The organism is Empedobacter falsenii (assembly GCF_013488205.1).
GTDB classification, from domain to species: Bacteria; Bacteroidota; Bacteroidia; order Flavobacteriales; family Weeksellaceae; genus Empedobacter; species Empedobacter falsenii_C.
This window is the reverse complement of the sequence record NZ_CP040908.1, coordinates 3,169,728-3,227,398: the sequence shown is the minus strand read 5'-3', so window position 1 is coordinate 3,227,398 and position 57,671 is coordinate 3,169,728. Positions and strand designations below refer to the sequence as shown.

48 protein-coding genes, 2 tRNA genes, 3 rRNA genes and 2 pseudogenes (2 of these 55 cut by a window edge) are annotated in these 57,671 nt (G+C 33.2%); 43 read left to right on the top strand and 12 right to left on the bottom strand.

Annotation, left to right across the window (positions count from 1 at the left end; all coding sequences use genetic code 11):
• Together ggt and FH779_RS15105 are read left to right on the top strand one after the other, a co-directional pair.
• A protein-coding gene (gene ggt / locus FH779_RS15110; RefSeq protein WP_180905281.1) for a gamma-glutamyltransferase crosses the window boundary here: on the top strand, positions 1 to 74 show its final stretch. Its footprint begins 1,594 nt before the window's first position; the window shows 74 of its 1,668 coding nt (coding positions 1,595-1,668); the start codon falls outside the window, past its left edge; it ends in the stop codon at positions 72 to 74.
• Between the two features lie 167 nt (positions 75 to 241).
• Positions 242 to 2,203, top strand: a complete 1,962-nt coding sequence (locus tag FH779_RS15105; RefSeq protein WP_180905280.1) for a T9SS type A sorting domain-containing protein — start codon at positions 242 to 244, stop codon at positions 2,201 to 2,203.
• Between the two features lie 68 nt (positions 2,204 to 2,271).
• On the opposite strand, the gene FH779_RS15100 is transcribed toward FH779_RS15105, so the two are convergent.
• The 6 genes from FH779_RS15100 to hutH form a co-directional block, all read right to left on the bottom strand.
• Positions 2,272 to 2,553 (bottom strand): GNAT family N-acetyltransferase, encoded by a 282-nt coding sequence (locus FH779_RS15100; protein WP_180905279.1) that lies wholly within the window; start codon positions 2,551 to 2,553, stop codon positions 2,272 to 2,274.
• Positions 2,554 to 2,577: 24 nt separating this feature from the next.
• Positions 2,578 to 3,450, bottom strand: a complete 873-nt coding sequence (locus FH779_RS15095; RefSeq protein WP_180905278.1) for a pirin family protein — start codon at positions 3,448 to 3,450, stop codon at positions 2,578 to 2,580.
• A gap of 211 nt (positions 3,451 to 3,661) precedes the next feature.
• Positions 3,662 to 5,641 carry a urocanate hydratase gene (locus FH779_RS15090; RefSeq protein ID WP_180905277.1) on the bottom strand — a complete coding sequence of 660 codons (1,980 nt, stop codon included), beginning with the start codon at positions 5,639 to 5,641 and terminating at the stop codon, positions 3,662 to 3,664.
• 85 nt (positions 5,642 to 5,726) lie between these two features.
• Positions 5,727 to 6,107 carry a ribosomal maturation YjgA family protein gene (locus FH779_RS15085; protein ID WP_180905276.1) on the bottom strand — a complete coding sequence of 127 codons (381 nt, stop codon included), beginning with the start codon at positions 6,105 to 6,107 and terminating at the stop codon, positions 5,727 to 5,729.
• Between the two features lie 7 nt (positions 6,108 to 6,114).
• Positions 6,115 to 6,462, bottom strand: a complete 348-nt coding sequence (locus FH779_RS15080; protein ID WP_180905275.1) for a hypothetical protein — start codon at positions 6,460 to 6,462, stop codon at positions 6,115 to 6,117.
• Between the two features lie 171 nt (positions 6,463 to 6,633).
• On the bottom strand, positions 6,634 to 8,181 hold the full coding sequence (hutH, locus tag FH779_RS15075; protein WP_394368125.1) for a histidine ammonia-lyase: 1,548 nt from the start codon (positions 8,179 to 8,181) through the stop codon (positions 6,634 to 6,636).
• Positions 8,182 to 8,281: 100 nt separating this feature from the next.
• On the opposite strand from hutH, the gene folE reads away from it, so the two are divergent.
• From folE to FH779_RS15035, 8 genes are all read left to right on the top strand, one after another.
• On the top strand, positions 8,282 to 8,959 hold the full coding sequence (gene folE / locus FH779_RS15070; RefSeq protein WP_114997904.1) for a GTP cyclohydrolase I FolE: 678 nt from the start codon (positions 8,282 to 8,284) through the stop codon (positions 8,957 to 8,959).
• Positions 8,960 to 8,976: 17 nt separating this feature from the next.
• Entirely contained in the window at positions 8,977 to 10,449 is a 1,473-nt protein-coding gene (gene cysS, locus FH779_RS15065) for a cysteine--tRNA ligase (RefSeq protein WP_180905274.1), read from the top strand.
• Positions 10,450 to 10,598: 149 nt separating this feature from the next.
• A complete protein-coding gene (locus tag FH779_RS15060) occupies positions 10,599 to 13,661 on the top strand; it encodes a SusC/RagA family TonB-linked outer membrane protein (RefSeq protein ID WP_052217781.1) in 3,063 nt (1,020 codons plus the stop codon).
• A gap of 18 nt (positions 13,662 to 13,679) precedes the next feature.
• Entirely contained in the window at positions 13,680 to 15,101 is a 1,422-nt protein-coding gene (locus FH779_RS15055; RefSeq protein WP_038335072.1) for a RagB/SusD family nutrient uptake outer membrane protein, read from the top strand.
• A 104-nt stretch (positions 15,102 to 15,205) separates the two neighbouring features.
• Complete coding sequence (locus FH779_RS15050) at positions 15,206 to 17,134, top strand: putative porin (protein ID WP_038335080.1); 1,929 nt, start codon at positions 15,206 to 15,208, stop codon at positions 17,132 to 17,134.
• Between the two features lie 107 nt (positions 17,135 to 17,241).
• Complete coding sequence (locus FH779_RS15045; protein WP_180905273.1) at positions 17,242 to 18,276, top strand: alpha/beta hydrolase; 1,035 nt, start codon at positions 17,242 to 17,244, stop codon at positions 18,274 to 18,276.
• A gap of 21 nt (positions 18,277 to 18,297) precedes the next feature.
• Positions 18,298 to 19,359, top strand: a complete 1,062-nt coding sequence (locus tag FH779_RS15040; RefSeq protein WP_180905272.1) for a DUF2891 domain-containing protein — start codon at positions 18,298 to 18,300, stop codon at positions 19,357 to 19,359.
• Positions 19,360 to 19,443: 84 nt separating this feature from the next.
• On the top strand, positions 19,444 to 19,740 hold the full coding sequence (locus tag FH779_RS15035) for a hypothetical protein (RefSeq protein WP_038335098.1): 297 nt from the start codon (positions 19,444 to 19,446) through the stop codon (positions 19,738 to 19,740).
• 79 nt (positions 19,741 to 19,819) lie between these two features.
• On the opposite strand, the gene dusB is transcribed toward FH779_RS15035, so the two are convergent.
• Entirely contained in the window at positions 19,820 to 20,815 is a 996-nt protein-coding gene (dusB, locus tag FH779_RS15030) for a tRNA dihydrouridine synthase DusB (RefSeq protein ID WP_180905271.1), read from the bottom strand.
• Positions 20,816 to 20,847: 32 nt separating this feature from the next.
• Between dusB and FH779_RS15025 the strand changes: the two genes are divergently transcribed.
• The 8 genes from FH779_RS15025 (at position 20,848) to atpG (ending at position 26,610) form a co-directional block, all read left to right on the top strand.
• A complete protein-coding gene (locus FH779_RS15025; protein ID WP_038335105.1) occupies positions 20,848 to 21,063 on the top strand; it encodes an AtpZ/AtpI family protein in 216 nt (71 codons plus the stop codon).
• 5 nt (positions 21,064 to 21,068) lie between these two features.
• Positions 21,069 to 21,449 carry a hypothetical protein gene (locus tag FH779_RS15020; RefSeq protein WP_180905270.1) on the top strand — a complete coding sequence of 127 codons (381 nt, stop codon included), beginning with the start codon at positions 21,069 to 21,071 and terminating at the stop codon, positions 21,447 to 21,449.
• 78 nt (positions 21,450 to 21,527) lie between these two features.
• Positions 21,528 to 22,661: a F0F1 ATP synthase subunit A gene (gene atpB / locus FH779_RS15015; protein ID WP_180905269.1), complete on the top strand. Its 1,134-nt coding sequence runs from the start codon at positions 21,528 to 21,530 to the stop codon at positions 22,659 to 22,661.
• A gap of 54 nt (positions 22,662 to 22,715) precedes the next feature.
• Entirely contained in the window at positions 22,716 to 22,925 is a 210-nt protein-coding gene (atpE, locus tag FH779_RS15010) for an ATP synthase F0 subunit C (RefSeq protein ID WP_013598300.1), read from the top strand.
• A 97-nt stretch (positions 22,926 to 23,022) separates the two neighbouring features.
• Positions 23,023 to 23,517, top strand: coding sequence for a F0F1 ATP synthase subunit B (locus tag FH779_RS15005; RefSeq protein ID WP_038335122.1), 495 nt, complete (start codon positions 23,023 to 23,025; stop codon positions 23,515 to 23,517).
• 2 nt (positions 23,518 to 23,519) lie between these two features.
• Positions 23,520 to 24,080, top strand: a complete 561-nt coding sequence (gene atpH, locus FH779_RS15000; RefSeq protein WP_180905268.1) for an ATP synthase F1 subunit delta — start codon at positions 23,520 to 23,522, stop codon at positions 24,078 to 24,080.
• 11 nt (positions 24,081 to 24,091) lie between these two features.
• Positions 24,092 to 25,666 carry a F0F1 ATP synthase subunit alpha gene (gene atpA / locus FH779_RS14995; protein WP_038335134.1) on the top strand — a complete coding sequence of 525 codons (1,575 nt, stop codon included), beginning with the start codon at positions 24,092 to 24,094 and terminating at the stop codon, positions 25,664 to 25,666.
• A 71-nt stretch (positions 25,667 to 25,737) separates the two neighbouring features.
• On the top strand, positions 25,738 to 26,610 hold the full coding sequence (atpG, locus tag FH779_RS14990) for an ATP synthase F1 subunit gamma (protein WP_180905267.1): 873 nt from the start codon (positions 25,738 to 25,740) through the stop codon (positions 26,608 to 26,610).
• A 452-nt stretch (positions 26,611 to 27,062) separates the two neighbouring features.
• Here atpG and glyA read toward each other — a convergent pair whose 3' ends face one another.
• On the bottom strand, positions 27,063 to 28,337 hold the full coding sequence (glyA, locus tag FH779_RS14985; RefSeq protein WP_135834919.1) for a serine hydroxymethyltransferase: 1,275 nt from the start codon (positions 28,335 to 28,337) through the stop codon (positions 27,063 to 27,065).
• Positions 28,338 to 28,789: 452 nt separating this feature from the next.
• Here glyA and FH779_RS14980 point away from each other — a divergent pair, with 452 nt between their 5' ends.
• The 7 genes from FH779_RS14980 (at position 28,790) to FH779_RS14950 (ending at position 36,492) form a co-directional block, all read left to right on the top strand.
• Complete coding sequence (locus FH779_RS14980) at positions 28,790 to 29,845, top strand: anhydro-N-acetylmuramic acid kinase (protein WP_244957976.1); 1,056 nt, start codon at positions 28,790 to 28,792, stop codon at positions 29,843 to 29,845.
• A gap of 71 nt (positions 29,846 to 29,916) precedes the next feature.
• Entirely contained in the window at positions 29,917 to 30,396 is a 480-nt protein-coding gene (locus tag FH779_RS14975; protein WP_180905266.1) for an alpha/beta fold hydrolase, read from the top strand.
• Positions 30,397 to 30,423: 27 nt separating this feature from the next.
• Positions 30,424 to 30,621 (top strand): alpha/beta fold hydrolase, encoded by a 198-nt coding sequence (locus tag FH779_RS14970; RefSeq protein WP_180905265.1) that lies wholly within the window; start codon positions 30,424 to 30,426, stop codon positions 30,619 to 30,621.
• Positions 30,622 to 30,783: 162 nt separating this feature from the next.
• Complete coding sequence (locus tag FH779_RS14965) at positions 30,784 to 31,845, top strand: sterol desaturase family protein (RefSeq protein WP_244957975.1); 1,062 nt, start codon at positions 30,784 to 30,786, stop codon at positions 31,843 to 31,845.
• A gap of 83 nt (positions 31,846 to 31,928) precedes the next feature.
• Positions 31,929 to 33,089, top strand: a complete 1,161-nt coding sequence (gene nhaA, locus FH779_RS14960; RefSeq protein WP_180905264.1) for a Na+/H+ antiporter NhaA — start codon at positions 31,929 to 31,931, stop codon at positions 33,087 to 33,089.
• 100 nt (positions 33,090 to 33,189) lie between these two features.
• Positions 33,190 to 34,410, top strand: a complete 1,221-nt coding sequence (locus FH779_RS14955; protein ID WP_180905263.1) for a bifunctional folylpolyglutamate synthase/dihydrofolate synthase — start codon at positions 33,190 to 33,192, stop codon at positions 34,408 to 34,410.
• A gap of 1,137 nt (positions 34,411 to 35,547) precedes the next feature.
• Positions 35,548 to 36,492, top strand: a complete 945-nt coding sequence (locus tag FH779_RS14950) for a hypothetical protein (RefSeq protein WP_171623951.1) — start codon at positions 35,548 to 35,550, stop codon at positions 36,490 to 36,492.
• A gap of 150 nt (positions 36,493 to 36,642) precedes the next feature.
• Here FH779_RS14950 and FH779_RS17610 read toward each other — a convergent pair.
• A pseudogene (locus FH779_RS17610) lies at positions 36,643 to 36,963 on the bottom strand (transposase); the annotation flags it as partial.
• A gap of 604 nt (positions 36,964 to 37,567) precedes the next feature.
• On the opposite strand from FH779_RS17610, the gene FH779_RS14940 reads away from it, so the two are divergent.
• The 12 genes and pseudogenes from FH779_RS14940 (at position 37,568) to FH779_RS14885 (ending at position 51,049) form a co-directional block, all read left to right on the top strand.
• Entirely contained in the window at positions 37,568 to 38,707 is a 1,140-nt protein-coding gene (locus FH779_RS14940; protein ID WP_244957973.1) for a DNA cytosine methyltransferase, read from the top strand.
• Entirely contained in the window at positions 38,704 to 39,780 is a 1,077-nt protein-coding gene (locus FH779_RS14935; protein WP_180905261.1) for an HpaII family restriction endonuclease, read from the top strand. The genes FH779_RS14940 and FH779_RS14935 overlap by 4 nt, the downstream gene beginning before the upstream one ends.
• Before the next feature lie 859 nt (positions 39,781 to 40,639).
• Positions 40,640 to 42,158: ribosomal RNA gene (locus tag FH779_RS14930) — 16S ribosomal RNA — on the top strand.
• A gap of 104 nt (positions 42,159 to 42,262) precedes the next feature.
• Positions 42,263 to 42,336: transfer RNA gene (locus FH779_RS14925), tRNA-Ile, on the top strand.
• 15 nt (positions 42,337 to 42,351) lie between these two features.
• Positions 42,352 to 42,425, top strand: a tRNA-Ala gene (locus FH779_RS14920).
• Between the two features lie 187 nt (positions 42,426 to 42,612).
• Positions 42,613 to 45,396, top strand: a 23S ribosomal RNA gene (locus tag FH779_RS14915).
• A 181-nt stretch (positions 45,397 to 45,577) separates the two neighbouring features.
• Positions 45,578 to 45,686 (top strand): 5S ribosomal RNA (gene rrf / locus FH779_RS14910).
• Together the 16S, 23S and 5S rRNA genes with 2 tRNA genes alongside form the textbook arrangement of a ribosomal RNA operon.
• 665 nt (positions 45,687 to 46,351) lie before the next feature.
• Positions 46,352 to 47,734, top strand: a pseudogene (locus FH779_RS17690) (NAD(P)-binding domain-containing protein).
• Positions 47,735 to 47,861: 127 nt separating this feature from the next.
• Positions 47,862 to 48,470 carry a trimeric intracellular cation channel family protein gene (locus FH779_RS14900; RefSeq protein WP_180905260.1) on the top strand — a complete coding sequence of 203 codons (609 nt, stop codon included), beginning with the start codon at positions 47,862 to 47,864 and terminating at the stop codon, positions 48,468 to 48,470.
• A gap of 38 nt (positions 48,471 to 48,508) precedes the next feature.
• Positions 48,509 to 49,114 carry a trimeric intracellular cation channel family protein gene (locus FH779_RS14895; protein WP_038332494.1) on the top strand — a complete coding sequence of 202 codons (606 nt, stop codon included), beginning with the start codon at positions 48,509 to 48,511 and terminating at the stop codon, positions 49,112 to 49,114.
• 2 nt (positions 49,115 to 49,116) lie between these two features.
• The gene (gene hutG / locus FH779_RS14890) at positions 49,117 to 50,058 is read left to right on the top strand and encodes a formimidoylglutamase (protein ID WP_180905259.1); all 942 of its coding nucleotides are present in this window, start codon (positions 49,117 to 49,119) and stop codon (positions 50,056 to 50,058) included.
• A gap of 124 nt (positions 50,059 to 50,182) precedes the next feature.
• The gene (locus tag FH779_RS14885) at positions 50,183 to 51,049 is read left to right on the top strand and encodes a sigma-70 family RNA polymerase sigma factor (protein WP_019975176.1); all 867 of its coding nucleotides are present in this window, start codon (positions 50,183 to 50,185) and stop codon (positions 51,047 to 51,049) included.
• Between the two features lie 39 nt (positions 51,050 to 51,088).
• On the opposite strand, the gene mgtE is transcribed toward FH779_RS14885, so the two are convergent.
• The gene (mgtE, locus tag FH779_RS14880; protein ID WP_180905258.1) at positions 51,089 to 52,408 is read right to left on the bottom strand and encodes a magnesium transporter; all 1,320 of its coding nucleotides are present in this window, start codon (positions 52,406 to 52,408) and stop codon (positions 51,089 to 51,091) included.
• 98 nt (positions 52,409 to 52,506) lie between these two features.
• Here mgtE and FH779_RS14875 point away from each other — a divergent pair, with 98 nt between their 5' ends.
• The 3 genes from FH779_RS14875 (at position 52,507) to rpe (ending at position 54,276) form a co-directional block, all read left to right on the top strand.
• Entirely contained in the window at positions 52,507 to 52,896 is a 390-nt protein-coding gene (locus FH779_RS14875; RefSeq protein WP_180905257.1) for a hypothetical protein, read from the top strand.
• Between the two features lie 60 nt (positions 52,897 to 52,956).
• On the top strand, positions 52,957 to 53,544 hold the full coding sequence (locus tag FH779_RS14870) for a hypothetical protein (protein WP_180905256.1): 588 nt from the start codon (positions 52,957 to 52,959) through the stop codon (positions 53,542 to 53,544).
• Between the two features lie 84 nt (positions 53,545 to 53,628).
• Positions 53,629 to 54,276 carry a ribulose-phosphate 3-epimerase gene (rpe, locus tag FH779_RS14865; protein ID WP_180905255.1) on the top strand — a complete coding sequence of 216 codons (648 nt, stop codon included), beginning with the start codon at positions 53,629 to 53,631 and terminating at the stop codon, positions 54,274 to 54,276.
• A gap of 54 nt (positions 54,277 to 54,330) precedes the next feature.
• On the opposite strand, the gene FH779_RS14860 is transcribed toward rpe, so the two are convergent.
• Positions 54,331 to 55,404 carry an acyltransferase family protein gene (locus FH779_RS14860; protein WP_180905254.1) on the bottom strand — a complete coding sequence of 358 codons (1,074 nt, stop codon included), beginning with the start codon at positions 55,402 to 55,404 and terminating at the stop codon, positions 54,331 to 54,333.
• Between the two features lie 145 nt (positions 55,405 to 55,549).
• Here FH779_RS14860 and FH779_RS14855 point away from each other — a divergent pair, with 145 nt between their 5' ends.
• From FH779_RS14855 to FH779_RS14845, 3 genes are all read left to right on the top strand, one after another.
• The gene (locus FH779_RS14855; protein WP_038332506.1) at positions 55,550 to 56,050 is read left to right on the top strand and encodes a regulatory protein RecX; all 501 of its coding nucleotides are present in this window, start codon (positions 55,550 to 55,552) and stop codon (positions 56,048 to 56,050) included.
• Between the two features lie 94 nt (positions 56,051 to 56,144).
• A complete protein-coding gene (locus FH779_RS14850; protein ID WP_180905253.1) occupies positions 56,145 to 56,792 on the top strand; it encodes a DUF2306 domain-containing protein in 648 nt (215 codons plus the stop codon).
• Between the two features lie 23 nt (positions 56,793 to 56,815).
• Positions 56,816 to 57,406 carry a hypothetical protein gene (locus FH779_RS14845; RefSeq protein ID WP_180905252.1) on the top strand — a complete coding sequence of 197 codons (591 nt, stop codon included), beginning with the start codon at positions 56,816 to 56,818 and terminating at the stop codon, positions 57,404 to 57,406.
• Between the two features lie 40 nt (positions 57,407 to 57,446).
• Here the strand turns inward: FH779_RS14845 and FH779_RS14840 are convergent, their stop codons facing one another.
• On the bottom strand, positions 57,447 to 57,671 hold the end of the coding sequence (locus FH779_RS14840; RefSeq protein WP_180905251.1) for a CatA-like O-acetyltransferase. The gene runs 408 nt beyond the window's last position; the window shows 225 of its 633 coding nt (coding positions 409-633); the start codon falls outside the window, past its right edge; the stop codon is at positions 57,447 to 57,449.

Genomic DNA, 57,671 nt, shown 5'->3' with positions numbered 1-57,671 from the left:
TTTTGGTCAACAAAGACGGAACATATCAAGCTGGTGCAGATCCACGCGGAGACGACAAAGCAGTGGGATATTAATCGAATGAATTATAAAATTGTAAATAATTGTTTGTTTTGTATTTTGCAGATTATCAATATTTTAAGTTTTATTTATTCGGAAAATAGATTTGAAATTCACGAATATTAGTATAGCTGTATTGTGATTTTTTTTAATATTTGTTTTCATTTGATAAAAATTACAAAACATGAGAAGAAATTTTATTCTTGAAAAATTTATTGCTTTACTCTTTATATCTTCTAGTTTATATGCGCAAAAGATGGAACTTAGAGCAATGGATATTCCTAGGTCAGGAATTCGAGGCATAGCTAACAATGGTAATGCCGTTATGATTGGATACACTTATAATTATGAAACAAATTCATTTGTTAAAATAGATAATGGTATCATCAGTTATGCGAATATGAATGAAAAGGGAGATATCGTTGGAACAAGTAAAATTAATGATTTAGTTCATCCTGTATATAAATTAGCTGGAACAACTGAATGGGTTTCAACAGGAGTTTTTCCTAATTTAGTTAAAGATGATGCAGTTACTGTATATTCTATAAGTAGTAATGGACGCTATATTGTAGGACAGATGAAATCCGTACCTTTTATCTATGATATTCAAACAAAAGAATTAAAAAATATAATTCCTAATGGATACAAATACGGAGCTGGTTATAGTGTAAATAATGAAGGGACAACTGTTGGTTGGATTGATGCTGATCTTAATGGAACTTTTAGAGAGTTAGCAGTTATAAAAAAAGATGGTCAGTTAGAAAAACTACTAACAGATTATGCTATTCCTATAAATAATCATATTTGGCATGTAGACGATAATGGTATTGCAGTGGGAGAGGTAGGTTTAAAACCATTTATGTATAATTTAAATACAAACGAATATAAAATATTTGATTTACCAGCAGGTTATAGAACAGGAACTTTTATAAGTTCTTCAAATGGAATTTTGGTAGGATATGTTCAAAATATGGTTTCTGATCGTGATGCTATTATTTATCATTCTTCTCTAGGAGATCAGCCAAAATTAATCAAGGATCTATTAATAGAGCAAGGGATAGAAGTCACAATTCCAGGAGGAAAATTAGGAACAGCAAGTGTCGTTTCTGAAAATGGGGATTTTATTGGAGGAAATGAAATTGGAAATGGAAATCTTGTTCCTGGTTGGATAGTGAAATTGAATGGTTATTTCGATACAAAGGAATGTAATATAACTGTTCCATCTGATATTGAAGTTCAATCAAAATTAGGAGAAACTTCTGTTGCGGTGAATTATGAAGTTACTTCTGATTGTCCAGATTATAAATTAGTTTTAGTGAATGGTTTAGAGTCAGGAGCTAAATTTCCTATGGGAATTACAACGGTTGCTTACAATTTAGTTGATGCTGAAGGTAAAGTAATTAATTCAGCATCATTCAAAGTCTATGTAAAAGATTCTTATTGTACACCTAGATTTACAGCGATTGTAGAACCTATTACAAAAGTAAAAATTGGTACGATTGATAATACTACAACCAATTATGTAACAGCAAATGAGAACGAATATTTTTTAGATCAATCGACAGATTTAAAACAAGGAGGTACATACGATATTACAGTAGCAGGAAATACAAATGGAATAACAGAAACTAGTGAGTTTGTTGTTTACTTTGACTTAAATCAAGATGGAATATTCAATCCAGATACTGAAGGATATTATGTTGGTGCAATTACAGGTTCTACAGGAGCAGATGGTAAAACTGTTACAAAATCAGTAACTCTTCCTGAGAATGCTAAATTAGGTAAAACGCGTATGCGTATTATGAAGACATATAGATTGGTACCAGATAACCCTTGCTCTACTACTTATGCTTATGGACAAAGTGAAGATTACTCGGTTAATTTTATAGAAAATTTAGGGATGTCTGATATAAATTCAAAAGATCTTAAAATCTATCCAAATCCAGTTAAAAATATTTTATCAATCGATTCTAAATCAATGGTAAAAAATGTAAGAATTATTAATATGGCTGGGCAAGAAGTTTACAATAAACAATTAAATAAAATGAATCCTCAGGTTAATGTTTCTCATTTACCAAAAGGAGTTTATATAATAAATATTGAGACTACTGAAGGAATTGTTACACAAAAAATCATCAAAGATTAAATAAATCTTTGACGAATTAACACTAATAATGAAAAAAGGCTATTCTAATCGAATAGCCTTTTGTTTTTTTATGATAAAACGTCTCTAATTTCTGGATTTTTATCAAACTGTGCCTTTGCGAAAGGACATAAAGGAATTACTTTGATATTATCTTTTCTCACCCAATCTACTAAGGCTAATAAAGCTTTTTTACCAACACCTTGTCCACCATATGCTTCGTCAACCTCTGTATGATCGATAATAATTTTATCATTACCAGCCCAAACGTAAGCCATTTCTCCAGCTTTTTTATCGCCATCTAAAACGACAAAAGCACCATTTTTCTTATCATCAATTTGTTTAATTTCCATGAGTTTTATTTTTTAAGTTGTTTATTAATCTTCTAAAGTACCAAATTTTCCGTTATTAAAATCCTCAAAAGCTTCGCGAATTTGCTCTTGTGTATTCATCACAAAAGGACCATAAGAAGCTATTGGCTCATTAAGAGGTTCTCCACTCAAAATTAATACCACACTATTTTCTGTTGCTTCAATTGAGAAATCTTCGCCTTCATTTGTAAACAATAATAAGTGATCAGTTGGAACAATTTCTTGGTTGTTCACTTTTACTTCTCCATCAATAACTAATAAAACGGTATTGTAATTTGCAGGAAAACTAAAATTAGCTTTTCCGCCTTCATTCAATTTTGCATTCAGCATATTAACAGGAGAAAATGTTGATGCAGCACCTTTTGTTTGGTTATATTCACCAGCAATAACTTCGATAAAACCATTTTCAACTTCTACAGTTGGAATATCTTTATGTTCAATTGCTTGATATTTTGGTGCGCTCATTTTGTCTTTTGCAGGAAGATTTACCCACAATTGAACCATTTGAAAAATTCCACCTTGTTTATAAAATTCTTCTGCATGATATTCTTTGTGTAAAACACCAGAAGCTGCTGTCATCCATTGTACATCTCCTTGATGAATTGTTCCTCCTCCTCCAGAACTATCATGATGAGAAACGCTTCCTTCATAAGCAATAGTTACAGTTTCGAAACCACGGTGTGGATGCACGCCAACACCTTTTGGTTTGTCTGTTGCTGGAAAATGAAATTTTGAATTGTAATCTAACATAATAAATGGATCCGTTCTTCTCATATCTAAATTATATCCACTTGGAATGAAGTTATGAACTCTAAAACCGTCTCCTACAAAATGTGGCTCTCTTGGCGCAATTACTGCTTCTATATTTTTTGTATTCATAATGATTTTTTTCTATGTTTTTATTTTTGTTATACAAATTTACGAAGCTAAATAGTTGATTATATTGATGTAGGTTAAGAAGTGATTTACTTGATTATGAATGATTTTAGATATAAGTAAAGTCATCCTGAACTCGTTTCAGGATCGCATTAAGTTATTAAAACTATAAAAGCATCTCAATTGAGATGCTTTTATAGTTTGAAGTTAATCATTATAATAAATCTTCATCAATGATATTTGGTAAAGTAACTTTTAATAATGGTTCTTCTTCCATTGCGCGTTTTATCGCAAAAATAGCTTCTTCGTTTCTTGCCCAAGAGCGACGAGCAATTCCATTGTTCACATCCCAATGCAACATTGATTTTAAACGTTGTTCAGCATCTGAAGAACCGTCTAGCAACATTCCGAAACCTCCATTGATTACTTCTCCCCAACCAACGCCTCCGCCGTTGTGAATAGAAACCCAAGTTGCACCACGGAAACTGTCGCCAATGACATTGTGAATCGCCATATCAGCTGTGAATTTTGAGCCATCATAAATATTAGATGTTTCACGGAAAGGAGAATCTGTTCCAGAAACATCATGATGATCACGTCCTAAAACAACTGCTCCGATTTCACCTTTCGCAATAGCATCGTTGAAAGCTTTCGCAATTTTAATTCTTCCTTCAGCATCAGCATATAAAATACGTGCTTGAGATCCAACAACCAATTTGTTTTCTTGTGCTCCTTTTATCCACGTAATATTATCTTGCATTTGTTGCTGAATTTCCTTCGGAGAATGTTGCATGATTTCTTCTAAAACTTGACAAGCAATTTCATCTGTTTTTTGTAAATCTTCTGGTTTTCCAGATGTACAAACCCAACGGAATGGTCCGAATCCGAAATCGAAACACATTGGTCCCATAATATCTTGAACATAAGAAGGGTATTTAAAATCGATATTATTTTCAGCCATTACATCTGCTCCAGCACGAGAAGCTTCTAATAAAAAGGCATTTCCATAATCGAAGAAATACGTTCCTTTTGCAGTATGTTTGTTGACAGAATCTGCATGACGACGAAGCGATTCTTGTACTTTTTCTTTGAATAATTCAGGATTATTTGCCATCATTTCATTGGCTTCGTCAAATGATAATCCAACAGGGTAATAACCGCCCGCCCAAGGATTATGCAAAGATGTTTGATCTGAACCTAAGTCAATGTATAGATTTTCTTGGTCAAATTTTTCCCAAACATCCACCACATTTCCATCATAAGCAATCGAAACAACTTCTTTATTTTCTTTGGCTTCGCGAACACGAGCAACTAATTCATCCAAATCAGTAATTACCTCATCTACCCAACCTTGTTCGTGACGTTTGTAAGTCGCAGCAGGATTCACTTCGGCAGTTACAGAAACAACACCTGCGATATTTCCCGCTTTCGGTTGCGCGCCAGACATTCCACCTAAGCCAGCCGTAACAAATAATTTTCCTGCCGTACCTTCATTATCGATTTTGCGACAACCATTCAAAACGGTAATCGTTGTTCCATGAACAATTCCTTGCGGACCAATGTACATATAACTTCCTGCGGTCATTTGCCCGTATTGAGAAACACCTAACGCATTCATCTTTTCCCAATCATCCGGTTTCGAATAATTAGGAATCACCATTCCATTCGTAACGACAACGCGCGGAGCATTTTTGTGTGAAGGAAATAAACCCATTGGATGTCCAGAATACATCACTAAGGTTTGCTCATCTGTCATTTCTGACAAATATTTCATCGTTAAAAGATATTGCGCCCAGTTCTGGAAAACCGCGCCATTTCCTCCATAAGTAATCAATTCTTCAGGATGTTGTGCAACTGCATGATCCAAATTATTTTGAATCATTAATTGAATTGCTTTTGCTTGTTCCGAATTTCCTGGATAATCTGTAATTGGGCGAGCAAAAATTTTGTAATCAGGCATCAAACGATACATATAAATACGTCCGAAATCTTCTAATTCTTGCTTAAATTCTGGAATTAATTCAGCATGATCTTTTGGTTCGAAATAACGCAATGCATTTTTAAGCGCTAATTTTTTTTCGTCTTCCGATAATATTTCTTTACGCTTAGGGGCGTGACTTATATTAGGATCTCTTTCTTTTTTTTGAGGTAAAACAGAAGGAATACCTTGTTTTATTTGTTCTTGAAAAGTCATTTTTTTTGTGTTTTTATGTTTTGCGTTAAACGTTATAAGTTTTAAGATTTTTTGTTGTTATTCTGAACTTGTCGAGGAATCTCGTTCAAATTACATTTTTTTTCTTCAAATCTTTATCAATAAAAAATAATAGGATAAATCCGACAAAATAACATAGTAAATCAATCCACGAAAATGATGTTCCGATGATTATTCGAGCCGCTTTGTTATGTCCTAAGCCAATCATTTCTACAAAATTGAAATATTGTAAAATCTCTACAATAAAAGAAAAAAACAATGTAAAAATTGCAATGTTAATCGCTTTTGTGTTGATAAATGCTTTGATAAAATAGTAAATGAAAATCACGACTAAAATATCGCCAACAAAAGGACGAATGATTTTGTCTTTGATGTATAACGCAATAATTACTTCAATCAAAAAGATAATAATTGCTATGCTGAATGATTTTTTATCGAATTTGAACATTAGATTTTTAATTAATAATTTTAAAATAATCAATAAAAAATAAAGTTGAACTTCCAATAAATAATATTAAACCAACGAGATATAATATAAAATTACTAAAGTTTGTTGGTTGAATTATTTTTAATTTGATTAAACTAAGAATAATTAAAATACTTAATATTAAACTGAAAATAATCAATAAAACTATGATTAGTAAAATATTATTTTTTTCATAAATTGAGTTTACAGAAAATAAAAGAGCAATAGATAAAAAAGTAGAAATCATTAAAAAAAGTACTGCTTTGTCTTTTTTAGAATTATCACTTTTATAACTTGTAACACTAAAAAAATCTAAGATAGCTTGTAAAATATCCATTCTTTTTATTTCTAATTTTTAAAAGATTCCTCCATTCGTCGGAATGACATTTACTTGACTGTCGTTGTTGTAATTGTCACTCTGAGCTTGTCGAAGAGTTTTTCTAATTATAGTAAATTATCTACATTATAATAGCTTATCCTTCGACAGGCTCTGGATGACAAGGATAACTTAGAAACTTAAAATTAATTTCTTGAAATCTTCTGTTTGTAATAAATCAATAATATTGTTGATATCATCTCCAATCAAACGATCATCTTCTAATTTTGGACTAACTGAACGAACTTTTGTAAAAACTTCTTCTAAGAAAGCACTTGTTTTACGAGGTCTTCTAAATTCTAAACCTTGACAAGCGTACATTAATTCGATTGCTAAAATACGTTCTACATTGTCTAAAACTTGGTTGAATTTTCGTCCAGAAATACTTCCCATCGAAACATGATCTTCTTGTCCCAAAGAAGTCGGAATACTATCTGCCGATGCAGGAAAACATAATGTTTTGTTTTCTGTACAAAGTGCGGCTGAGGTATATTGAGGAATCATGAAACCAGAATTTAAACCAGAGCTTTCTGTTAATAATTTTGGTAAACCATATTTTCCTTCGATTAATAAATATTGACGACGATCCGAAATATTTCCTAATTCAGAAGCAGCAATTGTAGCGTAATCTAATACCATTGCTAATGGTTGTCCGTGGAAATTCCCACCTGAAATGGCTTCTTCGTCCGAAACAACAATTGGATTATCTGTTACAGAATTTAATTCGATTTCAGCTAATTCTTGTAAATGAAAAAATGCATTTCGTGATGCACCATGAACTTGAGGCATACAACGCAATGAATATGGATCTTGTACACGACCACATTCTGCATGAGAGAAAGCAATTTCAGAACCTTTCAATAAATTTCGCATACGTTCTGCAACCAATAAAGTTCCTTTGAATGGACGAACTTGATGTAATTCTTCTTCGAATGGACGGGGAGAACCTTCGTAAGCTTCTAATGATAAAGCACCCGCAACGTCAGCTAAATTCAATAAATATTCGAATTTTTCTAAGCCATTTAACGCATGAGATAAAATGAATTGTGTTCCGTTGATTAATCCTAAACCTTCTTTTGCAGAAAGATGTAAAGGTTGTAAATTATGTTTAGTCAAAGCTTCTTTTGTCGAAACAATTGTATCGCCATCCCAAACTTTTCCTTCACCAATTAATGGTAAAAATAAATGTGATAATGGCGCTAAATCTCCAGATGCTCCAACAGATCCTTTTTCAGGAACGACCGGAATAATATCTTTTTCGACCATTAATAAAATTCGTTCCACAACATCTAAAGTCACACCAGAATATCCTTTTGATAAAGCATGTGCTTTTGCAATTAACATGGTTTTAGAAATTTCTTTCTTGATTGGATTTCCAACACCAACCGCATGACTGATTAATAAATTATATTGAAGTTGACGCGTTTCTTCTTCCGAAATTTTAGTGTCGCAAAGTGGTCCAAAACCAGTGTTAATTCCATAAACTGTTTGACCAGAAGCAACTATTTTAGCAACGTTTTGTTGCGATTTTAAGATTTGTTGTTTACTCGCTTCATTAAGTTCAATTTCGATGTTTCCTTCTTTGATTCCTTTGTAATCCTCGAACGAAAGAAAATCGATACCGTAAGTTTTCTTGATCATTTTTTCGAATTTGTGATACTTCAAAGATAATCTTTTCATTGATTTGATAAAAGATAGAAATCATTTCAGATGTAATAAATTGAGATTTGATAAGGTTTTATAACACTATCTTTTATAAATTTGCTAAAATTTTTATGTAATGTGTGATAAACATCTTCATGACGAAATGGGGGACGACCATATTTCAGCAAACTTAGAAACGCCTTTGAGAGCTGATGCCTTTGAGTTGTCTGCTGAAGAAAAAGTGGAAAAGATAGAAGCGGATTTCCGTAACATCATGGAAACTTTAGGCTTAGATTTAACAGATGATAGTTTGAAAGGAACGCCAAAACGTGTTGCGAAAATGTTCGTAAAAGAGATTTTTGGTGGTTTATTGCCAGAGCGTAAGCCTGGAATGTCAACTTTCGAAAATAAATATAACTACAATCAAATGTTGGTTGAAAAAGATATCGTGGTTTATTCAACTTGCGAGCATCACTTTTTACCAATCGTTGGACGTGCACATGTTGGTTACATCTCGAAAGGGAAAGTAATCGGATTGTCTAAAATGAATCGTATTGTAGAATATTATGCAAAACGTCCGCAAGTACAAGAGCGTTTGACAATGCAAATTGTGAAAGCAATGCAAGAAGCGTTAGGTACAGACGATGTAGCATGTATTATCGATGCGAAACATTTGTGTGTAAATTCGCGCGGAATCAAAGATATCGAATCAAGTACAGTAACTGCCGAATATGGTGGAGCATTTAAAGATAATGAGCAATTAAGAAAAGAGTTTATTTCGTACATCGGAATGAAAACTACTTTTAATGTTTAAAATATAAATCCTATAAAATGGTAAAAGAAAATCAATTAAAATTACATAATTCCTTAACGGGACAGAAAGAAACGTTCGAACCAATTAATCAAGATAATGTTGGAATGTATGTTTGTGGACCTACCGTTTACAGTAATGTGCATCTTGGGAATGTGCGTACGTTTATGTCATTTGATATGATTTATCGTTACCTAAAATTTTTGGGTTACAAAGTTCGTTATGTTCGTAATATTACTGATGCAGGGCATTTAACAGATGACGGAAATGTAGAAAATGATCGTTTTGTAAAACAATCTAAATTAGAGAAATTAGAACCAATGGAAATCGTACAGAAATATACGGTTGATTTTCATAAAGTTTTAGAGAAATTTAATTTATTACCTCCAACAATCGAGCCTACAGCAACGGGTCATATTTTAGAACAAATTGCTTTAGCGGAGAAATTAATTGATTTAGGATTTGCTTACGAAGTAAATGGATCAGTTTATTTTGATGTCGAAGCATACAACAAAAAAGGACTTGATTATGGTGAATTGAGTAACCGTAACATCGAAGAATTAATCAATAATACAAGAGATTTAGACGGACAAGGAGAGAAGAAAAATCCTGTGGATTTTGCACTTTGGAAAAATGCTTCGCCTGCTCACATTATGCGTTGGGCTTCACCTTGGGGAGATGGTTTCCCTGGTTGGCACTTAGAATGTACAGTGATGAGCACAAAATATCTTGGCGATTATTTCGATATTCACGGGGGTGGAATGGATCTTAAATTTCCTCACCACGAATGTGAAATTGCCCAAGCAAAAGGTTCTAACGGTCACGAACCAGTAAAATATTGGATGCATGCCAATATGTTGACGATGAATGGTCAGCGTATGAGTAAATCGACAGGAAATTACATTTTGCCAATGCAATTAGTGAATGGTGAAAATGATTTCTTCGAAAAACCATTTCATCCTGCTGTTGTACGTTTTTGTTTCTTACAAGCGCATTATCGCAGTGTTTTAGATATTTCGAATGATGCAATGTTAGCTTCAGAAAAAGGATATAATCGTTTGGTTGAAGCATTAAAAACATTAGAAACAATTACACCAAAGAAAATTTCTACCGTTAATATTGATGAGTTAGAAACGAAATTATACACAGCAATGGATGATGATTTCAATACGCCAATATTGATTGCACATTTGTTTGATGCAGTGAAAATGATTAATTCAATCAAAGATAGTTTCGAGAATATTACAGCAGAAGATTTAGAGCGCTTAAAGGCGATTATGAATGGTTTTGTTCATGATGTTTTAGGTTTAGATACAGAGGCTGCAAACGAAAGTTCTGATAAATTAGATGGTGTTGTAAAAATGCTAATCGAAATGCGTAATCAAGCACGTGTGGATAAAAATTGGGCTTTATCAGATCAGATTCGTGATCAATTAAGTGCATTAGGTATCCAACTAAAAGACGGCGCTGATGGTACTACTTTTAGTTTTTAAAATAAGTTAAAATTAATATAGTATTATAATTAAGCCACTTAGAAATAAGTGGTTTTTTTGTTTTGTTTAAATAAAATTTAACAAAATATTTGCATTATAAGTATTTATTTATCATATTTGTTATAATTAGCACTAAAAATTAACATAATATGAGGAGAAGGTTTACTTCTTTGGGTATTCTATCAATGTTTTTGATGGGAGGTTTAGCTTATGCCCAAGTAAAAGGAGTTTTAAAAGACTCAAATGGTTTTCCAATGGAAGAAGCTGAGGTTATTGTTACAAGAACAGGAACTTCGGTTTTTACTGATGGAAACGGAAACTTCAATGTAGATGCAAAAGTTGGTGATACATTAAAAATTATTGATTCTAGTGGAGAAGAAAAAATTGTTAAAGTTACTTCTACAACCCTAGGTGATATTAAATTTATTTCCAAAGCATCAGAGAATATTGAGTTAGGTACGGTAACTCTAGTAGGGGGTATTAAAATGGATGCTGCTCAAAAGATTGGAGCCTATGATATTGTTAAAAAAGAAGATTTTGAATTAGCTCCTACTTCTTCTATTGATGAGGTATTAAATGGCCGTGTAGCTGGATTAGTGTTTTCTACAAATTCAGGAGATCCAGGGTCTGCCAATCTTATTACGATTCGTGGTGTAGGTTCCTTGGTAGGGACTCCAAACCCATTGTATGTAATTGATGGAGTTGTTGTAGGTAAAGGATCAGATAATGCAGGTTTAATGGAGTCGTGGAATCCTTTAGCTTCTATCGATCCAAATTCTATTGAATCGGTATCTGTTTTGAAAGACGCTTCTGCTACAGCTTTGTATGGGGCTCGAGGAGCAAATGGAGTAATTGTAATTACAACAAAGAAAGGTCGCTATAATCAGAAAACTAGATTTAATTTTGCAACTGATATGGCAATCCAGAATATTGCTTACGATAAGCAACGTTGGATGAATGCTAGTGAATATATAGAATGGGGAGCTCTTGCCAATTTTAACACAGGTAACTATTCTTCATTAGCTGAAGCCAAAAATTATTTTACTAATAATTTTTTAAATTATGACGGAGTAACAGATACTGACTGGACAGATGTTATAACAAGAAGTCAATCTACTGTCAGAACTTATAATTTCGCAGCAGCAGGAGGAGGTGAAAATACTTCATTTAGAATAGGTGGATCTTATTACAATAATAAACCGCTAATTTTAAATACAAATTTTGATAGAATATCTATTAATGCTGCTATTGATCATAAGATAGAAGATAAATTAACATTAGGACTTAATGTTAATTATACACATGTTGATAGAGTAACATATTATGATGGTGGATCTTTTAGAAATCCATGGAATGCACGTTGGAATCTTGTTCCTACAGCTCCTGTATATAACTCAGACGGTTCTTTAAATCAATCAATTCCTGGAAATGAAAATTTTAATCCGTTGGGGATTTTAGAAAAAGATTTTACAACAGGAGATATCTCCACTTATTTAGCTTCTTTAAATGCTGAATATCAATTTGCAAAAAATTTCTATTTCTTTTCATTGTTTGGAACTCAGTATCAAACTTTGAATGAGAGAGCGTGGTGGGATCCTTCTGTAGGTGATGGTCTTGCAAATGAAGGTGCATTGCAAGCAACAAAAACTTTTGCATGGGACTGGAACTGGCAAAACTCTGTGTCTTATCGAAATAAATTTGCAGACAAACATGATTTGCAAGTTTATGTTGGGATGGAATATCAAGAGCATAAATATGATCAATTATATACATCTGGAACTCAATTCTCAGAGCCTCGCCCATATTTTAATTATGCAAATCAGGAAACGGTTGGAACAGAGGAGTTTGTTTATCAGTGGAAACAGATTTCATACTTTTCTAGGGTAAATTATATTTTTGATGGTAAATATACATTGTCAGGACAACTACGTAGAGATTCTAATTCTACTTTGGGATTGAATGATAAATCTGGAACATTTTGGTCTGTTGGAGGATCTTGGAATGCAACAAAAGAAAGCTTTTTAAGAGATAGCTTTTTATCAAATTTTACTTTAAGAGCTAATTATGGTGAAATTGGTAATATTCCGTATGCAGATTCATGGGGTCCTCAATATAATGCATATTCTGTGATGTCAGTAGGTCAATATGGAGCAGATCCAACTAACCAGATAGGAACAGTTGGAGATCCTGATTTACAGTGGGAAATATCAAAACAATGGAATGTTGGGCTAGATTTCGGTATTTTGAAAAATGCTTTAAACTTTACAGTTGATGTTTATCAGAGAAATTCCGTAGAAGCAATATATTCTGCTGGATTGATTCCTTCTTCTAATCCAGAGCCATCAGGAAGATTCACAAATGTTGGTAAAATATCTAATAAAGGAGTTGAACTTACGGTTAACGCAAATCCAATAAATAAAGATTTTAAATGGAATATTTATGGAAACTTCTCTTATAATAAGAATAGATTAGAAAAGTTATTTGAAGACTCAGATTACTACGAGTTAGATGGAACTTCTAACAGTATGCGTGTACTAAAAGAAGGACATGAAGTAGGTGAGTATTATACATTTTTATGGGCTGGAGTTGATCCTGAAACTGGTAGAGGTGGATGGTGGAAAGACGGAACAAAATCTGAAATTGTATATAAAAGAACAGAGGCAGAAAGGGTATTTATGGGAAAATCAGCATTCCCTAAATATTTAGCAGGTTTGAAAAATGAGTTTTCTTTTAAAGGACTTTCACTTTCTTTATTCTTTACAGGACAATTTGAGTACGCAGTACACAATCGTTGGCAAAACTATACATTATCAGATGGTTCTAGTATGAGTACAACTCAAATATCAGACGCATTATATAATAGCTGGACAGAAGACAATAGAAATGCATCTAATCCTAAACAGGTCGCAAATCAAGCAAACGGAACGGAAGCTCCTTCTTCTCGATGGATGTTTGATGGTGATCACATAAGACTTAAAGAAGCTAAGTTAGCTTATTCTTTTGGTGATAAATTTAAACAACAGACAGGATTAGATAACTTAACAGTTTATGTGAAAGGTGTTAACCTATGGACTTATGTATTTGATAAAGATTTGACATTTGATCCAGAATCAAACTCAAATGCTGCTGCCGGTTGGAGAGGTAAAGGATTGTATGATAATACAGCACCTATATTTAAAAGTATTTCTTTAGGTATAGTATTAGATTTCTAATCATTTAAATGAAAAAAAATGAAAAATAAAAATATATTAAAAATAGCAATGCTTTCTTTCGGTTTTCTTTTTCTACAAAGTTGTGATAAAGATGATTTAGAATTAGAACCTGTTATAGGGGATGTTTTTAATGGTAATATAGAAAGTGAGAATAAACTAGAATATACAACTAATTCTATATATAAATATTATGGAGGAGGTAGTATGTATGGTAGTGGTGTATTAGTCTTTAACGATATTGTATCTGATAATGTTTTTGTAAGTAATACCAATAATGGATATTTTTTAACTCAACAAGGATTAAATTGGTTTCCTGACACAGGTTTTGGTATTTGGAATGAAGCTTATGATGCAATCATTATGGCAAATATTGTTATAAATGAAGAAAATTTACCAAAAACGGATAGAGTAAAAAGTTTAAAAGGAGAGGCTAAATTATTAAGAGCAGCATCATATTTTACACTTTTACAATATTATTCTTCTTCTGATACACAATATGAAGCCTATGGAGTTCCATTAAATATAGGCCCTTTTGATCCAAATTTGGCTTCTCCAAGATCATCAGTTGGTCAGGTGTATGATCAAATTATTAAAGATTTTACAGAAGGAATCAATGAAATGGATCCTAATTATAGACAAGGTAAAAAGACATTCTTTTCTCCTATAGTTGGAAAGTTTCTTTTATCTAAGGTTTATTTAACAAGAGGAGCTTCGGGAGATTATGACAAAGCTATAGCTTTAGCAAATGAAGTATTAGCTGTTCAAGCTCCTATTGCTGGAAATAAGCTATTAGCATATTTTTCTACACCTGATATCGCAGTATCTGAACAACAACCAGAAACAATATTTGAGGTAGAGCAAACAAATCAATATAATTTAGGTGTTAATACTCATTTAGGTTCTTTTTATTCAAATTCAGGGAATCAGAGAAGTTTACTTGCGAGGAAATGGGTTTTTGATTTATATGATGATGGAGATGTAAGAAAGACGTTGTTTAATACAGCTGGAACTCCTGCGTCGGACGAACCTAACAAAGGAGTTTGGCTAAGAAAATGGCCAAGAAACTCATCTGAAGGAAACTATATGATGAATGTAAAAGTATTCAGATATACAGAAGCAAAATATATAGTTATGGAAGCTTTAGCTAAGAAAGGGGAGTCAATAGCTGCTTTAACTTTATTAAATGAACATGCTGCAGAACGTGGTGCTTCAGCATATTCAGGAGATGCCTTAACAGCTATTTTATTGGATAAACAAAAAGAATTTATTGGTGAAGGTCATCGTTTCTTTGATCTAAAAAGAAATAAATTAGGATTTAATCGTAAAACAAATTGTTTAAATTGTACTTTAGAACCGTCTAACAAGTTATGGGTATTACCTGTAGCATTGGATGAGAGAACAAGAAATCCAAATATGTCTCAACATCCTTTATGGAAATAAACTAACGAATTAAACATTTTTATAACATTTGCCCACTTAGAAATAAGTGGGTTTTTTTGTATCTCTCAATTTTAGATTACTTTTGTAAGGATTTATTCAACAGGATGAAAAAAACAATCATTGGTTTATTTTTATTAGGAGCTATTGTAGCGCAGGCTCAAGAGGATTCGATAAAAGTTTTAAAACCATTAAAAGGATCATCAACAAATGATTCGGTTACATATTATAAAACCAAAATCGACGATTATAAGTTTTGGACAAATGGTAGAAAACCAGAAGTATTAGATACGACATTAAGTATCAAAAACTATTATAATCAAAATTTTATACGCAAAGATGCGTTCGGAAAATTATTTTTCCCGAATGTTGGTGGTGTAGTGGTGGATTTGGAGTATCAAAATACACCATTCAATCCGTCGATGTTACCAACTGGTAAAAAATACAACTATTATTACGCAAATGATATCAAATATTATGATGTCAAAACGCCATATACTGAGTTTATTTACGAGAATGGTGTTAAAGAAGGTAACTTTTTGTCTTCGACATTTTCGCATAATATCAACAAGCAATTCAATTATACGTTTCATTATCGTGGATTAATTTCCGAAGGTCGTTATCGTCATGAAAAAGCGCAGAATAATACCTTTGTTTTTTCATCAAATTATAAAACAAAATCAGAGCGTTTCAAATTGTGGTGGAATTATGCAGCACAAAATCTGAAAAATAATGAGAACGGAGGAATAGAAGATATCAATGATTTTATTTTGCAAGATGAGCGCAGAATGACAAATGTTCGTAACATTCCAGTGAATTCTCAAACAGCAAAATCTGAGTTTGATGCACGTCGAATTGAATTGAATGCTTCATACGGAATCTTAAAAAAGATGAATGAAAAAGATTCGACTTTTTATAATCCAATCGAATTGAAGAATAAATTCTCGTACGAAAAACAAAAGTATCGCTACGAGGATACGTCACCAAATGGAACTTTATATTCTACACCGATTATTACTGGAATGGATTATAGAAGTAAAAAGAGTTTTACAGATTTATCCAATACGACAACTGCTGGTTTTCAGTGGACAGATCGTGTGAAGATAGAGGCTGGTGTTAAATTCCAAAATTTACGCGTTTTTGCTGATCAAGCCATGACGATTGTTGCAGTTCCAAAGCAAATAGAGGAAAATCTTTTTGGAGTTGTTGGAAAAGTGGATTTTGATTGGAATGAAAAATTGAAACTTTACGGAAATGTTGAATATTTGCAATCTGATAATTACAAAAGTGTTTATAATGTAGATGCAGTTTTAGATGTGACGCCGATAGAAGGTTATACATTGAGTGCAGGAGCGGTTATTCAGTCAAAACTTCCTTCGTTGAATGCGGTTTATAATCAAAGTTTCTTTAATAATTTTAATTACGTTAATAAGTTTCAAACTGAAAATGTTCAAAATTTATTTGCAAAATTAAAGTTAGATAAAGTCAACACGACTTTAGAAGCTTCAATTTATAATATTGACAATAAAGTGTATTTGAATGATATTTTGAATTATGAGCAATTGGCGGATAATATCAATTATTTCAAGATAAAAGGTGAAAATCATTTACGTTTCGGAAAGATTAATTTAGTTTCGACAGCGCAATATCAAAAAGTAACGAAAAACGAAGAATATATGCCTTTGCCAGATTTCTTGATTCGTGAAACATTGTATTGGCAAGGAGAGTTATTCAACAAGAATGCTCAATTACAAGCGGGTATTAATGCAACATATTTTACGAAATACAATGGTTTGCGTTACATCCCGATTCTGAACGAATTTGCGTTGCAAGATCCAGCAAGTATACAAGAGATTGGTGGTTATCCTATTTTGGATGTTTTTATCAATTTCAAGGTTCGTAATATGCGTTTTTACATTCGTGGCGAGCATATCAATGCGTCGTTTACAAAACAACCTGATTATTTTGCAGCGCCAAATGTTCCATACCGAGATTTCAAATTTCAACTTGGTTTGAAATGGAATATTTTTAGTTAAAAAATACAAATTATATAAAAAACGACTTCTTGATGAGGTCGTTTTTTCTGTCTAAAATCATTTGTGTAGAATAATTCTAAATAACTATTTTTAGGGAAATTTTATACATGAAAAAATTCCTACTTTTATTTTGTTTGATTTTCTCGCAAATCGGTTTTTCGCAAGAAAAATTATCAATTGCTGAAATCCAAAAAATAAATTCTAAAATCTTAAATACTGAACGAGAAATTTGGGTGAATCTTCCCGAATCATATAATAATTCTAAACTTGAAAAAGTAAATTATCCTGTGATCTATGTGTTAGATGCCGAATCTAATTTTATGTTTTTAACTGGAGTGGTTTCTAAATTTCAATCTGGGTTTTATCCAGAAATGCCCGAATCGATCATTGTCGGAATTACGAATAAAAATGGTGATCGAACAAAAGATTTTACACATGTAAATGATGTTAATTTCCTCAATTTTATTCAAACCGAATTGTTTCCTTTTATGCAGAAAAATTATCGTGTGAATGATTTTCGTTTGTTAATAGGACATTCTTTGGGTGGTTATTTTGCGTTGAAAACTTTATACAATCATCCCAAAACTTTCAATGGATATGTTGCGCATGATCCAAGTATTTGGTTTAACAACAAAGAATTATTGAATCTTTATCAGAATTTAGAAAATCATTCTTTCGAGAATCGATTTTTGATGATATCACAAGTTGGTGAAAGTCAAAATGCGGATCATTTACGCGACCATTATCAAAGTATAAAAAAGGTGGACGAACGTTTGAAATCTTCGAAGAATAAATCGTTGAATTATCATTACAAACAATATGTAGACGAAGAACATGGTTCGGTTCCGATGATTGGCTCGATTGATTATTTGCGTTGGCAGTTTGATGGTTATCGTGTGAATATTAAAGAGATTCCGAATCAACCAAATTTGGTGAAAGATTCTTTTGAAGCGATTTCTAGAAAGTTGAATTATTCTTTTCAACCAACAGAAACGTATATCAACAATGTTGCAAATTATCTGGTAAAACAAAAGAAAAATGATTTAGCAAAACAGTTTTTTGAGCAAAATGTGAAAAATTTTCCTGAAAGTTTACAAGCAAAAGAAGAATTGAAAAAATTCTTGGACTCGAATAAAAATTAGTAATTTGGTAAAAACATTTTGATGAAAAAATTACTCTATTTAACAACTTTATTGACGACAACTGCATTTGCGCAAGAATTACAATTAGATCAAGCCAAAAAAATATTTGAATTACCAACACATTGTATCAAAGTTGAGTATCCGAATAAACTAGGAAATGTTTTGGGAAGTGATCAGGATTTGAAAACGCCAAAGCAATTGCGTCCAATTTTTTATGGTTGTTTTGATTGGCATTCGTCTGTTCATGGATTTTGGTCGATTGTGAAATTGATGAAAGATTTTCCTGAATTGGATCAAAATAATCAGGTTAGAAATGAGTTAAATCAATTGATTACAGCAGAAAATGTTGCGGTCGAAATGGCTTTTTTCAATGATAAAAACAACAAGAGTTTCGAGCGTACTTATGGTTGGGCTTGGTTGTTACAATTGCAAATGGAATTGAATAATTGGCAAGATAAAGATGCGCAAATTTGGGCAAAAAATCTGAAACCTTTGAGTGATTTGATTATTGTTAGATACAAAGAATATCTGCCGAAATTAGTTTATCCAATTCGTACAGGAACGCATGATAATACGGCTTTTGGTTTGAGTTTAGCGATAGATTATGCACGTTCTGTGAATGATAAAACATTCGAAAAAGTGATTACTGATAATGCAAATCGTCTTTATTTAAAAGATAAAAGTTGCAATATTGCTTTCGAACCAAGTGGATCAGATTTTCTTTCGGCTTGTTTGGAAGAAGCTTTGTTGATGTCTAAAATTCATCCGCATGATGAATATAAAAAATGGTTGAAATCATTTTTACCACAATTGTTTGACAAAAAACATGAGCTAAAACCTGGAATTGTTTCAGATCGTACGGATGGGCAATTGGTACATTTGGATGGTTTAAATTTTAGTCGTGCAACGGCTTTGTATCAAATTTCTGCAAAATTACCAGAGTTAAATTATTTGAATGATTGGGCAAATCATCATTTCAATTACTCGTTCAATAATATTTCGAACGATGATTATATGGGAAGTCATTGGTTGGGAACTTTTGCACTTTATGCACTGAAAACCAAACACGAAACTAAAAATTAGCTAATAATAGGGATTTTATAACGATAGAATTGAATCTAAATTTGTTTCAAACAAAACTAATACGAAACATTAAATTTTAATTCTATGAAAAAATATTTTTATATCGTCATCGCAATTTTAGGTCTTGCAGCATTCGGATTTAGTCAATATTCGAAAAGTCAATTAGAAGATCAATTGGCTAAAACAGGGAAATGCGTAGAAGGTGTTGTTGTGGAAACTAGCGGAACATTTAAACGCCCGAAAGCAACGATACAATATCCTGTAAATGATGAAGTTTATGAAGTTACTTTACGATCTAGAGCAGATGTGGACGAAGTTGTATTGATGAAATATGATACGCTGAATCCAGAAGAAGTGTTGCTTGTAGATAATTGTAATTAATTATAGTCTCAAGTTTAAATGAAAAATCCACCAAGTTTTTTTGGTGGATTTTTTTATATTAATGAATTATTTCTAACGATTAAATTTCTTCTAATGTTGGAATAAATTCTTTTTCGATTTCTTCGAAAGTTTGCATCAAATCAACAAGATTATCTTGTATGACTAATTTTGTACGATAAGGTTTGAAATTCGGAATTCCTTTGAAATAATTGGTATAATGCATACGCGTTTCCAAAATTCCAGTTCGTTCTCCTTTCCAATCAATCGCCCAATTTAAGTGATTTTTAGCCGCTTCCATTCGTTCTACAATTGTTGGTTCTGGTAACAATTCACCTGTTTCTCGATAATGTTTAATTTGCTCGAAAATCCAAGGATAACCAATCGCCGCACGACCAATCATTACACCATCTACACCGTATTTTTCTTTGTATTCGATCGCTTTTTGTGGAGAATCAATATCTCCATTTCCAAAAATTGGAATCTCAATATTTGGGTTCGCTTTTACTTTTGCAATCGGTTCCCAATTTGCTTGTCCTTTATACATCTGCGTACGCGTACGTCCATGAATTGACAATGCTTTGATACCTGTTTCTTGCAAACGTTCGGCAACTTCATAAATGTTAATCGAGTCAGAATCCCAACCCAAACGCGTTTTTACAGTAACTGGTAAATGCGTACTTTCAACAACAGACTTTGTTAAACGTACCATCAAATCTATATCTTTTAAAACACCAGCTCCTGCACCTTTACAAACCACTTTTTTTACGGGACATCCAAAGTTAATATCAACAATATCTGGTTGAACAGTTTCAACAATTTTAGCTGACATCGCCATTGCCTCTTCATCTCCACCAAAAATCTGAATACCAATTGGACGTTCGTAATCAAAAATATCTAATTTTTGACGACTTTTTATTGCATCACGAATCAATCCTTCAGAAGAAATAAACTCTGTATACATCAAGTCTGCACCATGCATTTTGCATAGGCGACGAAATGGCGGATCACTCACATCTTCCATTGGTGCAAGCAATAAAGGGAAGTCTGGTAATTCTATGTTTCCTATCTTTACCACGAAATAATTTTTTGCAAAATTACATAAAACTTATGAAAGAAGAACGAAAGTCCGAAGGTGTAAATCAATATTTAAAGTTTTCTGCGATGGGAATACAGATGGCGGTAACGATTGCGTTATTTGCTTGGTTAGGAACTTTTTTGGATAAAAAAATGGAAACAGACAAGCCATTATGGACGGCTGGCTTATCTTTGCTGGGAGTTTTTGCAGGATTATATTTGATGTTGAAGCAATTACCAAAAAAATAATTTTAATGATTAAGAAATTTATTCTTTTAGCACTTTCTTTTATTGCAATGGTTGCAATTTTTTGTGGTATTCATTACGCAATTGTTGCGCATTATAATTTTAGCGAAAATCCGCTAATTGTTCCAAAAATGTATTTAATAATTGGTTTAATTACGTTAATGATTTTGCAAGTTGGATGTTTTGTGAAGATAAAATTTCCAGAATATGTTGGTTTTGCCTTTATGGGAGGGATGATTGCGAAGATGGCAATTGTATTAGCATTGATTGTTGTGAATGAACAAATTAAATCAAATGTTGTGCAATTAATTATAAGTTATTTTGTAATTTTGCTAGCCGAAGTTTTAGTGTTTATTCGCTTAATTAATTTAAAGTTAAAAAAAGTTTAATGATTTTTAGCATTTGACTTTGGTAAGTGGTTAATTTACTATAATTTTGCACGCAATTTAGAAACAAAGGAATTATACATGAAATTTTCAGCGTTATTAGCGTTTTTATTACTTTTCAATTTCGGATTCGCCTCTACAGCGGTTCCGCACGAAAGTCTTCCAAAAACGTTTGAGGAGTTAATTAAAAGTGAGCAAGTAAAAAGTCAAGAGGAAGCTGCTAAAGTGAAATCTGGCGAATCTACATTTAACCCAGTGCCAGGTATCATGCACCATATTGCAGATGCGCACGATTGGCATTTATGGGGAGAAGGAGAAAAAAGTGTAGGAGTTGCATTACCTGTTATTTTATGGGATAATGGTTTACAGGTTTTTATGTCTTCTAAATTTCACCACAACGAAGCGATTGTTGAGAGTAACGGAAACTACTACATCAACTTCCACGAAAAAATCTACAAAACAGATGCGCAAGGTACAATCAAACCTCACGTAGACGAAAAAGGAGCTATTCATTTAGAAAATGAAAAACCATTAGATTTTTCTATTACGAAAAACGTAACATCAATGTTAATCTCTTTCGTGATTTTAATCTTAGTTTTCTCTGCAGTTGCATCTAACTACAAAAAAGGAAATATGGTACCAAAAGGTATTGCAGGATTTATCGAACCAATTATTATTTTTGTTCGTGATGAAGTAGCAATTCCAAATATTGGTGAGAAAAAATATGCAAAATTTATGCCTTATTTATTAACGTTATTTTTCTTCATTTGGATCAACAATTTATTAGGATTGTTACCAGGTGCAGCAAACGTTACAGGTAATATCGCAGTTACATTTGTATTAGCATTAATCGCATTAATCGTAATTAATTTCTCTGGAAACAAAGGTTACTGGGGACATATGTTATGGATGCCAGGTGTACCAGTTCCAGTAAAATTAATCTTAGCTCCAATTGAGTTAATCGGGATTATTACAAAACCTTTCGCCTTAATGATTCGTTTATTTGCGAACATTACAGCAGGTCACATCATCATTATGTCGTTAATTTCGTTAATCTTTATTTTCCAAACAGAAGCTATGGCAGGTGGATCTATTCCATTAGCGTTATTTATCTACTGTTTAGAGTTATTAGTAGCGGCATTACAAGCGTTCGTATTCACAATGTTAGTTTCGTTATTCATCGGAACAGCAGTAGCAGAACACGATCATCATTAAGAATAGAATATAAAAAACAATAAAATAATTTTTTAATAATTAAATACAATTATCATGACAGGAAGTATTGCAGCAATCGGAGCTGGTTTAGCAGTTTTAGGAGTTGGTTTAGGTATCGGTAAAATCGGTGGATCAGCTATGGAAGGAATCGCTAGACAACCAGAAGCGGCTTCAAAAATTCAAACAGCTATGATTATCGCAGCAGCCTTAATCGAGGGTGCAGGTTTATTCGGTATCGTAGTTGCGTTATTAGGTAACGGATAATATTTGAATTAAAAATTAGCTTCAATAACGGTTGGTTGTTGAAGCTAATTCATTAAAAAATTAATTAGTAAAAAATAAAATTTAATACATACACACAATGGATTTAATTACACCTTCAGTTGGTCTTATTTTTTGGACTGCGGTCGTATTTATCATCTTATTAGTATTGTTAAGATCATTAGCTTGGAAACCAATTTTATCTGCAGTTAAAGAAAGAGAACAATCTATCGAGGATGCATTAAACGCAGCTAAAAAAGCGAAAGAAGAGATGGCTTTATTAAACGCTCAAAACGAGAAAATCATGAAAGAAGCTCGTGCTGAACGTGATGCTATCTTGAAAGAAGCGCGTGAAATGAAAGAAAATATCATCAACGAGGCGAAAAATTCTGCAACTGTAGAAGCAAACAAATTAATTGAAAACGCTAAGTCAGCTATCCAAAATGAAAAGGCATCAGCTATGGCTGATATCAAAAATCAAGTTGGACAGTTGTCAATTGAAATTGCTGAAAAAATCTTAACTAAAGAATTGTCAGACAAATCTGCACAAGAAGCTTTAGTGAATGATGTTATTGATCAAGTTAAATTCAATTAATCATGGCAGGATTCAGAGCAGCACATAGATATGCTAAAGGTTTGATGGAGTTTGCGAATGAAGCAAACCAAACAGACGTAGTGTATGCTGAAATGAATGATGTTCGCAAAGTCATTAAAGAGAATGATGATTTAAGAGTTTTCTTAAATTCTCCAGTGATTGATGCAAAGAAAAAAGAAGCTGTTTTGAGTGAGATTTTCAAATCTTTATCAAAAACTTCTCAAACATTCATTTCGTTAGTCGTAAGACATGGTAGAGAGAATATTTTGTCTAAAATTGCAGATCAGTTTATTTCATTATACGATTTAGCAAATAATATTGTAACAGCAGAAATTACTTCGGCAGTGCAATTAGATCAAAATACAATTGATAATATTGTAGCAAAAGCGAAACAAACTTTAGCTGCAAATAGTCTAGTAAAAGTAGAGAACAAAATTGATGCATCTTTAATTGGAGGTTTCGTTTTAAAAATAGGAAACAATCAAGTTGATTCGTCAATCAAAACTAAGTTAGCTACATTAAAAAAAGATTTTTTAAAAAACGAATACATTCCTAAATTTTAAATATTTCAGAAATGCCAGAAATAAATCCAGCTGAAGTTTCAGCTATATTAAAACAACAACTTACAAGCTTTGATTCATCAGTTGAATTAGCAGAAGTAGGAACCGTTCTAACTGTTGGGGATGGTATTGCTCGTGTTTACGGGTTAGACAATGCTCAATACGGAGAATTAGTAGAATTCTCAAACGGGTTAGAAGGAATGGTACAAAACCTTGAAGAAGACAACGTAGGTATTGTACTTTTCGGACCTTCAAAAGGTATTAAAGAAGGTGACACTGTAAAACGTACAAACAAAATTGCATCTATTAACGTAGGTGAAGGAATGTTAGGACGTGTTGTAGATATGTTAGGAAATCCTATCGATGGTAAAGGACCAATCGAAGGACAATTATATGAAATGCCTATCGAGCGTAAAGCTCCTGGGGTTATCTATCGTCAACCAGTAAACGAACCATTACAAACAGGTATCGTTTCTATTGACTCGATGATTCCAATTGGACGTGGACAACGTGAGTTAATCATTGGTGACCGTCAAACAGGTAAAACTTCTGTTGCTTTAGATGCAATCTTAAATCAAAAAGAATTTTACGATAGAGGTGAAACAGTTTTCTGTATCTATGTTGCAGTAGGACAAAAAGGTTCTACAGTAGCAGGAATCATGAAAACATTACAAGACCACGGTGCAGATAAATATACAGTAGTAGTTGCTGCTAATGCATCTGATCCAGCTCCAATGCAAGTATATGCTCCAATGGCAGGTGCTGCAATCGGAGAGTATTTCCGTGACTCCGGTCGTCCAGCGTTAATTGTTTATGATGATTTATCTAAACAAGCCGTTGCATACCGTGAGGTGTCTTTATTATTACGTCGCCCACCAGGACGTGAAGCATATCCTGGAGACGTTTTCTACTTACACTCTCGTTTATTAGAGCGTGCTGCAAAAGTAATCAAAGATGATGCAATTGCATCTCAAATGAATGATTTACCAGAATCTATGAAAGGTATCGTAAAAGGTGGAGGTTCTTTAACTGCTTTACCAATTATCGAAACTCAAGCTGGTGACGTTTCTGCATATATCCCAACAAACGTAATTTCGATTACAGATGGACAAATCTTCTTAGAGTCTGATTTATTCAACTCAGGTGTTCGTCCAGCGATCAACGTAGGTATCTCTGTATCTCGTGTTGGTGGTTCTGCACAAACAAAACCAATGAAAAAAGTATCTGGTACATTAAAATTAGACCAAGCACAATACCGTGAGTTAGAAGCTTTCGCGAAATTTGGTTCTGATTTAGATGCAGCTACAATGAACGTAATTGGTAAAGGTGAACGTAACGTTGAGTTATTAAAACAAGGTGTTAACGCTCCAATTCCAGTAGAAGAACAAGTAGCAGTTATTTATGCGGGTACTAACGGTATGTTGAAAAATGTTCCAGTTAACCAAGTGAAAGAGTGGCAAGCTGATTTTGTTGAGTTAATGCGCAACAAATATGCAGACACTTTAACATCTATCCGTTTAGGTAAATGGACTGATGAAATTATGGATGTATTGAAGAAAGTTATCACAGAAACTACTTCTAAATACTAATAAAATATAAATGAAACTTAGAGGTTTTCGAATCTCTAAGTTCCTTTTAATCCTTCATCTCAAATAGAATTATGCCAAATTTAAAAGATATACGTAACCGTATTACTTCTGTAGGTTCTACAATGCAGATTACAAGTGCTATGAAATTAGTTTCTGCTGCAAAACTAAAACGTGCTACAGATTCTATCGTACAGTTACGTCCTTATGCAGATAAATTACGTGAACTTTTACAAAATGTAAGTTCTACTTTAGAAGCTGAAGTAGGAGGTGCATTAACAGAAGAGCGCGAAGTTAATAAAGTACTTTTAGTCGTTATTAACTCAAATAGAGGTTTATGTGGAGGATACAACTCAAGCATCATCAAAAAAGTAAATGCGTTATTAGCTAACGAATTAGTTGGTAAGCACGTAGAAATTTTAGCAATTGGTAAAAAAGCTAATGATACTTTTAGTAAAACACAAACTATCTATAAAAATGCATCAAGCATTTGGGATAATTTAAATTTTGCAGATGTAGCTGAAATTGCAGACGATTTAGTAGAGAAATTTACTGCAGGTGACTTTGATCAAATCAGAATTATCTACAATCAATTTCAAAATGCAGCTGTTCAAATTGTACAAGACGAACAATTTTTACCAGTCGTTTTAGAGAAAACTGAAGAAGAAGCAAACAATTCAGCAGAGTTAGATTATATCTTCAACCCTTCGAAAGAAGAAATTTTAAGAGACTTAATCCCTCAAACGTTGAAAACGCAATTATTCAAAGCCGTATTAGATGCTAACGCTTCTGAGCACGGTGCGCGTATGACTGCAATGCATAAAGCAACAGACAACGCAAGCGAGTTACAAAAAGGATTGAAAATTCAATACAACAAAGCTCGTCAAGCTGCTATTACAAACGAGATCTTAGAAATCGTTGGTGGTGCAGAAGCATTGAATGCGTAAAAACAAAGACTTATCTTATTTTAAATAGAAAAGCAACTTCATCTCGAAGTTGCTTTTTTTATGATGTTTATTTTAGATTATAAACAAGTCATAAAACTTTTAATAAATTCCAACAATTATATTTATCATTCAAAATAAAATAATTAAAACTATTATTGTTTAATAGTCATTCAATAAATATTGATTACAGATATTTCAGCTTCTCTATCGCTTCACTCAGTATAACAATTTAGATAATTACTTATCTAATTAGAATTCCTATTAGTTTAATCTTGTTGTAAATTAAAAAGGAATAAATTATTTCCTCAAGACATTTCAATAAAAACGTCAAGTGATTTTATCTAAAAGCTAAGGAGGTTTTCATCAAAACGTCCCGACGTTTTACATCAAACAAAAAGTCCTAAGCAATGCTCAGGACTTTTCTATTGTTATAATCGAAACTATGTTTCTATTTATTTCATTTGAAATAATGGGCGAGAAGACATAAACTCGTTTACACGATCTGCAACTCCATCAATGATTTCTTCGTTATCAATGTTCATTAATACCTCGTCAATCAAGTCAGCAACAGTTTGCATATCTGCTTCAACCAACCCACGAGTTGTTACAGCTGCCGTACCCAAACGAATCCCCGATGTAACGAAAGGAGATTTATCATCGAAAGGAACCATGTTTTTATTACAAGTGATTTCTGCTAAAACTAAAGCGTTTTCTGCTTGTTTACCAGAAATACCTTTGTTACGTAAATCGATTAACATACAGTGATTATCTGTACCTCCAGAAACAATGTCGTATCCTTTTGCAACTAATGCCGCAGCCAATGCTTTTGCATTCTTCACAACTTGTACAATATAGTCCATATAACCGTCAGATAAAGCCTCTTCAAAAGCAACCGCTTTAGATGCAATTACATGCTCCAAAGGTCCACCTTGTGTACCAGGGAACACTGCTCCGTTCAAGATTTGAGACATCATTTTCACTTCACCTTTAGGAGTTTTTGCTCCCCAAGGGTTCTCAAAATCTTTCCCCATCATAATAACTCCACCACGAGGACCACGTAAAGTCTTATGAGTTGTCGTCGTTACGATATGACAATGAGGCATAGGATCATTTAAGATTCCGCGGGCAATTAACCCAGCAGGATGTGAGATATCAGCCAATAACAAAGCGCCAACTTCATCAGCTACCTCACGAAATTTAGCATAATCTATATCTCTTGAGTAAGCCGAAGCACCACAAATTATCATTTGAGGCTTCTCTTTACGAGCAGTTTCTGCCATAGCTTCGTAGTCAATTCTCCCTGTCTCTTTATCTACTCCATAGAAAGAAGTTTGGTAAGTTAACCCAGAAAAATTAACAGGAGAACCGTGAGTTAAGTGACCTCCGTGCGATAAATCGAATCCTAAGATCTTGTCTCCGGGTTTCAAACACGCTAAGTAAACAGCCGCATTCGCCTGAGAACCTGAGTGAGGTTGCACGTTTGCATATTCTGCATTAAACAACGCTTTCAAACGATCAATTGCAATAGTTTCTACTTCGTCTACAACTTCGCAACCACCGTAGTAGCGCTTTCCAGGATAACCTTCTGCATATTTATTTGTTAAAACAGAACCCATCGCGCGCATTACGTTGTCCGAAACAAAGTTTTCTGACGCGATTAATTCAATTCCATTCAGTTGTCTTTCTTTTTCTTCTTCAATTAAATCGAAGATTACATCTTGTGCCATGTTTTGTTTGTATTAATTGTGTTTCAAATATAAGCTTTTATCATCAGAATTTCTAACTGATATATTCGCAATAACCTAAGAATTAGCAAAACAATTTGTTTTCTGATTTGGGCGTTCCCTTCGGGCGGGCTATCCGTTGCAATCTTTGCTTTGCAACTCCGCTATCGCTTCGTTCCACGCAAAGGATTTCCACTACTATCCCTAACGCATCTTGAGTTATGAGTAATAAGTACTAAGTTTTGAGTTTATGATATAGGTTAAATTTTCTAAATTTCTGTATTCTTTAACCATAATCATCTTGTCTTGCTGAACTTGTTTCAGTATCGCATCCAAATAAGAATAGAAAATTTACTATTTTCATCAAGGAAAAAATGAAAGATAGTTTCTTAGTTTTTTAAAATTTCTAATTTCTAAACCAATAAACTATCAATTTCTCTCATTAAATTTACAGCATGAAAAACCCTACTTTTTGCATTGGTTTGATGTCTGGAACTTCGTTAGATGGTTTGGATATTTGCTATGTCCGATTTGATGATAACCAACTTTTCGAAATTTTACATGCTGAAACTATAGATTATTCATCCGATTGGCGAACAAAACTAACAGAAGCTTTTCAATATTCGGCTATGGATTTATGTCAATTGGATGTAGAGTTTGGTTATTTTCTTGGAGAACAAGTAAAAGAATTTATTCATAAAAATAAGATTAGAAAAGTAGATTTTGTTGCATCTCACGGGCAAACTATTTTTCATCAACCGCAGAAATCATTCACTTTGCAAATAGGAAATGGTTTAGCAATTGCGTCGCGTTGTCAACAAAAAGTGGTGTGCGATTTCAGAACACAAGACGTTATTTTAGGAGGACAAGGAGCGCCTTTGGTTCCGATTGGGGACGAATTATTATTTTCTAACTATGATGCATGTTTAAACCTTGGAGGTTTTTCTAACATTTCGATGAATAGAAATGGAAAACGAATTGCATTTGATATCTGCCCAATTAATATTGTCTTGAATCATTATGCAAAACAACTCGGTTTTGATTTTGATAAAAATGGAGAACGAGCAGAACAAGGACATATTAATATCGCATTAGTTGAAGAATTGAATCTTTTGAATTTTTATCATCAACCTTTCCCAAAATCATTAGGTTTTGAATGGGTTATGAATGAGTTTTTAACAATTGTTGATAAGTACGATATTTCTATCGAAGATAAGCTGAGAAGTTGTGTGGAGCATTTCGTAATTCAAATTAAAAATACCTTTGCTTTATATGATATCAACAACGTGTTGATAACTGGAGGAGGAGTTCGAAATACATTTTTTATCAATCGTTTAGGAGAATTATCAACTGTTGAAATCATTATTCCAACTGATAATTTAATCGATTTTAAAGAAGCCTTAATATTTGCATTCCTTGGTTATCGTCGTGTTTATAACGAAATAAATTGTTTGGCATCTGTAACAGGAGCGAGCAAAGACCATTCGTCTGGAATTATATATCACTTATAAAGTCTATCTAAATAATAGAGTTTAAAAAATATTTTATTTACATTTGTTCGATAACCAAGAATAAATGCGATATGAAATATTCGAAAAATAAAGATGTTATTTTACTTCATGGCTTATTTGGAAGCCTTAGTAATTGGGGAAATGTTATCAAGAATATTGAAATAAATTATAATGTTTATACGCCAACATTTCCTTTATTTTCTACACATTTCAAAAGAAATTCACTTCAAAATTTAGTTCAATTTCTAGAAAATTATATTCAATCTAATAAAATTGAAAATCCAATATTAATTGGAAATTCTTTGGGCGGTCATGTTGTATTGCTGTATGCGTTGGCACATCCAAATTTGGTTGATAAATTGATTTTAGCTGGAAGTTCAGGTTTGTATGAAAGCAATTTGCAGGCTTCTTTTGTGCGTGTGCGAGATTACGAGTATATCAAAAATAAGGTAGAAGAAGTTTTTGAAACAAAAAATGTTGTAACAAAAGAGTTGGTTGATGATGTTTTTTCGGCCGCTAATACGCCTACACAAGCTTTGACTATAATTTAAATTGCGCGAGATGCAAAGCGACAAAATTTGAAACATCTTTTACATAAAATAGATCAGCCAGTTTTATTGGTTTGGGGAAAACAAGATATTGTGACACCGCCAAATGTTGCTGAAGAGTTTTTTGCACATTTACCTAATGCAAAATTAGCTTATAGCGATGATTGTGGTCATGTGCCGATGATGGAACAGCCATTACTTTTTAATCAACATATCAACAATTTTTAAGTGCTTAAAAATGAATCATCCCGAGTATTTAGCTTTTGCTTTACCAGCTTTTTTTCTTTTTTATGGCTTGAATATGTAGTTGTTAAAAAGAAAAAATTAAAGAATATTTATAAGTATGAAAGTTCGGTTTCTAATATTTCAATAGGAATTGCAGAACGATTATTGAATCTTTTTATTACGGTAAGTTTTTACAATTTGTATGTTTGGATTTACGAAAATTATCGTCTTTTAGATATTTCAAATGCTTGGTGGATTTGGGTTGTGATGCTTTTAGCGACAGATTTTGTTTGGTATTGGTATCATCGTTTGGGACATGAAGTCAATATTTTTTGGGGAGCCCATATTGTGCATCATCAATCCGAAGAATTTAATTTTACGGTGGCGGTACGTATAACAACTTTGCAAGCAATTGTTCGCAATATTTTTTGGTGTATTTTGCCTTTTATTGGTTTTCATCCAAATTTAGTGATGACGATTTTGGTGGTTCATGGCGTGTATTCTTTTTTTACGCATACGCAGATTTTGGAGAAACAAAAATGGCTTGAATATATTTTTATAACACCTTCTCTTCATGGTGTTCATCATGCTTCTGACGAAAAATATTTGGACAAAAATTATGGAGATGTATTTGTTTTTTGGGACATATTATTTGGTACTTTTCAGAAAGAAGAAGAAAAACCAAGATATGGATTGACGCATCCTATCAATAGTTACAGTTTTTTGTGGCAACATTTTCATTATTATTTAGAGTTGTATGAAGCTGCTCGAAGAAAATCCTCCATTAAAGAAAAATTGACGATATATTTTGGTAGTCCAGCAGTGATGGATCAGGAAATAAGACCAATTATTGAAAAGAAATGGGTGTCTAAGAATAAAGGGAATAGTTATCATTTCAAATACAAAGGTTATATTAATTTACAATTGATTTTATCGTTTGTCGCGATGAGTATTCTAACATATTATTTTGATCAATTTGATAATTTAACCAAAGGTTTCTTCGTTATATTTGTCTTGATTACATTAATAAATATTGGTGCACAATTAGAACAAAAAAGATGGGTACCGTATTTAGAACATATTAGATTTTTAGTGTTTTGTAGTTTTTTTATCATTCAATCTCATAATTATTTCTTGCTGATTTTACCTTTCATATTCGTTTTTATCATCGAAAAGATGTTTAATTTTAGTAATTGGTATCAAAAAAGTATTTTAAAGATTATATAAATGATAATTTAGGTCTTATTGTTTCGTTTTGATTAGGCGGTTAAAAACGAGTTTATTATTTTTACCAAACTAAAAAAAATATAATGATAGTTTCTAAACTTTTTAACCAATTTTTTCATAGCCAGACTTCGGGCGGAATTTTATTGATTTTCTGTACTGCGTTTTCTTTATTATTAGCCAATTCACCAATTGCAGAATCTTATGATGCGATTTGGTTAACAGATATGTTTGGGCATTCTTTTGCACATTGGATTAATGATGGTTTGATGGCTATTTTCTTTTTCTTGATTGGTTTAGAATTAAAACGAGAAGTTTTTGTAGGTGAATTGTCGGATACTAAAAAAGCAATTTTACCTGTTTTTGCAGCTTTGGGAGGAATGTTAATTCCAGCATTTATTTTCTTTTTGACGAATAAAGGAACGGATACTATTCATGGTTTTGGAATTCCGATGGCGACAGATATTGCTTTTGCTGTTGCTATTATTACAATGTTAGGAAAAAGAGTTCCATTGTCTCTTAAAGTATTTTTAACAGCTTTAGCTGTGATTGACGATTTAGGAGCAATTATTGTGATTGCATTATTTTATCCAAACCCAGAATTACCTTTAGATTTTACACAATTCGGAATTGCAATTGCCATTTTGTTAGGTCTTTTCGCTTTAAATAAATTAAAAATAAAATCAATGATTCCTTATATCATTGGAGGGATTGCTGTTTGGTGGTTTATGTTGCATTCGGGTATTCACGCTACAATTGCGGGAGTTTTGGTTGCATTTACAATTCCATTTGATAAGGACGATTCTAAATCACTTTCAGCTAAAATGGAGCATGCTTTACATATTCCAGTAGCATTTATTATTCTACCATTATTTGCTTTGGCAAATACTGCAATTACGATAGATGGTGGAGGATTAGCACATTTTAGTATTCCTTTAGCTTCGGGTATTTTCTTAGGATTAGTTGTAGGAAAACCAGTCGGAATTACATTATTTACATGGATTGCGGTTAAATTAGGATTGTGTGAATTACCTACAGCAGTCAATTTCAAACGAGTTTTTGGTGTCGGAATTTTAGGAGGAATTGGATTTACAATGTCCATTTTCGTTTCGATGTTAGCGTTCAAAGACCCAAGCTATATAAATGAAGCAAAATTGATGATTTTAGTAGCTTCGTTAACAGCTGCTATTGTTGGATTTATTGTTTTGAAAATATTATTAACTACAAAACAAGATTATTCAGATTAAGAATAGTCAATTCATAAATAATAGAATCGAATTTTTCTTCGGAGAAATTCGATTTTTTTTTGAAGATGATTCCGTAACTTCGTGTAAAATTTTTGAATAAATGAGAACGTATCAAGAAACAATCGATTGGTTGTTTACAAATTTACCAATGTTTCAACGTGTTGGAGCATCAGCAATGAAAGCAGATTTAACAAATATTACAGCGTTATGCGAGTATTTGGGAAATCCTCAAACTAAGTTTAAAACGGTTCATATTGCAGGGACAAATGGTAAAGGAAGTACGTCTCATATGTTGGCCTCTATTTTTCAGGAAGCAGGTTATAAAACAGGTTTGACAACTTCTCCACATCTCAAAGATTTCCGTGAACGAATACGTGTAAATGGAGAAATGGCTGATGAAGAATTTGTGATTGATTTTGTGAATAAGCATGAGCAAAAAATAATTGATCAAAAAGCATCTTTTTTTGAAATTGCAATTGCGATGGCTTTCGAATATTTTGCACAACAGAAAGTTGATATCGCGATTATAGAAACTGGTTTGGGCGGACGATTAGATTCAACGAATATTATTTTACCAGAACTTTCTGTGATTACGAACATTGGTTTAGATCATACACAATTTTTGGGTGATACATTGGACAAAATTGCATTTGAAAAAGCTGGTATCATAAAACCAAATACAGCGGTTGTAATTGGTGAAACAACAGCAGAGACAAAAACAATTTTTGAACAAGTAGCGAAAGATAGAAATGCAAAAATCATTTTTGCTGAAGAAAAACATTTTCAAGATTTAGCTTCAGATTTGAAAGGGTCTTATCAAATCAAAAATAAACGTACCGTTTTAACCGCTATTGAACAATTGCAAAAACAAGGTTGGGCAGTCTCTCCTGAAAATATTACGAATGGCTTATTGAATGTTGTAAAGAATACAAATTTGCGCGGACGTTGGGATATTTTAGGACAACACCCATTAATTGTTGCTGATACTGCGCATAATCCACATGGTTTAGCAGAGGTTTCAAAACAAATAAATGAGCAAGCTTATAATCAATTGCATTTAGTTTTGGGATTTGTCAACGATAAAGATGTTTTGTCAATTCTTCAGTTTTTTCCAAAAAAGGCAACTTATTATTTTTGTCAACCAAATGTTCCACGTAAATATGATATTGATGAGCTGTATCAAATAATTCCAGAAGATATACAGGACAAACATTTTTTCGATTCTGTAGAAAAAGCATTACTTGCAGCCAAAAATAATGCTTCTGTGAATGATATGATTTATATAGGTGGTAGTACATTCGTTGTCGCTGAAGTGATTTGATTTTATTATTTTAATTGATTTGATATTTTTTTATTTAGAAAGGTAAAATACAGATGTAATAATTAGGATAAACTGATCCTGTTATAACTTGTTTATTCAAATCGATTTAATGATTCAGTTTTTTTTGAAAAAAATAGGTAAGCTGTTGTTTGTCAGCAAGTTGAATATCTAAAAAATGCATCTTTTAAAGAGAGAGAGCATAAATGATTGATTTATATAGTTTATATTTGTTCAATTCAATAAAAAAAAAATTATAATCAGAATATAGTGCTGTAGATAGTTTATATTTAAAAGTAGTTACTAAATGTCAAGGATGTACTTATGGAGATACACAATATTTTAAAATAAAAATTAAAAAATTGTAGTACAATTTCCAATCCTATGATACGTACTCGGTTATATAAATAATTTTTCAGAATAAGAATATAACAAGTAATAAGGTTATCCATTTTGGGTAGCCTTTCTTTTTTTTACTAATTTATTTCGCTTCGCGAAACCTTTCCCGAGTCCATAACCCAAAAGTAGCCGCTGCCCATTTGCTTGATTCAGCAAATCGTCACCGCCTAATCATTCCATGCAGTGAAAATATAAACCTCGCGCGCAATGAGCCACCATTTTTTTGTTCAACTCCAACCATCCAAAAAAAGTATTGTATACACTCTACTGCCTCTCTACTGCCACTATGTTGCCTTTATCCTGCCTTCATCCTGCCTTTAAGTAGCGAGTAAGCTTGAGGATGTAGCTGATTTTTCACGAAACTTAAATCAAAATTATGACTAAAAATATTAGTTCTATTTTTAAGTATCGTAGGGTATTTTACTTTCATTTCAATATTGACTGGAACTCAAGGTTGGAAAAATATGTTTGATAGTCTAAAAAATATAAAAGAAAATTCACTCGATTTTTATATGTTTTTATGGCCAATTATAATTTCAGAATACTCTTATTTGTTAATGTAAAACTTTATTTGAATTTAAAATCACATAAAAAAAATCCATAAACAATTCTAAATACGCAATTAATTAGCTTATTTAATTTACTCACTTTCAGTAAATAGCGTCTATTTTACTTTTTATTTGGTTTTTATAGAAAGTTGCGTATATTTGAGAGTTAGCCGTAATTTTACCAAAATCCCGTATGAAACAGAAATCTCAATATTTAGGCATATTCTTAGGTGTAATTTACGGACTGATAATTCGAATTTTAGGAGACAACGAAATTTTTGAAGATTATTACAATATTTACAGTATTAGTTTTCTTTGGGTAACTCCAATAGTTATTGGTTTATTTCCGATACTTTTCTCCTCAAATGAAATTTACAAATCAAAAGCTAAATTATTCTTCTATCCAATTATTACCATTATTCTATTTTTAATTGCAGCATTAATTACAAGAATTGAAGATTTAGTGTGTTTGTTAATTATTGGACTTCCTTTTTTACTGGTTGCTGGAGTAATTGGTCTTTTGCTTGGTGCTTTCGTCAAAGACAGAATAAAAGATAAAAAACTTTATTCAATTATTTTAATTCCACTATTGTTAAATCCAATTGAAAACTTAATTCCGAATAAAGAAGAAGTTTACAGCGTTTCATCTGAAATAATAATTAATAAAAATAAAGCCGAAATATTCCCTAATTTATTGTCAGTTCCAACAATATCTGATGATGAATACAAGAATGGATTTTATCAAAAAATTGGTATTCCACGACCTGTCAATTCAGAAATTTTGACAAACGAAAATCAAATGTACAGAATTGGACATTTTACAGATGACTTGAAACTTTATGAATATGTATCAGAAATTAAAGAAAATGAATTTGTCAATTTCAAAATAGATCTGTCCAAATCTCAATTAAGAGAAACACCAACCGATCAGCATTTACTTAAAAGTAATTATTTCAATTTTGAAAACATCAATTACTCACTTGAATATATTTCTGAAACAAAAACGAAGATAATTCTTAATTGCGACTATAAAATTGAATCGAAAATGAATTTTTATGCCAACTTTTGGGCGAAAAGTATCATTGGAGATTTTGAAAAACGACTGTTAGAATCGCTAAAAACAAAACTAGAAAAATAAAAAACTACGGCTAACAAGGGTAACTGTTGCACAACTCCAATTTTTATAAAAATTTAAAATATTTGACCTCGTTTAAGCCATTTTAAGTGAGGTTTGTTTTTAAAGAAATATGCTAAATTGTAATATTAGGTTTGCTTAAAAACGCATTTTTTAAGTCGTGAAGGAGTACTTTTGTAAAAAGCTGTATTTCCCTTGTTTTAGGGAAACAACTTGGGCTAAAACACTCGGGGTTTTGAAAATAAAGCGCAGGTATTTCTTCAAGTTGTAAGATAAACTTGACATCAAAACGTGTTTATTGGCTTGTGACATTCCTCTGCTGTTGATTCGTTTTAGGTTAAAAAAGTTAATCAACGTTCCTAAAACGGGTTCTACTGTAGCACTTCGACGCTTTACTAATCTGCGGTGATACGCTTTGTTTTTGGTGAGTTTTTCGTGCATTTTATCGTACAATGGTTTGTGAATACTTTCTTGACCTTGAGTGCCGTAATATTTTTGAGTGGATTTGTACAAAAAATGTAAATCTAATGCTTGATTTACACGGCGATAAAAGTTATCGGTTGAACTAACCGCTCTAAGCTTAGTTCGTAAAATAATTGTGGGGTAAATTCTTTTCGTCCTTGCATACAACAAGATCCGAATTTTTTTTTATTTTTGAGTTGTGCAACAAGCACAAGGGTTTGGCAAAATGCGGGGTTAAAGTGCTAAATTCAAAGTTCGTACTTCTATCTCCGCCAAAAACGAATAAAATTCGTTTTTGTTTTTTAAATTTAACTCACAAAAATTCGTTATGGCTCGCCTCGGTGCAAAATCGAAACTTTAGGCTTCGATTTCCCCGCCTTCGGCAATATGCGGCCCGTTACATGCAAGCGCATCCAAACTTTACGCATAAATCCCTAATCTTAAAATCATCGGTTATTTTTTGTAAATTGCAATCAATTATAGAGAAATTGAATTAATGAAAGTTTTGGAAAAAATATCACTTGATAAAATTAGAAATGATAGGAAAAATCCTATCATTAATTTTGACGTGAAAGATGCTGTGATAACTCATTATCTCCATAACAATAAAAACGGAGTGTCACAATTTTATAAAAGTGATGCTATTGAATATACAAATGAAATTCTAAAAAATTACGTTTCAGAAGATTATACAAATTACTTTTCCGAAAAGAATTTTCAATTAGAACTTTTCAATAACGAAAACGTACCATTCCAACCAGTTGAGAAACCAAAATTCAAATTTATTGATTTATTTGCTGGAATTGGTGGTTTCCGTTTGGCTTTACAAAATCTTGGCGGGAAATGTGTATTTACTAGCGAATGGGACAAACAAGCGCAAAAAACATATCGTGCCAATTTTGGAGAAACTCCGTTTGGTGATATTACAAAAGAAGAAACAAAACAATATATTCCAGACGGTTTTGATGTACTTTGTGCTGGTTTTCCTTGTCAAGCATTTTCAATCGCTGGAAAACGTGGAGGATTTGAAGATACAAGAGGAACATTATTTTTTGATGTTGCTGAAATCATCAAACGTAAACAACCAAAAGCATTCTTTTTAGAAAACGTGAAAGGTTTAAGAAGTCATGACAAAGGAAAAACTTTAGAAACGATTTTAAATGTTTTACGTAACGACTTAGGATATTTTGTTCCAGAACCTCAAATAGTAAACGCTAAAGATTTTGGAGTTCCACAAAATAGAGAACGTATTTATATTGTTGGTTTTCATCCAGATTTGTGCATTGATAATTTCAGCTATCCAAAACCAACAAATCAAAACTCAACTTTTGCAGACGTGAAGGAAGAAAATGTAGTTGAAACAAAATATTATCTTTCAACTCAATATCTTCAAACTCTTGTAAATCACAAAGCAAGACACGAAAATAAAGGAAACGGGTTTGGTTACGAAATTATAAAAGATAATCAAACAGCTAACGCTGTTGTTTGTGGCGGAATGGGACGTGAAAGAAATTTAGTTTTAGACCATAGAATTACTGATTTCACTCCAACAACCAAAATTAAAGGTGAGGTAAATCGAGAAGGAATCCGAAAAATGACTCCAAGAGAATGGGCAAGATTACAAGGTTTTCCAGATAATTACATTATTCCAGTTGCTGACGCATCTGCTTACAAGCAGTTCGGTAACTCCGTTGCCGTACCAGCTATTCAAGCAACTGCAAACGAAATTATTAAACTAATGCTGAAAACTAAATGATAACAGGAAATAAGGGTGAATGGAGCGAAGTTTATGCGCTTCTTAAAATTATTGCTGATAAACAATTATTTGCTGGAGATAGTGATTTAAATAAAATTGAATCATTAATATTTCCAATTATTAAAGTTTTAAGAGATGAGTCAAATGGAACTTTCGTGTTTTCATATGAAAACGATATTGTTTTAATTAAAAATGGAGAAGAGGAATTTAGAATCTCAATCTCTAATTTTCAAGAAAATGCAAGTTTACTTTTACAAAAGTTAAAAGAAAAAACAAATGCTACTTTTTCAATTCCTCAAATTGAAACATTTATTAATTCATATCAAAGTCAATCAATTAAAGCTAAATCTTCAGTTAAAAGCGATATTAAAATTGTTATTCACGACCAAAGAACTGGAACGAATCCCGAATTAGGATTTAGTATAAAATCACAATTAGGTGGAGCTTCTACTTTACTAAATGCTGGAAAAACTACTAATTTCATTTACGAAATTGAAAACATAAACTTATCTGAAGAACAAATCAATTTGATAAATTCAATTGATACAAGAAGTAAAATAAAAGATAGAATTGAAGAAATTTATTCGTTAGGTGGTTCTTTAAATTTTATTAAAACGGAAAGTTCTATTTTTGGAAATAATTTAATTCTGGTTGATTCTGCATTACCCAAAATCGTTTCGGAAACACTTAAAAAATTCTTTACTTCAAGTTTATCAAAAACTATCGAATTAATAAATTCAGTTTCTGAAACAAATCCTTTAAACTTTAATTTGGAGAATAATCATCCTTTTTACACGTATAAATTCAAGCGATTTATAACAGATATTGCACTTGGAATGATGCCGTCAAAAGTCTGGACTGGACAACTTGATGCAACTGGTGGATATTTAGTCGTAAAAGAAGATGGAGAAGTTTTGTGTTATCACATTTACAACCGAAACGAATTTGAGGATTATCTTTATTCAAATACAAAATTTGAAACTGCAAGTAGTTCAAGACACGATTTCGGAAGTATTTATAAAGAAAATGATAAACTTTATTTCAAACTGAACTTACAAATTAGATTTCTATAAAAGCGCCAGCATGTAACAAGGGTAACTGTTGTACAACTCCAATTTTTATTTCAGTTAGACAAAAAAAATAAAGAATTGAGCTACATTGGAACGATGAATAAAAACTACCACTAACAACTAATCTTCCTTCTTGCCAGAAGGGGAGAAGGTAAAAACCTGTTGAGGAACCTGTAATTAGAACTATCATATATTATATAGCTAAAGTTTAGCTCGACTTTATTAATGAATATCGGAACTTTTCCCGAGTCGTTAACCACAAAGTAGACATTTTACTTTTATTTATAAGTAATAAAAACAAAACATCTAATCATTTTGTGTAGTAAAAACGATGTTTTCGGGTCTAAAATCTACTATCTAGTTTCTCAAATCTAAAATTCTCAAAAAATATTTCCCGTCATAACAGTTAGTTAGGGATATAAAGTAAAATAAATGTAAAATGTGTTTGGAAGTTCGGAAAAATGGGTTGTATATTTGCAATCCCAATACGAAAGACGAGTAGTATTGTAGTTGACATAAAGTAAAACAAGCGACAAAATTTTTAAAAATAAATTTTGTTGAATTAGAAATAAGTTTTACCTTTGCGACCGCAAATAACGAGAGTGATTTTGCTGCGAAGTAAATTGACTTATTGAAATAAAAACTTTAAATTTTTTAAAATAAAATTTTGTTAGTTAAAAAAATAAGTATTACCTTTGCAACCGCAAATACCGAGAGGATTTGCTAAATGAGAAGTTCATTTGAAATTATAAAATATACAGAAGAAAAAATAGCCGAATAAAACGAAGTCAATCCTTTAATAATGGAGCTATAGGAAATTCGAAGTTGTAAAAACATAGGTAGCAATACCAAAAGAAAAATTACAATGGAGAGTTTGATCCTGGCTCAGGATGAACGCTAGCGGGAGGCTTAACACATGCAAGCCGAGGGGTATAGTTCTTTCTGGAGCTAGAGACCGGCGCACGGGTGCGTAACGCGTATGCAACTTGCCCTACTGAAAAGGATAGCCCTTCGAAAGGAGGATTAATACTTTATAACAGATTTAATGGCATCATTAGATTTTGAAAGATTTATCGCAGTAGGATAGGCATGCGTAAGATTAGTTAGTTGGTGAGGTAACGGCTCACCAAGACGATGATCTTTAGGGGGCCTGAGAGGGTGAACCCCCACACTGGTACTGAGACACGGACCAGACTCCTACGGGAGGCAGCAGTGAGGAATATTGGACAATGGGTGGAAGCCTGATCCAGCCATCCCGCGTGTAGGATGACGGCCTTATGGGTTGTAAACTACTTTTATCTGGGGATAAACCTACTTACGTGTAAGTAGCTGAAGGTACCAGAAGAATAAGCACCGGCTAACTCCGTGCCAGCAGCCGCGGTAATACGGAGGGTGCAAGCGTTATCCGGATTTATTGGGTTTAAAGGGTCCGTAGGCGGATTAATCAGTCAGTGGTGAAATCTCATAGCTTAACTATGAAACTGCCATTGATACTGTTAGTCTTGAGTGATGTTGAAGTTGCTGGAATGTGTAGTGTAGCGGTGAAATGCTTAGATATTACGCAGAACACCAATTGCGAAGGCAGGTGACTAAACATAAACTGACGCTGATGGACGAAAGCGTGGGGAGCGAACAGGATTAGATACCCTGGTAGTCCACGCCGTAAACGATGGATACTTGCTGTTGGATTTTCGGATTCAGTGGCTAAGCGAAAGTTATAAGTATCCCACCTGGGGAGTACGTTCGCAAGAATGAAACTCAAAGGAATTGACGGGGGCCCGCACAAGCGGTGGAGCATGTGGTTTAATTCGATGATACGCGAGGAACCTTACCAAGGCTTAAATGCAATTTGACAGATCTAGAAATAGATTTTTCTTCGGACAGAATGCAAGGTGCTGCATGGCTGTCGTCAGCTCGTGCCGTGAGGTGTTAGGTTAAGTCCTGCAACGAGCGCAACCCCTATCATTAGTTGCCAGCGTTTAAAGACGGGGACTCTAATGAGACTGCCGGTGCAAACCGCGAGGAAGGTGGGGACGACGTCAAGTCATCACGGCCCTTACGTCTTGGGCTACACACGTGCTACAATGGTAAGTACAGAGGGCAGCTACTTGGCAACAAGATGCGAATCTCAAAAACTTATCTCAGTTCGGATTGGAGTCTGCAACTCGACTCTATGAAGCTGGAATCGCTAGTAATCGCATATCAGCCATGATGCGGTGAATACGTTCCCGGGCCTTGTACACACCGCCCGTCAAGCCATGGAAGCTGGGGGTACCTGAAGTCGGTGACCGTAAAAGGAGCTGCCTAGGGTAAAACTGGTAACTAGGGCTAAGTCGTAACAAGGTAGCCGTACCGGAAGGTGCGGCTGGAACATCTCATATTTAGAGAACGACGAATTTTCTTCTATTAGTAGAAGATTGATTTTGATTCGGCTTTTTATTCTGTAATATTTATAAATATAGACCACTCTTTAAGAGTATTAAAGAGTCTCATAGCTCAGCTGGTTAGAGCGCTACACTGATAATGTAGAGGTCGGCAGTTCGAGTCTGCCTGAGACTACTAATATAGTAAAGAGGGGGATTAGCTCAGCTGGCTAGAGCGCTTGCCTTGCACGCAAGAGGTCATCGGTTCGACTCCGATATTCTCCACGAAGCGATAAACGAAGTTCGAACTTCGAAATTCGTTTAAAGCAGAAGAGTTCATTGACATTATTGAAAAAAAACATACAATCAAAACAGATTTAGAGATAAATCAAAGTTTATATAAGGTATACAATTAATCAAGAAAACGAGTAAGATTAACATAACCGCTCAATAATATGACGGTTAAATCGAGAAAAAAGTTACAAAGGGCGTACGGCGGATGCCTAGGCTTTGAGAGGCGATGAAGGACGTGATAAGCTGCGATAAGCTACGGGGAGCGGCACATACGCATTAATCCGTAGATTTCCGAATGGGACAACCCGGCATGTTGAAGACATGTCACTCACGTAAGTGAGAGCGAACGTTGGGAACTGAAACATCTAAGTACCAATAGGAAAAGAAATCAATTGAGATTCCGTAAGTAGTGGCGAGCGAACGCGGATTAGCCCTAAAGACTTTATAATGATAATAGAATAACCTGGAAAGGTTAACCGTAGAGGGTGATAGTCCCGTAAATGAAATTTTTATTAAGTTGATAACGAGTAAGGCGGAACACGAGAAATTCTGTCCGAATATGGGAGGACCATCTTCCAAGGCTAAATACTCCTCAAAGACCGATAGTGAACTAGTACTGTGAAGGAAAGGTGAAAAGCATTTCGAATAGAAAGTTGAAATAGAACCTGAAACCGTACGCCTACAAGCGGTCGGAGCTCTTCGGAGTGACGGCGTGCCTTTTGCATAATGAGCCTACGAGTTAATGTTGCTGGCAAGGTTAAGCACTTCAGGTGCGGAGCCGTAGCGAAAGCGAGTCTGAATAGGGCGCTATAGTCAGTAGTATTAGACGCGAAACCTTGTGATCTACCCATGGGCAGGTTGAAGCTTTGGTAACACAAAGTGGAGGACCGAACCGGTTGACGTTGAAAAGTCTTCGGATGACCTGTGGGTAGGGGTGAAAGGCCAATCAAACTGGGAAATAGCTCGTACTCCCCGAAATGCATTTAGGTGCAGCGTTTAGTTAAGTATATTAGAGGTAGAGCTACTGATTGGATGCGGGGGCTTCACCGCCTACCAATTCCTGACAAACTCCGAATGCTAATATATGTTTCTAGGCAGTGAGGGCATGGGTGCTAAGGTCCATGTCCGAGAGGGAAAGAACCCAGACCATCAGCTAAGGTCCCCAAATATATGCTAAGTTGAAAAAACGCGGTTGGATTGCATAGACAGCTAGGATGTTAGCTTGGAAGCAGCTATTCATTTAACGAGTGCGTAACAGCTCACTAGTCGAGCGATCCGGCATGGATAATAATCGGGCATAAGCATATTACCGAAGCTATGGATTAGTACAAAAGTACTACTGGTAGGGGAGCATTCTAACGGCGCAGAAGTCATCTGGTAATGGATGGTGGAGCTTTTAGAAAAGAAAATGTAGGCATGAGTAACGATAAAATAAGTGAGAAACTTATTCGCCGTAAGACTAAGGCTTCCTCAGCTATGCTAATCAGCTGAGGGTTAGTCGGGACCTAACACGAACCCTAACGGGGTAGTGGATGGCAAACGGGTTAATATTCCCGTACCTGCACTCAATAAAAGTGACGAATGATTGTAGGAGGTGCGTACTGACGGAATAGTACGTTGAACCTACGTAAAGTAGGGATAGTACACGAAGACTTCGGTTAGAGTGATAATCCTCTGAAAATTGTTCCAAGAAATAGCGAGATGTGCAGCCCGTACCGTAAACCGACACAGGTGGTCGAGGAGAGTATCCTAAGGCGCTCGAGCGATTCATGGTTAAGGAATTAGGCAAAATAGACCTGTAACTTCGGGAGAAAGGTCGCTGACAGCAATGTCAGCCTCAGTAAAAAGGCCCAGGCGACTGTTTATCAAAAACACAGGACTCTGCAAAATAGAAATATGACGTATAGGGTCTGACACCTGCCCGGTGCTGGAAGGTTAAGGAAGGAGCTTAGAAGTAATTCGAAGGTTTTGACTGAAGCCCCAGTAAACGGCGGCCGTAACTATAACGGTCCTAAGGTAGCGAAATTCCTTGTCGGGTAAGTTCCGACCTGCACGAATGGTGTAACGATCTGGGCACTGTCTCAACCATGATCTCGGTGAAATTGTAGTATCGGTGAAGATGCCGGTTAATCGCAACGGGACGAAAAGACCCTGTGAACCTTTACTATAGCTTTGTATTGACTTCGGGTAAATAATGTGTAGGATAGGTGGGAGACTATGAAGCAGTATCGCTAGGTATTGTGGAGTCATTGTTGAAATACCACCCTTTATTTACTTGGAGCCTAACTTCTTTATAGAAGGACAGTGCATGGTGGGTAGTTTGACTGGGGTGGTCGCCTCCAAAAGAGTAACGGAGGCTTTCAAAGGTACCCTCAGCACGCTTGGTAACCGTGCGTAGAGTGTAATGGCATAAGGGTGCTTGACTGTGAGACCAACAAGTCGATCAGGTGCGAAAGCAGGACATAGTGATCCGGTGGTTCCGTATGGAAGGGCCATCGCTCAAAGGATAAAAGGTACTCCGGGGATAACAGGCTAGTCTCCCCCAAGAGCTCACATCGACGGGGAGGTTCGGCACCTCGATGTCGGCTCGTCACATCCTGGGGCTGGAGAAGGTCCCAAGGGTTGGGCTGTTCGCCCATTAAAGTGGCACGCGAGCTGGGTTCAGAACGTCGTGAGACAGTTCGGTCTCTATCTGTTGTGATCGTTAGAAGTTTGAGCGGAGTTGACTCTAGTACGAGAGGACCGTGTTGAACAAACCTCTGGTGTATCAGTTGTGCCGCCAGGTGCACCGCTGAGTAGCTACGTTTGGAAGAGATAAGCACTGAAAGCATATAAGTGCGAAACTCGCCGCAAGATTAGACTTCTTTAAAGGGTCGTTGTAGACTACAACGTTGATAGGCTATAGATGTAAAGGCAGTGATGTCATAGTCGAGTAGTACTAATTACCCATAGACTTTTTCTTAAAAAGTAGAACGAATCAAAGCTAATGATAGTAATATCAAAAATAAAAAAGATTAAATACTAAGATTGATTTAATCGTCATAGAGAAGGTTAGTTAATCTTATTTGGATTAAGAAAGTAATACCAGATTGTATAGTAATAATGTCAAGATATAATAGGAACTAAGACCTATACAAAAATATTAGGGTGACTATAGCTGCAGGGCTCACCTCTTCCCATTCCGAACAGAGAAGTTAAGCCTGCCTGCGCCGATGGTACTGTTATTTACGGGAGAGTAGGTCGTCGCCAGTTTTTATTAAAAGCCTCAAGTAAACAACTTGAGGCTTTTTTTGTGGGTATACGTCGCGCTTTAGGCTGAACGTTTTAAGCTTTACGCATCTCCAGACTATGTTCTATAAAACAAGAGGCTTCTAATTATTCAACGAGGAGCTTCTTCTTGATAAAAAGGAAGCTTCCTTTTTAAAATTAACTCAGAACTCGATAACACTCCTAGTTTGCTTAGATTTTTATTGGCAGTCTTAAATCTTATGTCTTATAACTTATTACTCAAAACTCAGAACTTAAAAACCCGCGTTAGGGATAGTAGTGGAAATCCTTTTGTAAGAATTGTATTTTCTATAATCACTTCTAATCTTCTTCTACAAAAGATTGGAACGGATAGCCCGACCGAAGGGAACGCCATAATAATTACGCTTATCATTATGTTTTATTAATATTTGTCCATCTGCTATAATTTTAGTACATTGAAGAATAATTTAATTTTGAATAAAATTTTATTTATTCAGCAAGAGGTTTTCTATCTCTTTATATGTTGTAATCATTAGATTACTCATTCTATTCTGTTTTACACAGTTTTTATAGAAGTTAGTTTCTATATCAGGTCGTTTCAGACATAAAAATCAATTACTATCGAGAGATAGTTGAGTAGTTCATATAAGTTTAATTAAAAACAATTCATGAGTTTAAAAGTAGGCATTATCGGGGCTGGACCAAGTGGTTTGGCAATGTTAAGAGCATTTGAGTCAGAAGAAAAAAAAGGTAACAAAATTCCAGAAATTAAATGTTTTGAGAAGCAAGACAACTGGGGAGGAATGTGGAACTACACATGGCGTACAGGAGTAGGTAAATACGGAGAGCCATTGCATGGCAGTATGTATAAATATTTATGGTCGAATGGACCAAAAGAATGTTTAGAATTTGCAGATTATACATTTTCTGAACACTTTGGTCAAACAATATCTTCTTATCCACCTAGAGAAGTATTATTCGATTATATAGAAGGGAGAATTAAACAAAGTAATGCGCGAAAGTACATTCAGTTTAATACCGTTGCAAGGTGGGTAGATTATGTAGAGGATAAAAAACAGTTTCGCGTTGTTTTTGATGATTTAAAGAAAAATGAAACTTTCGAAGAGTATTTCGATTATTTAATTGTCGGAACATGACATTTTTCTACACCAAATATGCCTTATTTTAAAGGGATTGAGAATTATACAGGAAATGTAATGCATGCGCATGATTTCCGTGGAGCGGATCCATTTAGAGGCAAAGAAATTTTATTGATTGGTAGTAGTTATTCGGCAGAAGATATTGCGGTACAATGCTATAAACACGGAACTAAATCGGTCACAATTTCTTATCGTACAAATCCAATCGATTGTAAATGGCCAAAAGGAATAGAAGAATTGCCTTTGGTCACTCATTTTGAGGATAAGAAAGCATTTTTCAAAGACGGAACATCAAAAGAGTTTGATGCAGTGATTATGTGTACAGGTTATCAACACAAATTTCCGTTTTTACCAGATAATTTGCGTCTAAAAACAAAAAACTGTTTGTATCCAGAAGGAATGTATAAAGGTGTAATATCAGATGTTAATGCTCAATTGTTATTTTTGGGAATGCAGGATCAATATTACACATTTAATATGTTTGATGCGCAAGCATGGTTTGCACGTGATTATATTTTGGGACGAATTAATTTACCTTCAAAAGAAGAAATTCAAAAAGATATTCAGAAATGGGTTGATTATGAAAAACAATCGATTTCTGCTGATGATCATGTTGATTTTCAAACTGATTATTTGAAGGATTTAATTCATTTAACTGATTATCCTATGTTCGATTTGGATAAAGTTGCTAATATGTTCAAATCTTGGTTAAAAGATAAAGAAGAAAATATTTTAACTTATCGAGATAAAACCTATACCTCAGTTATGGACGAAACGAAAGCAGAAAAACATCACACACCTTGGATGAAAGAGTTGGATGATAGTTTAGAACGCTATTTGGATGAAGATCCGATTGATGAAAAGCAATTAGAAAAAACAAATTATTATTAATATTAACAAAAAGACTAACAAATGTGTTGGTCTTTTTTTATTTTCGATTGTATATTTAAACATCGTTAAAAAAGAAAAGTGTTTATTTTTGACAGAGCACAACACAATATGATTTAATACAATAGAAATGGAGATTCAATATTTTTTCGAATTATTTGGTACACTTTTTTTTGGAATTTCGGGCGCTTTAGCAGCAGATGAAAAATCTGGTAACGATTGGTTTGGTGTAACCTTTATTGCTTTCCTAACTTCAATTGGAGGTGGTACAATTCGTGATATTTTACTTTCCGTTGAAATTATGTGGATAAAGGATGTTAATCTTATTTATGCAGTAGGGATTGGTGTTATTTTAGCGGCAATTTTCTATGAGCCTCTGTTGAAACTTCGTAAAACATTTATGCTTTTTGATACGTTAGGAATTGCTTTATTTACGATTGTTGGTTTAGAAAAAGCTCTAAATCTTGGAATTCATCCCGTAATTGCACCTGTAATGGGAATGTTTACTGCGGTTTTTGGATCCATTATTCGAGATATGATGTTGAATGAAGTTCCTATTATTTTCAAGAAAGAAATTTACGCGTTTGCATGTCTTTGTGGTGCAGTTATTTATATGATTTTATGGAAATTGGGACTTGATCGTAACATTAATTTCTTTGTTTCGGGTGGTGTGATTGTCGCAATTCGTTTGGCTGCAATCAAATACAACTTATCATTACCGAAATTCAAAAGTCATTAATTTATAGATTCGTATCTTAGCGAACTAATTTTTTATAGATGGAAATTCAATACATTTTTGAATTATTCGGAACGGTTGTGTTCGCAATTTCTGGTGCTTTAGCTGGAGATGAAAGGCAAAAACACGATTGGTTCGGAATTGCTTGCTTTGCTTTTATAACAGCTGTTGGTGGCGGAACTTTACGCGATTTATTCCTTAACAGTTATCCGTTAGTTTGGATAAATGATATGAATGTCATTTACGCAGTTTTTGCTGGAATTTTATTGGCAGGATTATTTTTTAAATATTTTTCACGATTAAGAGTAACATTAATGCTTTTCGATACATTGGGAATTGCGTTATTTACAATAGTAGGTTTAGAGAAAGCACATTCTTTGGGAGCAAACAATTTTATTTCTGTGATGATGGGGATGATGACCGCTGTAATGGGTGGTATGTTACGTGATGTTTTGATGAATAGAACGCCTACGGTTTTTGTGAAAGAAATTTATGCAATGGCATGTATCGCAGGAGGTGTGATGTATTTAATTTTTGATAATTTTGGATTAGATCGTAATATCAATTTCATCGTTTCGGGCGCTATTATCGCGGCGATCCGTATTGTAACTGTAAAATATAATTTGTCGTTACCTAAATTTTATTAATCATGCAAAAAACACCATTTAATCAAGAAAATTGGACAGGAAGAATTGATTCTGAAGATGGAGAATTAGGTTTAAGAATTCATCAAGTAATTTCTGATTATGATAAATTTGAATTATCATCCATTCAACCAAAAGTACTTTTAGGATTTTGTTCGGAAGAAGGTGTTGAACGAAATAAAGGGCGAATTGGAGCGAAAAATTCGCCAGATTTGATTCGTAAAAGTTTAGCGAATTTGCCTTTACATTTTTCTGAAACTGATTTTATTTTCGATGCTGGAAATTTTCACTGTGATGATAAGAATCTAGAATCTGCGAGAGATGAACAAATCAATCAAGTTGATAAAATCATTCAACAAAATCATTTTCCGATTGTAATTGGAGGTGGACATGAAACAGCTTTAGGAGATTTTTTGGCTTTAGCGAAATCATACAAAAATATTGGAATTATCAATCTTGATGCACATTTTGATTTGAGAACGCCAAATCCACAATCAACTTCTGGAACGCCTTTTTACGAAATGGCTAAGTACTGCGAAGAAAATGAAATAGCTTTCAATTATATTCCAATCGGTATTCAAGAATTAGGAAATACGAAAGCTTTATTTCAACGTGCAGAAAATTTAGGCGCTAATTATATTTTAGCAGATGAAGTTCATTTCAATTTGAATAAAGTGTTAGACGATTTGAAAACGATTGTTCAACAATTTGATGCGCTTTATGTTTCGTTGGATATGGATGTTTTTGATGCAGCTTATGCGCCAGGTGTAAGTGCAACGACAATTAATGGTTTGACTCCTTTTCAGGTTAAATATATTTTGAAGGTTTTGATAAACTCAAACAAAGTGAAAATCTTTGATTTGGTTGAATATAATTCGCTTTTTGATGTTGATAACTCGACAGCGAAACTCTCTGCACAAATGATTTACGAAGTTTTAAGATATTAATTCTGAAATATTTTACAATATTATGTAACCTTTTTCAGTTATCTGCGTATACATATATAGTGGTGTTGATAAAATGCCAAAAGAAATCGATAATAATCATTAATAATAGGAGGGTTTTAGTTAAATGAGACAGCTTAAAATTACAAAGCAGGTAACAAATCGTGAAACTGCGTCGTTGGATAAATACTTACAAGAGATTGGTAAAGTAGATTTGATTACAGCGGAGGAGGAAGTAGAGTTAGCACAACGTATCAAAGCAGGAGATCGTGTTGCCTTAGAAAAATTAACAAAAGCAAACTTACGTTTCGTGGTATCTGTTGCGAAACAATATCAAAATCAAGGTTTAAGTTTACCAGATTTAATTAATGAAGGAAATTTAGGTTTGATTAAAGCAGCGCAACGTTTTGACGAAACGCGTGGTTTCAAATTTATCTCGTATGCAGTTTGGTGGATTCGTCAATCTATCTTACAAGCATTAGCAGAACAATCTCGTATTGTACGTTTACCATTAAATAAAATTGGATCGATCAATAAAATTAATAAAGCCTATGCTTTATTAGAACAAGAACATGAGCGTGCCCCATCTGCAGAAGAAATTTCTGAAGTTTTGGATATGTCTGAAGGGGATGTAAAAGAGTCGATGAAAAACTCTGGTCGCCACGTCTCAATGGATGCACCATTAGTAGAAGGAGAAGATTCTAACTTATACGATGTATTAAACATTGGTGAATCTCCATCTCCAGATGTACAGTTGATGATAGAATCTTTACGTGTAGAGATTGAACGTGCATTACAAACATTAACGCCTCGTGAAGCTGATTTAATTCGTTTATACTTCGGATTAAACGGACAACACCCAATGACGTTAGAAGAAATTGGAGAAACGTTTGATTTAACAAGAGAACGTGTTCGTCAAATTAAAGAAAAAGCAATTCGCCGTTTAAAACATACTTCAAGATCTAAGATTTTGAAAACATATATCGGACGATAAAAATAAAAAACTCCACCTAAATTTAGTTGGAGTTTTTCATTATAATAATTTCCCGCTTAGTAAAATTGCAGCAATTGTAAAGTAGATAATCAATCCTGAAACGTCAACCAAAGTAGCAACGAAAGGCGAGGATGCTGTTGCGGGATCAAATCCAATTTTTCTCAAAATAAATGGAACTAAAGATCCTGAAAGTGTTCCCCATAAAACAATAACAATTAAAGATAAAGCGACTGTTAAAGCTATATACAACCAATACTCTCCATAACTATAAATTCCAGTTTTTTGCCAAATTAAGATTCGGATAAAACCCACAAATCCTAGAATTGCACCTAAGATTAATCCCGAAGCAAATTCTTTTTTCATTACATACCACCAATCTTTTAGCTTTAATTCGCCCAAAGCCATCGCACGAATAATCAGTGAAGCCGCTTGAGAACCAGAATTTCCGCCACTCGAAATAATCAATGGAACAAATAAAGCCAACACAACCGCTTTTTCGATTTCCTGGTCATAATAACTCATTGCAGAAGCCGTAAACATTTCGCCAATAAATAAGATAACCAGCCAACCTGCGCGCTTTTTGATTAATTCCGCAATAGGTGTTTTAGTATACGAAACATCCAATTCTTCCATTCCTCCGAATTTCTGAATATCTTCTGTATCACGCATTTTCATTCGATCCAAGATGTCGTCGAAGGTTACAATTCCGACCAAAACATCATTTTCTGTCACAATTGGCATAGCAGAACGATCGTATTTATCAAAAACTTCTAACGCATCTTCTAAAGGAGTCGTCGTCTTGATTGAAACAAAATTATGATCGATCAAATCTTCTACTTTCGTATCTTCATCAGCCAAAAGAATTTCGCCAATTTTTAAATCATCAATCAATCTATTTTTTCCATCAACAATAAAAATATACGTCAACGTTTCCGCTTTTTTTCCATACTTTTTGATGTGAGCCAAAACTTGTTTTACTGTATAATGTTCTTTTACCTGAATATAATTTGGTGTCATTAAACGTGCAATCGAATCTTCTTTGTATCCAATCAAATTCAGTGCTGTAGCACGTTCTTCAGGATTTAAAAGATTAATGGAATGTTTGATTAATTGATCTGGGAAATTTTCAAAAAGTTCTGTTCGGTCATCAGGATCAAGATTGTTCAAAACCTCGGCTAAATCTTCGTCCGTCAAACTTTTTACAATTTCGTACTGAATATCGGGTTCAAAATAGGAGAATACTTCAACTTTATCATCATTCGAAAGCGAATAAAAAGCGATATTTCTTTCCTTTACGTTCAGTGCAGTTAATTGTTCGGCAATATCTGCTGGATGTTGATTAAGCATATTATTTTCCATAAATTTGTTGTTTTTATCCCAAGCTGCAAATTAAGTCTTTTTGAGATGAGAAGAAGTATAGATTGGCTACTTTTAAGCTAATTTTAATATAGAAAATCATGATGAACAAAGCTGATCAAAACCAAATGAAAGAATATATAAAATCTATGGATGTAGATGAACGATTTGTTGGAATTTGGTCTGGAACTGATCATGGGAAATTTTTTAAAGGAGAAACAAATAGTTGGATGGTCAATAGAAAAGCTGACGGCACAATGACGGTTAACTTTAAAACGATTTATAGTGATGATCGTGTAACTTTTTCTGAAGACGAAGGCGTTTGGTGTACGATTGGTGATGAATATTACGAGTTTAGAGATTCTGATGAGATGGCAGATATTTATACTTATATTTTTATGTCAAAAGATTCGATTCATTTTATCATCAACGAAGAATTGAAAGACGAAGAACCTTATAACTTTATTGACAATAGAGTTTTCTTGGATTAAAAATAATTTTGCTGAATCATTTTTTCTGTTATATTCGTATTGAATTAATTAACACTGAAAATGAAAAAACTGTTATTTACTCTCTTATTATCATCTTCACTATTTGCTCAAGAAAAAGCAACAGATTTGTTTAATGCAAACGTTAGTTTTATTGGAATCGGAATTCAATATGAAAAAGCTTTATCCGAAAATTTTACGGCTGTTGGATCTTTAGATTATTTAGGAGGTTTCAGATACAGCTATAGCGATTTTTATGGGAGTGATTTTGAGTATATTTTGACAACAAATATAGCTTTAGAAGGACGTTATTATTATAATTTTGACCGAAGAATTGGTAAAGGAAAAAACACCAAAAATAATTCTGGGAATTATATTGCTTTAAAAGGAACTTATACGCCAGATTGGTTAACAACGTCTAATAGTGATAATTTAGGTGTTAATCCGCAAGGTTCTATTACATTCAATTATGGATTTAAACGTTCTTTTGCTCAAAACTTTTTTTACGAGTTTTATACAGGATTAGGACTTTCTCTTTATCAAGAAACATATACAAACTATGATTTTGATAATTATACAACATCAGAAGTAAAGAGTACAAATACAGGAGTTGCCTTAGATTTAGGCTTTCGAGTTGGTTATAATTTCTAAAAAATATAAATCGTTGAGTTTTCAACGATTTTTTTATTTCATTACCTTTGCACCACAAAATACAAACAAACAACAAATAAGATTATGCCAATAGTAGCACCATCAATTTTAGCAGCCGATTTCGGGAATTTAGCAAAAGACATCGAAATGGTTAATAATTCTCAAGCCGAATGGTTTCATTTAGATGTAATGGACGGCGTTTTTGTTCCAAATATCTCTTACGGAATGCCAATTATTGAGAAAATAAATTCGTTAACAGACAAAGTTTTGGATGTACATTTAATGATTGTTGATCCAGATCGTTATATTTCAATTTTCAAACAAGTTGGCGCAGATATTTTGACTGTTCATTACGAAGCGTGTACACATTTACATCGTACAATTCAGGCCATAAAAGCAGAAGGAATGAAAGCAGGAGTGGCGCTTAATCCGCATACATCAGTATCTGTTTTAGAAGATGTGATTAACGATCTAGACTTAGTGTTAATTATGAGTGTTAATCCAGGTTTTGGAGGTCAAAAATTCATTGAGAATACATACAACAAAGTATCAAAATTGAAAAAAATGATTACAGAAGCTAATGCAAATGTGATCATCGAAATTGATGGAGGAGTTGGTGTACAAAATGCATCAAAATTGGTAGAAGCTGGTGCAGACGCTTTAGTTGCAGGTTCGGCAGTTTTCAATGCTGAGAATCCAACAGAATATATAGCGGAATTACAAAAAGCTTAATAAAAATAGGTTAATAAATAATAAAAAAACTGAATCAGAAATGATTCAGTTTTTTTATTTAAATAAGATCTTTTTGATAAAATTTGAAATTGGTCTTTCTAAATATTTATAACTAAAAAGTCCAAATAGTATTACTGAAATAATCATAACAAAGTAAATAACATACGATTCTCTACCTATGTGATGATTGTACATTTCGATAATACCAGAACCTAAATAGCTGTGAATAAGGTATATTGAATAGGAACTAACTCCGATTTTTGTGATAATTGGATTTGTTAAGAAATTAAGACATTTTGGTTGGTATATAAAGGTTAAATAAATAGCAAGAGTAAAAATTGTTAAAAATGAAAAACCAATGTCTAACTTCTCTTGTAAAACTAATATAACACCACAAATAATAATATATAGAATGTATTTTTTATCAGTTTTATCATGATATAATTTATATAAAAACATACCTATCATAAACCAAAAACTTTCTCTAAATAATACCAAACATCTACTTATTAATTTTAAGTAATCTAAGGTTGGCGTACTTAGATATGGTTCTAAAAATTTATGAGCAAAACTACTACTTAAAGTAAAATAGATAGGAAAGCCAATGGCACAAATAAGTACAAAGTTTTGGATATAATTTTCTCGATTTTTGAAATATAAAAAACCTATTAATAAATAAAAACAAACTTCAACCCAGAGACTCCAATAAGATCCATCTATATAGTAATATTTAAGAGTTCCAGATGGTAAATTAAATACGTGTGGGTCTATAAAGGTATTTGCAATCAATAAATTTGCGAAAGATTTGGAATTAGTATAACCATCTCCAGTGTATATAAATTTAAAAAAACTGAATGTAATAATAGAACAAATTAACATTCCTGGAGCTAATCTAATATATCTTTTTTTCAAAAAATCTTTGTAACTATTTGTTGTTTCAAGAGAGTATAAAATAACAAATCCTGATATTACAAAGAAAAATGGAACTCCAAAATAACCATAATTTTGTACAAATTCTAGAAATTGATTTCCATGTAAATCGTATTTATGTAAATAATGAGATATAATTACAATAAGAATTGCAAATACGCGTAATCCATCAAGGATTGATATTCTTGAAGTTTTCAATAGTTTAGATATAATAGTTATCAGCAAATATATAAATTATTAAACCACTTATTGTTTCATATAAATATTTTGTTATGGTTAGCGATAAAAGATGTTGATCATCTTACATTTTCTAATTCTCTCATTAAAATCTTAACTTTGTTACATGAATTTCTCTAAAGACAACCAAAAAAAGATTTATACGATTGATGAAATCAAAGATAAAATGGCAAAATATTGTCTTTATCAAGATCGTTGTCATTGGGAAGTAGAGAAAAAACTACGTGATTTTGATTTGATTCCAGAAGCGAAAGATGAGATTCTTTTTAAGTTAATTCATTACGGATTTCTGAATGAAGAACGATTTGTACATAGCTTTGTTCGAGGAAAAGTCAATCAAAAAATGTGGGGAAGAAATCGTCTTCGTCAAGAATTAAAAATGCGTCAAATTGATCAAAAATTAATTGAAAAAGCATTTAAGGAAGAAATTGATTTGGATAAATATTGGAATAATTTATTGCATTTAACACAGAAAAAGTTCAATTTATTAGCTTCTGAGCGAGAATCTTTCAAGAAAATAAACAAAGTAAAAGCATATTTAGCCTACAAAGGTTACGAGTTCGATTTGATGAATGATGCTATCGAAACAGTGAAAACAAAAGAGTAATACAATTCATCCACGAAATTCGACAATTCGGTCAATAATTTTTAAAATTAAAAACGACTTCACTTAATTTTATTCCATAATAAATAAACACATTATGGAAAATTTAGTCAAAATCATTATTTACATTCACGCATTTTTCGGAGGAATTGGTTTGGTTGCTGGAACTGCTGTTATGATCATAAAAAAAGGAAACTCGACGCACAAAAAAGTGGGGAAAATATTTTCGATTGGTATGTTAGTCAGTTCTATTCTTTCGCTAATCATTTGTGCTTTCCCAAATCACCACAATTCTTTTCTTTTAATGATTGGTATTTTCACGATTTATATGATTTTGATCGGAAATAGAATTCTGAATTATAAACGCAAAAATTACTCGAATAATTTGGATAAAATCATTTCTGGAGCAATGTTTATCACATCTATTGTGATGATTGTTTTTGGATTACTTCCACTTTTCACAAGCAATGCAATTGGATTGTTGTATTTAATTTTTGGGTTTTTAGGAGGATTTATGTCTTATCGAGATTTTATTTTTTACAAGAATCCAGAGAATTATAAAATATGGACAATGAATCATGTTGGGAAAATGGTTGGCGCTTATATCGCTTCAGTAACAGCGTTTTTGGTTGCAGGCGCTGGATTTGGAGATAATATTTATTTTTGGATTGTACCTTCAATTATCGGAACGATTTATATTTTTTCTTGGTCAAAAAAACTAAATAAAAAAGTTGCAGTGAATTGATTATCTTTAATTAAAACACTTGTATGAAGAATTTATATATTTTATTCTTATTCATTCTTTTTGTTCAATGCGAGCAACCGAGCAATCAATCTGCTAAAGGTTGGGAAAAGAAGAATGAAATAAAAGCAGATTCAGTTTTTAAAGATGAGAATGTAAATGAAGTTATTGAACAAGCTATTGATATTACAAAAAGTAATCATATACCAATTAGAACAATCTCTCTCTTTTTCGCAAAAGAAAAATTTTATTTATATATTTCTTCGACTGGACAAGACTGTTCAATAGGGAATTATTATACATTACCAATTACTATTCAAAATACAGATTATACTATTCTTTTAGATAAAAATGAAGTATTAGATGAATATATCGATATCTCAAATTTAAATTATATCCCTTTAGATAAAGAAAAAATAACATTCTGCTGTGAAATAAAAGGTTACGCTTTTCGATTTCATAAAGATGAAGAAGGAAAGTATCAATTAAGAGAGTTGGAGCATTTTTATAATTATACGGATGATTTTGTTTTAGAAGAAGATAAAAAATATTTTCCTATTCAATATGAGGAAATTCCAGAACCAGAACCATTTATTCATCCTAATGATGTAAAATAAAAAAACGAATTTCGAAACTCGAAATTCGTTTTTACTATTTCTAATATTTACCTAATTCGTTTTCAAATTCTTGCAGATAATTCGCCAAATGAAAACCATCTACAAAACCATGATTCGCCTCAACCGAAACAGGCATATACATTTTATCGTTTTGCGTATACGCTTTTCCAAAAATAATTCGCGGAATAGATTCTCCTGTTCCAAAATTACTTGGTTGCACTAATCCCGTAAATTTCGACCATGGAAATGTAGAATGACGAACCAA

Bases quoted from the DNA above. Each gene is read 5' to 3' on its own strand.
- hutH (WP_394368125.1), bottom strand. From the start codon at position 8,181: ATGAAAAGATTATCTTTGAAGTATCACAAATTCGAAAAAATGATCAAG.
- FH779_RS14850 (WP_180905253.1), top strand. From the start codon at position 56,145: ATGGAAAATTTAGTCAAAATCATTATTTACATTCACGCATTTTTCGGA.
- atpG (WP_180905267.1), top strand. From the start codon at position 25,738: ATGCCAAATTTAAAAGATATACGTAACCGTATTACTTCTGTAGGTTCT.
- glyA (WP_135834919.1), bottom strand. From the start codon at position 28,337: ATGGCACAAGATGTAATCTTCGATTTAATTGAAGAAGAAAAAGAAAGA.
- FH779_RS15005 (WP_038335122.1), top strand. From the start codon at position 23,023: ATGGATTTAATTACACCTTCAGTTGGTCTTATTTTTTGGACTGCGGTC.
- FH779_RS15105 (WP_180905280.1), top strand. From the start codon at position 242: ATGAGAAGAAATTTTATTCTTGAAAAATTTATTGCTTTACTCTTTATA.
- FH779_RS14975 (WP_180905266.1), top strand. From the start codon at position 29,917: ATGAAATATTCGAAAAATAAAGATGTTATTTTACTTCATGGCTTATTT.
- FH779_RS14955 (WP_180905263.1), top strand. From the start codon at position 33,190: ATGAGAACGTATCAAGAAACAATCGATTGGTTGTTTACAAATTTACCA.
- FH779_RS14875 (WP_180905257.1), top strand. From the start codon at position 52,507: ATGATGAACAAAGCTGATCAAAACCAAATGAAAGAATATATAAAATCT.
- FH779_RS14980 (WP_244957976.1), top strand. From the start codon at position 28,790: ATGAAAAACCCTACTTTTTGCATTGGTTTGATGTCTGGAACTTCGTTA.
- FH779_RS14855 (WP_038332506.1), top strand. From the start codon at position 55,550: ATGAATTTCTCTAAAGACAACCAAAAAAAGATTTATACGATTGATGAA.
- FH779_RS15060 (WP_052217781.1), top strand. From the start codon at position 10,599: ATGAGGAGAAGGTTTACTTCTTTGGGTATTCTATCAATGTTTTTGATG.
- FH779_RS14870 (WP_180905256.1), top strand. From the start codon at position 52,957: ATGAAAAAACTGTTATTTACTCTCTTATTATCATCTTCACTATTTGCT.
- FH779_RS15100 (WP_180905279.1), bottom strand. From the start codon at position 2,553: ATGGAAATTAAACAAATTGATGATAAGAAAAATGGTGCTTTTGTCGTT.
- rpe (WP_180905255.1), top strand. From the start codon at position 53,629: ATGCCAATAGTAGCACCATCAATTTTAGCAGCCGATTTCGGGAATTTA.
- cysS (WP_180905274.1), top strand. From the start codon at position 8,977: ATGGTAAAAGAAAATCAATTAAAATTACATAATTCCTTAACGGGACAG.
- folE (WP_114997904.1), top strand. From the start codon at position 8,282: ATGTGTGATAAACATCTTCATGACGAAATGGGGGACGACCATATTTCA.
- FH779_RS15095 (WP_180905278.1), bottom strand. From the start codon at position 3,450: ATGAATACAAAAAATATAGAAGCAGTAATTGCGCCAAGAGAGCCACAT.
- FH779_RS14900 (WP_180905260.1), top strand. From the start codon at position 47,862: ATGGAGATTCAATATTTTTTCGAATTATTTGGTACACTTTTTTTTGGA.
- FH779_RS14895 (WP_038332494.1), top strand. From the start codon at position 48,509: ATGGAAATTCAATACATTTTTGAATTATTCGGAACGGTTGTGTTCGCA.
- FH779_RS15040 (WP_180905272.1), top strand. From the start codon at position 18,298: ATGAAAAAATTACTCTATTTAACAACTTTATTGACGACAACTGCATTT.
- hutG (WP_180905259.1), top strand. From the start codon at position 49,117: ATGCAAAAAACACCATTTAATCAAGAAAATTGGACAGGAAGAATTGAT.
- FH779_RS15020 (WP_180905270.1), top strand. From the start codon at position 21,069: ATGATTAAGAAATTTATTCTTTTAGCACTTTCTTTTATTGCAATGGTT.
- atpB (WP_180905269.1), top strand. From the start codon at position 21,528: ATGAAATTTTCAGCGTTATTAGCGTTTTTATTACTTTTCAATTTCGGA.
- FH779_RS15080 (WP_180905275.1), bottom strand. From the start codon at position 6,462: ATGGATATTTTACAAGCTATCTTAGATTTTTTTAGTGTTACAAGTTAT.
- FH779_RS14845 (WP_180905252.1), top strand. From the start codon at position 56,816: ATGAAGAATTTATATATTTTATTCTTATTCATTCTTTTTGTTCAATGC.
- mgtE (WP_180905258.1), bottom strand. From the start codon at position 52,408: ATGGAAAATAATATGCTTAATCAACATCCAGCAGATATTGCCGAACAA.
- FH779_RS15025 (WP_038335105.1), top strand. From the start codon at position 20,848: ATGAAAGAAGAACGAAAGTCCGAAGGTGTAAATCAATATTTAAAGTTT.
- FH779_RS14885 (WP_019975176.1), top strand. From the start codon at position 50,183: ATGAGACAGCTTAAAATTACAAAGCAGGTAACAAATCGTGAAACTGCG.
- FH779_RS14935 (WP_180905261.1), top strand. From the start codon at position 38,704: ATGATAACAGGAAATAAGGGTGAATGGAGCGAAGTTTATGCGCTTCTT.
- FH779_RS15085 (WP_180905276.1), bottom strand. From the start codon at position 6,107: ATGTTCAAATTCGATAAAAAATCATTCAGCATAGCAATTATTATCTTT.
- FH779_RS15050 (WP_038335080.1), top strand. From the start codon at position 15,206: ATGAAAAAAACAATCATTGGTTTATTTTTATTAGGAGCTATTGTAGCG.
- atpA (WP_038335134.1), top strand. From the start codon at position 24,092: ATGCCAGAAATAAATCCAGCTGAAGTTTCAGCTATATTAAAACAACAA.
- FH779_RS15035 (WP_038335098.1), top strand. From the start codon at position 19,444: ATGAAAAAATATTTTTATATCGTCATCGCAATTTTAGGTCTTGCAGCA.
- FH779_RS15055 (WP_038335072.1), top strand. From the start codon at position 13,680: ATGAAAAATAAAAATATATTAAAAATAGCAATGCTTTCTTTCGGTTTT.
- atpH (WP_180905268.1), top strand. From the start codon at position 23,520: ATGGCAGGATTCAGAGCAGCACATAGATATGCTAAAGGTTTGATGGAG.
- FH779_RS15090 (WP_180905277.1), bottom strand. From the start codon at position 5,641: ATGACTTTTCAAGAACAAATAAAACAAGGTATTCCTTCTGTTTTACCT.
- atpE (WP_013598300.1), top strand. From the start codon at position 22,716: ATGACAGGAAGTATTGCAGCAATCGGAGCTGGTTTAGCAGTTTTAGGA.
- FH779_RS14950 (WP_171623951.1), top strand. From the start codon at position 35,548: ATGAAACAGAAATCTCAATATTTAGGCATATTCTTAGGTGTAATTTAC.
- nhaA (WP_180905264.1), top strand. From the start codon at position 31,929: ATGATAGTTTCTAAACTTTTTAACCAATTTTTTCATAGCCAGACTTCG.
- FH779_RS15045 (WP_180905273.1), top strand. From the start codon at position 17,242: ATGAAAAAATTCCTACTTTTATTTTGTTTGATTTTCTCGCAAATCGGT.